Source organism: Burkholderiales bacterium, from assembly GCA_023511995.1.
Taxonomy (GTDB): Bacteria; Pseudomonadota; Gammaproteobacteria; order Burkholderiales; family Thiobacteraceae; genus Thiobacter.
Map to the genome: position 1 here is coordinate 1 of JAIMAL010000021.1, position 42888 is coordinate 42888.

Sequence of the window (42888 nt, forward strand, 5' to 3'; positions counted from 1 at the left end):
CTTCGAGTCGGTGCTCGCCGCCAACCCGAGGAGCGTGGACGCCATGCTGGGGCTTGCCGCCCTGGAGCAGGTCGCGCGCAACGAAAAAGGCGCCGTCGAGTGGCTGGAAAAAGCCGCCAAGGCGGATGCGAAGGCCATCGCCCCCCGCGCCCTGCTGGCCGATCATTATCTGGCGCGGCGGGAGCCGCAGCGAGCCCTCACTTTTGCCCGCGAGGCCCAGGCCGCCAATCCCGACAGCGCCCAGGCACTGGCGCTATTGGGCCGGGTGCAGCTCGCGGCGGGGGAGAAGGACAACGCCCTGACCACCTTCAGCCGGCTGGTGGAGCGGGAGCCCGACTCCGCCTCGGCGTTCTTCCAGCTTGCCAGCGCCCAGATGGCGGCGGACCGGCTGGGGGAGGCGCGCAAGTCCTTGGAGCGGGCCCTGACGCTGGACCCGAAATTCACCGACGCCCAGCTCGCCCTCATCGGCCTCGAGTGGCGCGGCGGCCGCCAGGAGGAGGCCCTGCGCCGCGCCCAGACCCTGCAGGCCCAGGCGCCCAAGGCCGCCGGGGGCTTCGTCATCGAGGGGGACATCCATCTCGCCCGCAATGACCCGGCGCGCGCCGCGGCCCTCTATCAGAAGGCCTTCGAGCGGGAGGCAAACCCCGTGATCGCCATGAAGCTGCACGGCAGTCTCCTTGCCGCCAACCGGCCGGCGGAGGCCCGGGCGGTGGCCGAGCGGTGGCTCAAGGCGCATCCGGACGATGTGGGCATGCGCCTCTACCTCGGGGAGAGCCACCTCAAGCGGGGTGAGGACAAAGAAGCCATCGCCCAGTATCGGGCCATCCTGGAAAAGGCCCCGGATCATCTCGTCGCCCTCAACAACCTCGCCTGGCTGCTCGGCAAGCAGGGGGATGCGGGGGCGCTGGCGATGGCCGAGCGGGCCCATCGGCTGCGACCGGAAGATCCCCGCATCCTCGACACCCTGGGCTGGATCCACCTCCAAGCGGGGCGGGCGCGGCAGGCCCGGGATTTCCTCGCCAAGGCGGTGGCCGCCGCTCCTGGCGAGCCCAGTGTGCGCTACCACTATGCGGTGGCCCTCTGGAAAAGCGGTGATTCCGGCGGGGCGCGGCAGGAACTGCAACGGGCCCTGGCGGTGGGGGTGCGCTTCCCCGAGGAAAAGGACGCCCAGGCCCTGCTTTCCCAACTGACCGCCCGCCCGTGACGAAAGGAGTTTCCATGCTTGCCGCCCGCCTTATGCGCCTGGTCGCCGTCGCTTTGCTTTTCGCCCTGTTTGCTGCGGGCTGTGAACGGCTTGCCAACTACACGGACCAGGAACACGTCAGCCGCGCCAAGACCTTCTTGAGGAAAAACGATCTGCGCGCGGCGGAGATCGAGCTCAAGAATGCGGTCGCGAAAAACCCCCGCAATGCGGAAGCCCGCTGGGAGCTTGGCCGGCTCTACCTCACCCAGCGTCGGGGCCAGGATGCGGAAAAGGAACTGCGCCAGGCGCAGGCGTTGGGGATGAACCCCGCCACCCTGAAGGTGCCCCTGGCGCGCGCCTATCTCCTGCAGGGGGATTTCGAAAGGCTGTTGCGGGAAATCGAACCGGCGGCGAGCGACTCTGCCACCAATACCGCTCGGCTTTTGGCCCTGCGGGGCGATGCGCTTGTCGGGGCGCGGCGTTTCCGTGATGGTTGCGCTGCTTACGGGGAAGGGGAGGCGGCTGACCCCGAGCACGCCGTGGAGGCGCGCTGGGGCCTGGCCCTGTGTGCCACCGCCCGCGGTGACCTGGAGGCGGCCCGGGGCTATCTCGAGAAAGCGCGGCAAATCGAGCCGGACAACGACGGCACCTGGGCGCGTCTGGGTGAGTTCGCCCAGATGCAGGGGAATGCCGAGGCGGCCCAGGCCGCCTTCGGCGAAGCCCTGAAACGCAACCCCTTGAACGCCGAAGCCCTCATCGGCCGCGCCGCCATCGCCATCGGTCGGGGTGACTTTGCTGGCGCGCGCAAGGACCTGGAAACGCTGCAGAACGCCGGCATCGAGCACCCGGGCCTTTTGCACGTGGGCGCCGCCCTGAAACAGGCGCGGGGCCAGCTGGATGGCGCGCTGGAACTCGCCCAGCGTCTGGAAAAGCGCTATCCCCGCTATTTTCCCGGCTGGCTCCTTGCCGCCCAGGTCCACTACGCCAAGGGCAACCTGGGGCTTGCCGAGCAGTATGTGAGCCGCTACCTCACCGTCCAGCCCGCCAACCGCAGTGCCGTCCTCCTCAAGGCGGACATCCTGGCCCGCAGCGGCCGCGCGGCGGAAATCCCTCCCCTCACCGAGCCCCTGCTTGGCCGCTATCCCGACGATGCGCGGCTTCTCGCCGCCACCGGCCAGGCCTATCTGCTCTTAGGCGATTACGCGCGCGCCCAGGGCTTTCTCGAGCGGGCGCTGGCGGTGGAGCCGGGGAATGCCGGCAGCCAGGTGGCGCTGGCGGTGGCCCACTTGGGGCGGGGCGAGCGGGAAAAGGGCCTTGCCCTGCTGGAGGAGGTGGCGGCGCGGGACCAGAAGGGGGTGACCGCCGATCTGCTGCTGGTGGCGGAGTACAACCGGGGGCGGGAATACGACCGGGCCCTGGCGAGCATCGACCGCATCGAGCGCAAGGAACCCCAAAGCGCCCTCCCCCATCGGCTGCGGGGTGGGGTGCTGCTCCTCAGAAACGACCGGGTGGGGGCGCGCAAGGCCCTGGAAGCGGGGCTTGCCAAAGACCCCGCGGACCTTTTGACGGCGGCGGCGCTCGCCGACCTGGATCTGGCGGAAGGCCGGCCCGAGGCGGCGCGGGAGCGTTTTGAGCGCATGCTGGCGCGCCATCCCGGCAACACCGACATCATGGTGGCCCTGGCCGGGCTTGCCGCCAGGGCGGGTGATGAGAAGGCCTTCGTCGACTGGCTAAGCCGCGCCGCCCGTCAGGATGCCAAGGCCCTGCGGCCGCGGCTCATGCTGGCGGAACACCACCTCAAGCGGGGACGGGCCGACCAGGCGCTGGCCCTGGCCACCGAGGCGGCGCGGGCCAACCCGGACGACCCCCAGGCCCTGGCCTTCCTTGGCCGTATGCAGATGGCGAGCGGGGCGCGCGAAAACGCCGTGGCCTCTTTCAGCCGCCTGGCGGGGCTGCTTGCCGACCCCACCCCGGCGCAGGTGGAACTCGCCCGCGCCCACATCTCCCTACGCCGTTACGGGGATGCCCGGAGTGCCATCGAGCAGGCGCTGGCGCGCTCGCCGGACTACCTGCCGGCGCTCCAGGTGGCGGGGGATCTGGAGCTCTTGGCCGGCAATCCCGCCAAGGCGCTGGGCATAGCCCAGCGGCTTTATGCCCTGGCCCCCCGCTTGCCGGCGGGCCTGGTGCTGCGGGGCGAGGCACAGATGCGGCAGGGGCGCTACGGGGCGGCGGTGGAATCCTTCGCCAAGGCGCTGGCTCTGGATCCCAACGCGGGCACCCAGGTGATCCGCCTGCACCAGGCCCTGCTTTTCGCCAACCGGGCGGCGGAGGCCGACGCGCGCCTGGCCGACTGGCTCGAGGCCCATCCCGACCAGGACGCCGTCCGCCTCTACGCCGCCGAGAATGCGGTCGTGCGCCGCCGCTGGCCGGCTGCCCGCGACGCCTATGAAGCCCTGCTCGCCCGGCATCCGGAGCAGGCCGCCCTCCTCAATAACCTCGCCCTGGTGTACCTGGAGCTTGCCGACCCCCGGGCGCTGGCCACCGCCGAGCGGGCGTTCAAAGCTGCGCCGGAGGATCCCCTGGTGATGGATACCCTGGGCTGGGTGCTCACCCGACGGGGGGAAGTGAAGCGGGCGCTGCCCCTGTTGCGCCAGGCGGTGGAAAAACGGCCGGAGCTTCCCAGCCTGCGCTACCACTATGGGGTGGCGTTGGGCCAAGCCGGCGACCGGCTGGGCGCGGCGCGGGAGCTGGATGCGGCGCTTGCCCGCCGGCAGCCCTTCCCGGAAGAGGCCGAGGCCCGCGCCCTGCGCAAATCCCTCTGAACCCCCGGGGTGGCTGAGCCCTGGCGGCCGGCCCATGGGCTCAAGGGAGCCTCGCCGCCCGCCGAGCGCCCCTTAAGGCGAGGGCGCGGTCGCCCGCGAGGGGCCGTGACCGGGAAGGGGAGAAACCCGGCAAAAGGCGGGCAAAAAAGAACCCCGCACAAGCGGGGTTCCGAGGGTGGATCGTGGGGCCAGGCCCCTGTTGTTTTTACCCTTTTCGCCGGCGGGCGAGCCAACCCATGCCCGCAAAACCCAGACCCAGGAGGGCGAGGCTGCCGGGCTCCGGCACCGCCAGCCGGAATTGACCGTTGTTGCCGACGAAGAAGTCCTTGGGCGGCGTGTTGGTGTAATTGGCCAGGGTGTTCCCGGCGAGCTGAATGGCAACTTCGTCCCTCATGGTCGTGGTCGGGTTGCTGTTGTAACTGGCATTCACGGTCGTGAAGCCGAACAGCAGAGGCCCATTGACAAGGTAGGTGGAAAGATCGGTCACGCCGTCTGGCGCGAAGGCATAGCCAGGCGCAAGAGACGTCACCTGGAAGATTGCGGTCAGGAACCCGTTGGGGATGCCCGAGGCGTTAACAAGCCCGCCCCCTCCCGGAACCTGGACGAGGGTGGCGAAGTTGGTCCCATTGTTTGCGCCGTAAATGCCTGTGGTGGACCCGTAATCGAACGACGTGTCGCTGTACAGGTTCAGGATCCCGCCGGCATTAAACGTGAAGCTCCCGCCAAAAGAACCGCTTCCCGTCCCACCGGCATACACTGCGGTGAGCTCGCGAGTGGGTGGCCCTGAGAACAGGGAGCTTCCTCCGTCGTGGCCGGAAAGGATGAACACCCCATCGTCTTTGAAGGTGAAGGAGGAACCCCCCGTCGGGGTGGTCTGGATATAGCTGAAACCGGTCAGATCGAGGTATTGGTTGATGAGGACCTTGCCCGCAGGACCCCCTCCATCGGGATCCAGGTACCAGTTGTTTAGGAAAGCCGCGGAGGCGCTGGCCGGCGCGAGCGCGGCGGCAACCGCCGCAGCGGCGAGCAGTTTGGTGAAGGGGGTTTTCATGATTCTCTCCTTACGCTGTTTCAGGTTGCTTGAGAGGCGGCGCCTCCGGGTTTTTACCACACCCGCCCTTAAGCAAGCGGCATGCCAGAAATTAAAATGATCCTGAAAACAACGGGATAGGGGATCGCCCCGGGTTTCGCTTGGGCGCGAGTGTAAAAAAATCCGACAAGCTCCCGGGCGGGGCCGGGGATTCCGGCAAGGGGCGCGAACTGGCCGCACGGCAGGGACTCATGCCGGATCCTTCCGGCCTGCTCTGCTCGTGAGCAGGGCGGGCAGGGGCAGGCGCAGGGAGCGCGCCCGAGGCGGCGGCGCGTTGCCGATGCGACCCAGGAAAACGGCGCGGGATGTCCCGCTTCCCAGGAGGGCCTCCAGGCGGGTGGCGATTTCCCGTGCGGCGGGCAGGGCGTGGGGGCTTTGGGAGAAGCTCCTGCCTTCGCGGGCGTAGCGGGCGAAGATCAAGGGAGTCATTTCCGGCTGCAGCCTAAGCCCAAGCTTTGTGGCCGTGAGCCAGAAACGTTGCACGGCGCGGCCTGCGGCGAGGTAGTCGTCGATGCCCGACGGGGGCCTGGGCAGGAGCAGGGCGAAATGGGCGGCACAGAAAAGCCCGGGAAGCAGGTCCAGCTCCAGCCGCGGCGGCAGCGTGCCCAAAAGGAACCGGTTGAAAAACTGCACCCGCTCCCAGCTCGCCATCACCCACTGGGTGAGCCTCAGAGTGAGGGGGTCGAGCCCCACTGCCTGATCCGGCACCTTGTCCACGCTGAAGCGGCTTTTCCACTCGATGACGGCGCGGTGCACCCGGTAGGCCTCGGGCAGGGTCAGGCGCAGCTTCGCGTTGTCGAAGAGGAGGCGGGCCACCCGGCCGCGCTTGCCCCAGCCTTCCAGCCAGACCACTTCGCACTCCGGCGCGGCGGCGTCAGTGAGCGCCCGCTTTTGTGCATCGGTGAGGGGTTTCGTCGAAAATGCCCGCCTGTGCACGCTGCGTTGGCGGATGAAGTCCGCCAGGGGGTGGGGGGCAGGCTGTGCCTCCGGTACGAGCTCGACGTCGAAGGTGGGCCGGGTCTCGGGGCTGTCGAGCCGCCGGCGCACCTCGGCGCGGAGGCCAAAGCGGCTGGCGGCAAGACTCAGGGTTTCCAGCAGCGCCCCGATGGCCAGTTGACTGGCGTGGCCGTCCAGGTCATAGACACAGTCCTCCCGCGTGTCGAAACCGTGGATGACGAGGTGCCGCTCGTCACGGATTTCGAAGCGCCACGGTTGGGTGTTGTCGCCGCTCGGGGCCCAACGGGCCAGCTCCAGGATTTTTTCCATCACCGTGGTGGGGGCGGGTTCCTCCGGCGGGCGGGCGGCGGCGTAGGCCGCGAGCCGGCGGCGGGTGAGGACAAGGAGCAGCCGCTGCAGCGGATTGCGCATGCCGCCGGGACGCCAGGTGCGGGTGAAGCGGTTGCGGTAGGCATCGAACTGCAAACCCCAGGGCGCCGCCCGCACCGGCCCGCGCCCCAGGAGAATCTTGAGGGCCTCGGTGGCCGCCACCCCGGCGCAGAGCTGACAGGCCATGACGGTGGAGGGCCCCCGCCGGGCGGCCAGGTCCACGGCCCCCGGTTCCACCAGGTAGCGCCGCTGCAAAGCGGCGGGCGCAAGCCCGATGAGGAAACGGAGGGCCTTCTCTTCCTCGGGCAGTCCCTTGAGCCGGAAATATTCCTCGAAGGTCATTTTTCCCGGCAGAAAATTCAACAGGGCGGTGCCCATCCCCAAGGGTGCGGCGGTGACGGCGGGCACCCCAAGGCGACCGCAGGCTTCGAACACCAGTTCCCGCGCGGCAAAGGCGAAAAAGTCCAAGCCATCCACGTAGAGATCCACGCCCGTCAGGAAGTCGGTGACGTTGTCCGCCGTGACCCCCTCGGGAAAAATGCGGAGGTTGAGTTCCGGGTTGATGTCGCGGGCCAGCGCGGCCATGACCTCCGCTTTGGGCCGCCCCAGACTGGAGAGGGTGGCACCGGCCTGCCGGTTGAAATTGACCAGGGAGAAGTGATCGAAATCCGCGATGTGGAAGGCCGCCACCCCCAGGCGAGCCAGGGTCAGGAGGTGAAATCCCCCCACGCCGCCCAGGCCGGCGATGGCCACCCGCTTGCCCCGCAGCCGCTGCTGTTCCTCTGCGGTAAGCCAGCCGATGTTGCGGGAGAAGGCCTGTTCGTAGTCGAAGTCGTCCACGCTCTTTTTCCGGATTAACGCCTTGCCCCATGACGTTGGGCATACCCGGTGAGCACCCGGGACAGGTCGCGACCCAGCAGGGGCAAGCGGATTCCCGCGCCTGCGAGCAATGGCCGGGGGTGGCTATCGGCGAATCCCTGCTCCTCCCCCAGGCTCCAGCGCCTTGCGGATGAACCCTTCGGCCTCCGCCCTGGACTGCGTGTCGTTGCTGGGGAAGGTGCGCGTTTCCGGGATCCAGCGTTCAGGCAGCACATCAGGCAGTTGTCGGGCCCCTGACCCCGCGCGGTGTGGAGGGCGGTCTCGAGGTCCGCGTCACCGGCGCGGGAGAGGGCCTCGTTGCGCGCCTTCGCCGCGGGCGTATAGGCGCGACAGAAGGCGCATACCCTCCGTTGGTCCAGGTCGGCGCCTGGCACCTTGGCGGGCATTAGGCAGCGGCGGCAGTGCTTCATCGCCCGCTCCTCCGCGCCGCCAGCCGGGGATGCCGCGCTTCCCACTGGCGGCGCAGTTTGTTCCGGTGGTGGCGATACCACAAAACGAGGAGTGCCGGCAGCAGCACCAGCTCGAAGAACTGCCCTGCGATGAGCCCGGTGGCGGACATGAGACCGAAGTCCACGGTGGGCTGGAACTGGGAGCCAGTGAACAGCAAAAACTGCGCGGTGAGCAGCACGAAGATGGCCAGCACCGCCCGCCCGGAGGCTTCGAAGCTGCGCGCCACGGCAAAGGTGTGGGGCAGCCCCTGGGCCAGGCGGGCCTGATAGCCATGATAGAGGTGGATGGTGTCGTCCACGGTGATGCCCAGCAATTCGCCGGCGATGAGCACGGTGGCCATGTCCAGGTGCATTCCGGTATAGCCCATCACGGCAAAAATGAAAAAGATGGGGGCGAGATTGGGGATGAGGCCCAGAAAGCCTCCCCGCCAGGAACGGAAGGCGAGGCTTAAGAGCAGAAAGATGCTGACGAAGGCGAACAGAAAGCTTTTGAGCTGACCGGAGAGCAAAAGGTCGTTCTGTTCGGCGAAAAGCCTGCCCCAGCCGGCCACATCCCAGGTGAGGCCGTCGAGGTCGCGCCCCGCAAGCTCGCTGCGGATGCGCTGGATCACCTCACCGATGGCCACTGCACCGTGCACCTTGAGGTTCATGACAATGCGGGTTTGCCGGTAGTCCCGATCCACCAGCTCCTGCAGGTCGCGGCCGTCGTAGATGAGGAGAAGCTGCGCCAGGGAACGGTCATCGCCGGGCAGGCGCCGGTAGGCGTCCTCCTCGCCGTGAAAGGCCCAGTTCATCTCCTCCACGAGGTCCATCATGGACAGGGTGCGACCCACCTCCGGCTGCTTGTCGAGCCAGTCCTGGAATGCCTTGAGGCGGGCGAGCACCGTGGTGCGCTTGAAGGTGTCCCGCTCCTTGCCCTCGAACACCACCTCCAGGCCGATGACGCCGGTGAGTTTGTCTTCGGTGAGGCGGGTGGAAACGGTCAGCGGATGGGAGTCGGGAAAAAACTTGAAGAGGTCCGATTCCGGCGTGACCTTGAGCACGAGGGGGAAGGCGGCGACCACCAGCAGCCCCATGCCCGCGGCCACCCAGCCGGCATGGCGCATGGAGAAGGTGGCGATCCTGAAGGCGATTTTGTCGGTGACCGAGAGAACCGTTTTGCCGCTGGGCCAGGGGCCGCGATCGAAGCGCACCAAAAGGGGCGGCACGAGATGGAAAACGACGATGTAAATCAGCACCACCCCCATGCCGCCGATCATGGCGTAATTCTGGATGGGGGGCACCGAGGTGAAATAGAGGCTCGAGATGCCGGCAAGGGTGGTAAGCACGTTGAACAGGGCCGCCAGATGGACCTCCTCGCGGGCCCACAACACCCGTCTGGGCCGGCGCATGCCCCTCTCCCGCGCCCGCGCCAGGGCGGCGTAGAAATGGATGAGGGCGGTGGTGCTGTAGGCGGCCAGCAGGGGCGGCACCATGGCGGTGACCAGGGTATAGGGCTTGCCCAGATAGGCGGAGGTGGCCACGGTCACGGTGATGGTCGTCACCATGGTCACGGCACCGATCACCACCGGCGCGAGACGGCCCACCACCCAATAGAGAAGCAGCAGGGAAAGACCCATGACGATGGGCAGAAGCGCCGTGGTGTCCACCAGCATGGAACGCAGCTCGGCGGCATCCAGGGGGATGGTGCCGGCCACTGCGGCAAGCTGTGGCCGGATTCCCGCGGCCTTCACCGCTTCATAGACGGCGCTTTCCAGTGCCTGACGCTGGCGGCTTTCGCTCAAGGGCCGCGGGCGTACGACGATGGCCAACGCCGAGCCGTCTTTCGCGACGAGAAAGCCCGGCGCGAAGCGGTCCGTGAGCACCCGGCGGGAGAGGTCGGCGGGACTCTGCCCATCAAGCCCTTCCGGGTCGATGAGGCGCTCCACAGTGAAGCCGTCCTCCGTGCCGGCGATGTGGTCCACGGTGGTGACGGCGAACACCCGGTCCACCAGGGGGTGACGCGCCAGTTGCCTGGCCACCTCATGCTGACGGCGGAGAAACTCGGGGGTGAACAGCCCCTCCCCCTGGAAGACGGCGACCACGGTCTCGTCTTCCGGGAATTGCTGGCGTAGGCGTTTTTCCAGCAGGGTCGCCGGTCCGTCCGGCGGGTAGTAGAGTTCCGGGGCGTTGTTGAATTCGAGGCGGGTGACGATGATGCCCACCGCCGCGAGGTTCAGGAGGGCAAGGATCAGCGCCGCCCCCCACCACGGCAGCAGGAACTGCCGCAGGCGCTCTAGTAGCGGACCTGCCACCCGATCACCACCAGGTCATGGTCGCGGTGGAAACCGCCGATTCCCCCTTCGTCCCCGCCGAAGAAATGCCCGGCAATGTAGAACTCGTGGGGCTCAAAGCCCCGGTAGGTGAGGCGGGGGCTCACGTAGTTATCCCGGTGGTTCAGGCCCACCAGGGCGCGCAGGTTCAAGCGCCAGCGATCCTGGGCGAAGGGATGTTCCACGTCCACGGTGGCGGCGTGGAAGGTCTTGCGCTCGAGGATCGGCTCCGGCGTTGAGAGGTGGTGGCTCGCAAGCTGGAAGGTGATGCGGGTATCCCGGTCGCCGGGGAAGAATTCCACACCGGCCACCACATCCGTGGCCGGCACCAGGCGGTAGTCGAAGGTGGTGGTGGTGACCGGCGCGTCGGAGGTGCGCGCCGCCTCCAGGCGAAAGGTGGCGCCCTTCCACTGGAATTCCCCTTCCAGCCCCGCCACCGTGGCCATGGGGTGCACGGCGGTGAAGGTGGGCAGGCCCGGCGCGAACCGGTTGAAGCGGTAATAAGGCGTGGACTGGCGTGCCCGCTGCAGCGACACGCCCCAGTCGAAACCGGCGCCGCTGCGGGTGAGACGCACGCCGCCGCCCCCGGCGCCGTGCTTGTCCTCGCCGAAGGTGGCATTCTGCACCAGGGCCGGCGGCAACAACGCCGGGTCCACGCCGAGGATGCGCCCGCGGCGGCGGTCCACCGGGTGCCACACATTTTCCCAACGGGGCAGTTCTGCCGGTTGGAACACCGGCACCCAGACCACGTCGAGCTTGTAGTCGTCGAGGGTCTTTTCCAGGCGCAGGGCGCCCACGGCCCGGCGGCGCTCGGCAAGGGGGTCGAGGTTCAGGCGGTTGGCATCCACCCGCGACAGACGGTCAATGGGTGGAATCTCATCGGTGCGGCCCCAGAGGATGTTCTGCGCCCCCAGGGTCACCCGCAGCCCCTCGCCGCGATAACGGACGAAGGTCTCCCCGGTGTCCGCGCGCAGCCGGTCGGCGCGGGGGTCGCTCTGGTCATAGCCATCGATGCGCGCCGAGGCCTGGAGCTCCCAGGCGCGCGTGGGCTGCCAGTTGACGCTGGCGGTGAGATGGCCGTAATGGCTGCCCGAAGGGGCGCCGGCGTCGAGGAAATCCCCCACCTCCACCTTCACCCGTTCCAGCTTGAGGCGGGGCCCGCTCTCCCGGGCCTTGCTGGGCCTGGTTTTCTTCGCCTTGGTGGGGGTCTCGGTGGGTTCGTCGTCCGCCGCGGTGGCGGGTAGCGCCAGCGCGGCAAGCAGCGCGGCAAGGAGAAGGGGAACGGGTTTCATGGGCTCCTCCACTTCAGGGACGGTAGTCTTCTTCCAGGCTTTCGTCTTCCAGCACTTCGACGGTGAACAGCCGCGCCGGCAGGCGCCGGTTATACTGGATTTTTTCCACGACCAGCCGGGTGGCGTTGCCATTGCTGAGATCGGTCATGGTGCTGTCGGTGACGGTCCAGTAACCCTGGATCCGGCGGAAGGCGTTGACGAGGAGGCGCTTGCTGGGCTCGCTTTCGTTCCTCTCGTAGAAATCCACCCGCATCACGAGCAGGGTGTCGGGATCGACGAAGCTCACCCGTTTGAGGTAGGCGGAATTGCCGGCCTCGGCGGGGATGCTTTCCAGCACCTCGCAGCGGATGCCGTTGACCGTCTCCCGGCCGATGATGCGGTGGCGGTCCTGGTGCACTTTACGCTCCCGCAGATCCTCGTAGTAGTACTCGGAGTTGACGAAGCGCCCGCCCTTGCGATTGGCGGCGATGCGCCGCACCCGCTCCATGGCGGGCAGATAGATCCACTGGTCGCTGTCACCGCTTTTGTGATCCAGGGTGAGCAGGCCTGTGCCGGCGATATCCTCCGGCTCGGTGAAGCGGATCAGGGAGGCCACCTCCCCCGGGCCCTTGTCAAGGCGATAGAGAATCATGCGCCGGTTGCGGGGCGGCCGCCCCGGCTGGGTGAGGGACATGGTGAGCACACTGACGGCATCGTTGCCGTTGGGCCGGTCATAGACCTTTTGCGCCAGCGCCTCGCCCGCCGCATCGGCGAAAACGGCGGCGGGGGCAAGCCCGGCGGCGAAAGCCAGAAGGAAGCCAAAGAGGCGGCGCATCCATGCATTATGCATGGCTTGCTCTTTGATGTCGATCAAAGACAAGGGGTTGGGTGGCAAAGCTCATGTTCCGCGTGAGGAAGTTCAGCGCCCGGCCAGAAGCCGGCGGGTGATGCCTTCTTCCTCTTCCGGACTGAAGAACCAGGGATAGAGGGAACGCTCGCCGTGGGCCTTTTCCCGCTGGCCGCCGAATTGGCGGATTTTCTCCGCCACGTAGTCCGCGGACAGGGAGAGCAGCACGGCGGGGGCCCGGGCGCGGGGACATATCCGTTCCGGGCCGATCTGGCGGAAACCGAGAATCTTTTCGTAGAAGCCCACGTGACGGGGATTGACCTCGATCACCGCATCCGTGTACTGGTGAATCTTGCGCCCGTAGATGTAGGCGAGGTGGAAGAGGGCGGCCAGCACCCGCATGGAGTGGATGTCGCGGTCGGCCGCCAGCTTGATGAATTCCCCCACCCGGCGACCCTCAGCGCGCAACCGGTCCACCTCCTCCTTGTACATCTGATCGGCAAGCAGCCCCGCGGGGGAATCGAAACCGATGGTGAGGGTGCCGATCACCCGCTCCTGGTAGGAGGCCACCAGGGTGATGCGGTTGGCCTCCTGCTGGCTGGCGACATCGTCCGTGGCATAGCCGCGCCAGGCATACATCTTTTTCACCAGCAGACTGGCCGATTCGCGGCGGTCCGGGGTGCTGGCGAAGCGGATTTTGAATTTTTCCTCGGCCAGGGAAATCTGCGATGTCCCCTCCCGCTCCGTCGGCTCGGCGGACATGGCGGCCAATCCCCGACGGGGCGCCGGAATGTCCACGATGGTGCGCGCCCAAAGGGCCTCCGCGGCGTCGGCAGCGCCTGGTGTAGGGTTCGCACGATGGCGGCGAAATCCAAACATGATGCCATTCTATAACGGCGGCATGGCGCCGGACTTGAGGGAAAAGGCGGGCTGGCAGGGCAGGCGCTTTTGCGCCAAAATGGCGTGCCTTTGCCATGCCGCAGCCGCCTGCTTCTCCGCCCGATGCCCCTCTCGACTGGACTGCCGATCAGTCGGAGTATGCGCGCTTTTTGCTGCGTTCGCCCCAGGAAATCGTCCAGGTGCTGCGCGGCGTGGCCAAGGGACGGGAGCTCGTCACCGTCTATTTCGACCACGGTCAGCGATTCTTCCTCTCCACGTTGCTCGCCGTGGAGCCCCGGGAGGATGCCCTCTTCCTCGACTGGGGGGTCGATGAGGAGCAAAACCGCCGGGCGCTCGCGGCCACCCATCTGGTGTGCATCACCAGCCACGAGCGGGTGAAGGTCCAGTTCGCCCTCGGGCCCCTGGAAAAGGCCGAGTGGCAGGGCCAGCCCGCCTTTCGCGCCCATCTGCCCAAGGCCGTGCTCAAACTGCAGCGGCGGGAGTATTACCGCCTGGTGGTGCCTTTGCGTTCCCCCATTTTCTGCCGCCTGCCCCTGGCGGGGGAAATCCTGGAGGCGCAGGTGGGAGACATCAGCATTGGCGGCCTGGGCCTCGTCAACGTCCCGCCGGCCGCCGCCCTCGAGGTGGGGGCGCGCTATCCCGGCGCCACCTTCAGCCTGCCCGGGGAGGGGGATTTCCTCGTCACCCTCGAGGTGCGCAGCGTGCAGGACCTGGCGTTGCGCCATGGCGGCTTGCTCAAGCGGGTGGGGTGCCGCTTCGTCGACCTACCCGCCACCGGCCAGGCGCGCATCCAGCGTTACATTATCCGCGTTGACCGGGAACGCCAGGCGCGGCTCAAGGGGAGCTGATTCACCCTTTGAGCCAGCGCGCGGCCGTAAGGGCGAAATAGGTGAGTATGCCGTCCGCCCCCGCCCGCTTGAAGGCGAGCAATGACTCCAGCACACAGGCTTTCTCGTCGAGCCAGCCCTGCGCCGCCGCGGCCTTGAGCATGGCGTATTCGCCGCTCACCTGGTAGGCGAAGGTGGGGGCGCCGAAGGTCTCCTTCACCCGGCGCACGATGTCAAGATAGGGCAGGCCGGGCTTGACCATGACCATGTCGGCGCCTTCCGCCAGGTCCAGCCCCACTTCCCACAGCGCCTCGTCGGAATTGGCGCAATCCATCTGGTAGGTGTATTTGTTTCCCGCCCCCAGATTCGCGGCAGAGCCCACCGCATCGCGGAAGGGCCCGTAAAAGCTGGAGGCATACTTGGCGGAATAGGCGAGGATGCGGGTGTGGATGAAGCCGTTTTCCTCCAGTGCGCCGCGGATGGCGCCGATGCGGCCATCCATCATGTCGGAGGGCGCCACCACGTCGGCACCGGCCTCGGCGTGGACGAGGGCCTGCTTCTGTAGCACCGCCACCGTTTCGTCATTGACCACGTAGCCGGTGGCATCCACGAGCCCATCCTGGCCGTGGCTGGTGTAGGGGTCGAGGGCCACGTCGGTGATGAGGCCCAGTTCCGGCAGCCGCGCCTTGAGGGCCCGCACCACGCGGGGGATGAGACCCTGCGGGTTGTAGGCCTCCCGCGCGTCCGCGGTTTTCAGGGCCGGGTCCACCACGGGGAAGAGGGCGAGAGCGGGAATCCCCAGGCGGAGACATTCCTCGGCCACGGGCAGCAGGGCATCGAGGCTCAAGCGTTCCACGCCGGGCATGGAGGCCACGGGCTCGCGCCGTCCTTCCCCATCGAGGACGAAGACGGGCAAGATGAGGTCATCGACGGTGAGACGGGCCTCCCGCATCAGCCGGCGGGAAAAGTCGTCCCGCCGCATGCGGCGCGGTCGCCGCTGGGGGAATCTTCCCAGGATGTGCATGGCATGACTCCAGTGTTGTCCATCAACGACGAGGGTCTCCCCCTCCCTTCACCGGGCCTTCGGCCCCCTCTAGTGGGGGGATCGCGTGGAGGGGGACGCCCATGGGAAGCGCCTGATCGTCCGCGTTTCCGGCAAAAGTTGCGGAACCATTTTTCTGCTCCCCGGTCTCAAGAGACGGATGGCAGCGATGCCGTCTCCCGCTTCTCCTCCCTGAGCGGGTGCCTTAATCCCATTAAGGCATTTTGCCCCCGGTTTTTGCTCCCCTTTGACCGGGGGTTTTTTATGCCCATCGGATTCATGCGGCCCGCCCCAGCCAGCGTGCAAGTACAGCTTCTGCTTCCACGAGGCCTTCCTTTTTGAGGCTGGAGAAAAGCTGCACCGTGGCAGCCGGCCAGATTTCGGCGAGCTCCCTTTGCACCAGGCGCAGGGTGCGCGCCGCCTCACTGCGGGAGAGCTTATCCGCCTTGGTGAGGAGGCAATGCAGGGGCCGTTGGGTGGGCGAAAACCAATGGATCATCTGCCGGTCCAGGGGGGTCAAGGGGTGGCGGGCATCCATGATCAGCACCAGCCCCACCAGGCTCTGCCGCCCCTCCAGGTACCGGGAGAGCACCTTCTGCCATTGCCGGCGCACCGCCTCCGGCACCCTGGCATAGCCATAGCCCGGCAGATCGACCAGATAGTCGCCGTCGGCGATGCGGAAAAAATTGATGAGCTGGGTGCGGCCGGGGGTCTTGCTGACGAAAGCAGCCCGGCGTCCGGCCAGGGCATTGATGGCGCTGGATTTGCCTGCGTTGGAGCGGCCGGCGAAGGCGATCTCCCGCCGCGTCACCGGCAGGTCGGCAAGCCCGTGCGCGGACTTCTCGAAGGCGAGGCGGGAAAAGAGGGACATGACGGCAGGCGGCTTGGGGGAGCGGGGTTTGTGATATAAAATCGGGTTTTGCCTCGTCTTCCCACTCCAAGAAAAGCTTGAAGGAGCGCTATCCATGAAATCCATCCTGGCCCTCGCCCTGGCTTCCGGTGCCTTGGCCTTTGGTGTCGCCCACGCCGAGTCCCAGGCGGCCAAGCCCAACCCCGCGAAGGCGGAACCCATCGTCAATCAGGTCTGTGCGGGCTGCCATGCAGCGGATGGCAACAGCCCAACGCCCGCCAACCCGAAGCTCGCGGGCCAGCATGCCGAGTATATCACCAAGCAGTTGCGCGACTTTAAGTCGGCACTGGCCGACCCCAACAAGGAAGGCGTGCGCAAAAGCGCGGTCATGGGCGCGATGGTGGCCACCCTGAGCGACGAGGACATGGTGAACCTGGGCGCCTATTTCGCGGAGAAGCCCATCAAGCCGGGTGCCGCCAAGCAGCCCTACACCAACGGAGAAAAACTCTGGCGGGGCGGCAACGCGGCAAGCGGTGTGCCGGCGTGTGCCGGCTGCCACGGGCCCACCGGCGCCGGCATCCCGGTGCAATATCCCCGCCTGGGGGGCCAGCATCCGGACTACATCGTGGCCCAGTTGAAGGCCTTCCGCAGCCGCGATCGGCAGAACGACCCGGCGAAGATGATGCGCATGATCGCCGACCGCATGACGGAGCAGGAAATCAAGGACGTGGCGAACTACATCGCCGGCCTCAAATAGACCGGCATCTCGCCCGCAAAAAAGGGAGGCCTCAACCTCCCTTTTTTATTGCGGGCACGGGCGGCTAGAAGCTGGCAAAGGCCCGCTCGGCTGCCTCCAGGGTGAAGGCAAGCTCCGCCTCGCCGTGGCTTGCGGAGACGAAGCCCGCCTCGAAGGCGGAGGGGGCGAGATAGACCCCGGCTTCCAGCATGGCGTGGAAGAAACGGTTGAAGGCTTCCCGGTCGCAGGCCATCACTTCCTGGTAAGTGGTGGGGGGCCGCGGGCTGAAGTAGAGGCCGAACATCCCCCCCACGGACTGGGCGCTGAAGGGCACGCCGTGCCGGTGGGCGGCCTCGGTGAGCCCCTGCATGAGCCGCGCCGTGGTGTCGGCCAGCCGCTCGTAGAAGCCTGGCGCCATCACCGCCTTCAGGGTGGCGAGCCCCGCCGCCACCGCCACCGGGTTCCCCGACAGCGTGCCGGCCTGATAGACGGGGCCGTTGGGGGCAAGCTGTTCCATGATTTCCCGCCGGCCGCCGAAGGCGCCCACGGGCAGGCCGCCGCCGATCACCTTGCCCAGGGTGGTGAGGTCGGGCGCAATGCCAAACAGGCCCTGGGCGCCTTTGAGCCCCACGCGGAAGCCGGTCATCACCTCATCGAAGATCAGTACGGTGCCGTGGGCGCTGCAGAGGCGGCGCAGGGTTTCCAGAAAACCCGGCGCAGGCAGCACCAGGTTCATGTTGCCGGCGATGGGCTCGACGATGACGCCGGCAATCTGCGGCCCCAGCTCGGCGAACACCGCTTCCACCGCCGCCGTGTCGTTGTAGGGGAGGGTGAGGGTGTGGGCGGCCACTTCCACGGGGACGCCCGCGGAGCTCGGCTGTCCGAAGGTGAGGGCGCCGGAGCCTGCCTTCACCAGCAGGCTGTCGGCGTGGCCGTGGTAGCAGCCCTCGAACTTGACGATCTTGCTGCGGCCGGTGAAGCCGCGGGCGAGCCGGATGGCGCTCATGGTGGCTTCCGTGCCGGATGAGACCAGACGCACCTCTTCCAGACCCGGCAGCAGCGTGGTGAGGCACTCCGCCATTTCCAGCTCGCGGGCGGTGGGGGCGCCAAAGGAGAGCCCAGCCTCCGCCGCTTCCTTCACCGCGGCCACCACCTCGGGATGGGCATGGCCCAGGATCATGGGCCCCCAGGAGCCCACGTAATCCACATAGCGCCGGTCGTCTTCGTCCCAGAGCCATGCGCCCTGGCCGCGCTTGAAAAACACCGGCGTGCCGCCCACGGCGCGAAAGGCGCGCACCGGGGAATTGACACCGCCCGGGATCAGGCGGCGGGAGCGTTCGAAAAGTTCTTCATTGCGGGAGCTCATCGAGTGGACTTCTCCTCATCGGAACGGGTTGCGAAGAGGCGGCTGAAGCGGGCGGCGGCATCCCGCACATCCGGCGCCTCGAAGAGGGCGGAGATGACCGCGACCGCATGGGCACCGGCGGCGATGACGGCAGGGGCATTCTCCGGCGTGATGCCGCCGATGGCCACGATGGGTACCGCAAGCTTCTGCCTTGCCTCGGTGATAAGCGTCAAGGGGCAAAGCGGGGCATGGGGCTTCGTCGGCGAGGGGAAACAACTGCCAAAGGCCACATAGTCGGCGCCTGCGGCGGTGAGGCGCTCCGCCCGGGCGAGGTCCTGGTAACAGGAAACACCGATGAGTTTGTCCGGGCCCAGATTGACCCGCGCTTCCAGTAGCGACGCATCCTCCGCACCCAGGTGCACGCCGTCAGCCTCGGTGAGGGCGGCAAGCCGCACATCGTCGTTGATGATGAGGGGCACCCCGTGGCGGTGGCAGAGGCGTTTGAGCTCCGTCGCCTGCTCGTGGCGCAGCGCCACATCGCCGGATTTGTTGCGGTACTGCACGAGGCGGGCCCCGCCCGCCAAAGCCTCGCCGACCAGGAACAGGAGGCGTTCCGTGTCGGCCATCTCCGGCGTGAGGGCATAAAGCCCTTCAACCTTCGCTTTCATCCTCCTCCCCGGGTTCCTCCCGCGCCCAGAACAGCCGGTCCGGCAGATGTTGGCCCATGCCGGGCCGGAAACCGTGTTTGAGGGTGTGCCAGGTGTATTCCTGGGCGGTGCGCACCGCGCTGACGATGTCCGCCCCCTGGGCGATGGCGGCAGCGATGGCCGAGGCGAGGGTGCAGCCGGAACCGTGGAAGCTGCCGGGCAGCCGCGGCCAGCGGTCGCGGCGGATCACTCCCGCTTCGCCAAAGAGCGTGTTCACGACTTCCGCCCCGGGCTCGTGGGTGCCGGTGATCAGGACATACTCACAGCCGGTGGAGATGAGGCGCGCAGCGCATTCCTCCAGGGTGAGCGTGTCCTCTTCCTCCCCCTCGCCCCCGGCAAGGCGCCGCGCTTCGAGGCTGTTGGGCGTGAGCAGCGTGGTTTGCGGGATGAGGAGTTCCAGGAGCGCGGAGACCATGTTGTCGGTGGCCAGCTCATCGCCCCGCCCGGAAGCGAGCACCGGATCGAGGATTAAGGGAACGTCAGGGTAGTCGGCCACCACTTCGGCGATGGCGGCGATGTTCTCCACACTGCCCACAAGCCCGATCTTGAAGGCCGCCACCGGCATGTCTTCCAGCACCGCCCGTGCCTGGTCCGCCACCCATTCCGCATCCAGGGGCAGGACGGCCTCCACCCCCACCGTGTCCTGGACGGTGATGGCGGTGATGGCACTCAAGGGGTGACAGCCCATGGCGGCCAGGGTCAAAACGTCGGCCTGGATGCCGGCGCCGCCCGAGGGGTCGGTTGCGGCAAAGCAGAGAACGATGGGCGGCGCATCAGGCATGGGCAGGGGCGAAGCGGTATCCCGCCCCGCCGATCACGGGTAAAATTGCATTTTAACCTGATTTTCCTCCCCATGAGCGACGACCGACCCTATCGCACTTTCATGTGTCTCATCTGCGGCTTCATCTACGACGAAGCCAAGGGCCGCCCGGAAGACGGCATCCCCCCCGGCACCCGCTGGGAAGACATCCCCCCCAACTGGACCTGCCCGGACTGCGGCGCGCGCAAGGAAGATTTCGAACTCCTCGAAATCTGACCGTGCCGGCGGGCCCCTCGCTCAAGGGGCGCATTTCATGCCTTGGGCATGGCGTCCCGGCCGCCTTGCCCACTTCCCCTCAAGGATTTTTTCCTGCGACCGTTATAGCCCTTAGCCGCCAGCTACCCTGGAGGCTGGTACGGAACTTGCTCGGCTTGCCGGGCGGGTTTTTTACAGGGGGTCGGGGCCGGAAAACTTCGGGTATTGCTTGAGAAAATCCCCTTGCAGGGCTTGATTTTCTTATACAATGCCGAGACCGGGCCCGGCTACGGACGACATAACGAGAGTGGGTTGGGGGTTGTGTGGCTGAGACAAACAAACTGGCTGGCGTCAAGGTGATGGTCATCGACGACAGCAATACCATCCGCCGCAGCGCGGAAATCTTTCTCGCCCAGGCGGGTTGCGAGGTCATCCTCGCCGAAGATGGTTTCGATGCCATGGCCAAGATCGCCGATCATCAACCGGATCTGATTTTCGTCGATATCATGATGCCGCGTCTGGACGGCTACCAGACGTGCATGCTCATCAAAAAAAACCAGCGCTTCCGCAACACACCGGTGATCATGCTGTCCAGCAAGGACGGCCTGTTCGACCGCGTGCGTGGACGCATGGTCGGTTCCGACGAATATCTGACCAAACCCTTCACCAAGGAAAGCCTGCTGCAGGCGGTGCGCAAGCACGTGCTGGCAAGCCCCGCGGCGGCGGCGTAAGTTTGGTTTCGAGCACGAAAGACAGAGGATAAGCAACATGCCCATCAGCAAAGTCCTGGTCGTTGACGACTCTCCCACGGAACGCCACTTCCTTTCCGAAATCCTGAGCAAGCAGGGCTATCAGGTGATCATGGCGGAAAGCGGCGAGGAGGCGATGGAAAAGGCGAAAAGCCAACGCCCCGACCTCATCCTCATGGATGTGGTGATGCCGGGGTTGAACGGCTTTCAGGCCACGCGCGCCCTCACCCGCGACGAGGAAACCAAGCACATCCCCGTCATCATGTGCACCTCGAAGGGCCAGGAGACGGACAAGGTTTGGGGCATGCGCCAGGGGGCGCGGGATTACCTGGTCAAACCCATCAATCCGGACGAGTTGCTGCGCAAGATCGCGGCCCTCGGTTGATTCTCCTCCATGGCAAGAAAAACCAGTCTCAGGGAGTTCCAGGAAAGCGTCGTTGCCCGCCTGCAAAATGCCACGGCGGCGGGCGCGACGGCGGTGGCCTCCAAAGTGGGGGTCCTGGTGGGCGAGACACGCTGGCTTGTTACTCTCTCCGACGTGGCGGAAGTCATCCCCTTGCCGTCGCTCGCCCCCGTCCCCCTGACCCGGCGCTGGTTCCAGGGGGTGGCCAATGTGCGCGGCGTGCTCTACGGTGTCGTGGATTTCGCCGATTATCTTTACGGCCAACCCACGCCCCCCGGCGTGGACAGTCGACTTTTGCTCATCCATCCCCGTTACGGTGTCAATGCCGGCCTCGTCGTGGCGAAGATGCTGGGGCTCAAACACCCCGACCAGCTCACGCCGGGTGAGGAAGAGGGGCTGCCGCCCTGGGTGAGTGCGGAATACGTGGACGGGGAGGGGGAAATCTGGAAGGAACTCAACATGCAGGGTCTGGTGACCCAGGCGGAATTTCTCAACGTCGGCATCTAGACCGGCGGGCACCCCGGGCGGGGTAAACGGACGGGATCAAGGAACGGAGACGGATCATGGCATTGTTCACAAGGAAAGCCGGCAACAAGAAAGGCGAAACCGCGCCCCTGCACACCACGCTGATCATGCAGGGGTTGCGCAAGCTGTCGGGCAAGGAGCCGACCCAGCTGCCCCTCATCGGCCACCTGCCTGCGGAAAAGCAGCAGCTCTATTCCGGTGTCGCCGCCCTGGTGTTCATCCTGCTTGCCCTGGGCACGCTGGGCCTCAACGCCTACTTGGTGGGCAACAAGGCCAAGTACGTGGGAACGGCAACGGAGATGCAGATGCTCTCCCAGCGGGTGGCCAAGGGCGCCCAGCAGGCGGTCCTGGGCAACCCCGAGGCGTTCAAACAACTGAAAGACGCCAGGAACCGTTTCGACCAGGATCTGAAGCGCCTCATGTATGGCGAGGGCACCCTGCCCGCCTCGCCCTCCTCCATCCAGCCCATCCTGAAGGAGCTGGACGCGGCCTGGAAACCCATGGCCCGCCAAACCGACCAGATTCTGCAGCAGGAAAAAAGCCTGGTGGAGCTCAACCGGGCGGTGGCGGCCATCAATGCCGCCAATGTGCAAATGCAGGAGCTGGCGGAACAGGTAGTTTCCCTCATGTCCCAGACCGGTGCCGCGGTGCGTGACGTGTCCATGGCCTCGCAGCAGGTCATGCTCACCCAGCGCATGGCCAAGAACGCCAACAACCTCCTGTCTTCCGACGTGATCGATCCGGAGGTCGCTTTCCTTTTGGGCAAGGATGCGAACACGTTCCGTGACGTGCTGCTGGCCCTCCTCAACGGCAGCGAGGATTTGCGCATCAACGCGGTGAAGGACCCGGATACCCGGGAAAAACTCAAAGAACTGAACGCGGTGTTCAACGACTTCTACGCCAACGTCAACAGCATCCTCAACAACATGCAGAACCTGGTGAACGCCAAGCAGGCGGGACGGGAGCTGTTCGTGGGTTCCGACAAACTGCTGCTGCTCACGCAGAAACTCACCCAGGCGTATGAAAACATCGGCCGCGTTGCCGGTCCTTGGCTTGCCGCCCTGTTTGGCCTCATCGGCATCTTCGCCGCCGTGCTCTTTGCCTGGTCGGTGGTGAACGAGGCGCGGCGCCGGGCGATCCAGAGCGAGGAGGAAAACAAGCGCAACCAGGAAGCGATTCTGCGCCTGCTCAATGAAATGGGCGATCTGGCGGAGGGCGACCTCACCGTGCGCGCTTCGGTGACCGAGGACATTACCGGCGCCATCGCCGACTCCATCAACTACACCATCGACGAGCTGCGGCTTTTGGTCTCCGAGATCAACAAGGCCACCGAGCAGGTGACCCAGGCTACCCAGCAGGCGCAGAGCATTTCCGCGCAGCTTCTCGAAGCGGCGCAGCGGCAGTCGAAGGAGATCGAGGAAACCTCCGCCTCCGTGCTGCAGATGACGGAATCCATCAACGAAGTGTCGGCCAGCGCCGCCGAGTCGGCGCGGGTGGCACAGCAATCCCTGGAGGCGGCGCAAAAGGGTCAGGAGGCGGTGTACAACCAGATCGCCGGTATGAACGAAATCCGCGAACAGATCCAGGAGACCGCCAAGCGCATCAAACGTCTGGGCGAATCCTCGCAGGAGATTTCGGAGATCGTGGAGCTCATCTCCGACATCACCGAGCAGACCAACATCCTCGCCCTCAATGCGGCCATCCAGGCGGCTTCCGCCGGCGAGGCCGGGCGGGGCTTCACCGTGGTGGCAGAGGAGGTGCAGCGGCTGGCGGAACGTTCCGGCGAGGCGACAAAACAGATCGGGGCCATCGTCAAGACCATTCAGACCGACACCCAGGACGCGGTGGCGGCCATGGAGAGAAGCACCCAGGGGGTGGTCGAAGGGGCCAAGCTTTCCGATGCCGCCGGCCAGGCGCTGGCGGAGATCGGTCGCGTGTCGCGGGAGCTCGCTGCCCTCATCGAGAACATTTCCCAGCGCACCCAGGCCCAGGCGGAAATGGCCAGGATCGTGGCGCGCAACATGCAGGACATCCAGGCCATCACCAACCAGACCACGGAAGGCACCAAGCAGACGGCGGTCTCCATCGGCCAGCTGGCGGCGCTGGCGGCCGATCTGAAGGGTTCCGTCGCGGGCTTCAAGCTGTCCTGAGCACGAGCGGGAGCAGGTCGTGACCACACCCTCGGATTTCGACATCGGTCCCCTCACCTGGGTCAAGGGCGAGATCGACGCCGCGCTGGCCAAGGCGCGGGAACAGCTCACCCTCTTTGCCGGCAACACCGCCGATGCGACACCGCTGAAATTCGCCCGCACCCATTTGCATCAGGTGACCGGTGCAGTGCAGATGGTGGGGCTCGACGGCCTCGGCCGCTTTGCCGAGGAGGTGGAGAATCTTCTCGCCGCCTTGGAGGCGCGCGAGGTGGAGGCGGACGGGGAGCGCCTCGATCGTGCCGATCAGGGACTCACCGCGATCGGCAAATATCTGGACGACCTGCTCGCCGGCGCGCCCGACGTGCCTTTGCGCCTGTTTCCCACCTACCGCCTGCTGCTCGAGGCGCGCGGGGTGGACAGGATCAGCGAGTCGGACCTCTTCTATCCCGACCTCAGCGTGCGGGCGCCCAAGGGCGCGAGGCCGTCGCCGGTTGACGAGGAGAGCTTCCCCCGCTTTGTGCGCAGCGAGCGGACGAAATACCAGAAGGGCCTGCTCAAGTGGCTGCGCAACCCGGAGGACAAGGAAGGCCTACGGGAGATGAAGGCGGCCCTCGAGGCCATCGAGGCCACCCAGACGCAACCGGCCAACCGCACCTTCTGGTGGAACGCAGTGGCCTATCTGGACGCCCTGCTCGAAGGGGGGCTTGAGCCCGCGTTCCCGCTGAAGTCCCTGTGCGCCCGCATCGATCAACAAATCCGGCGCCTTGCCGAGCGGTCCAGCAAGGTGGCGGAGCGGCTTTTGCGCGATGTGCTCTACCACGTGGCGCGGGCGAAGCCGGCCACGGAGCGGCTGGCGGCGGTGAAGGAGGCCTATGGGCTTGAGGCCTACCTCGCGCCCGCGCCTGTGGGCGGCAGCCCGGTCGATGAGGAAATGGAACGCCTGCGCCCGCTGCTGCGGGAGCTTGCCGAGCTCGTCGCCGCGGCCAAGGATGCCTGGCTCAAGTTCACCGCCGGCAATCCCGACGCCCTCAAAAACTTCCACGCCCAGGCCGTGCGCCTTGCCGAAAAGGGGCAAGGCCTCAACCACGCGGCGCTCACAGAGCTCCTCGAGGGCATCCGCAGTGGCGCCGATCGATTGCTTGCCGGCGGCGCCCGCAACGAAAGCGTGGACATGGAAATGGCCACTGCCCTGCTGCTGGCGGAAAACGCCGTCGAGAACTTCGCGCGGCTTTCCCCGGCCTTTGTCGGCCAGGCCCACGTCCAATGCCGGCGGCTTCAGGCGGCATTGGCCGGCGAGCCCCTGGAAGGCATCGAAATCGTGCCGCTGCTCGACGAAATGGCGCGCCGCGCCCAGGAGAAGCTGCTGCTCGCCCAGGTGGGGGCGGAGATCAAGACCAATCTGCGCCATGTGGAACAGGTGCTGGATGCCTTCTTCCGCGATCGCAGCAAGCGGGGCGACATTCCCGGGCTCACCCCTTACCTCAACCAGATCGCTGGGGCGCTGCGCATCCTCGAGCTGGAACGCGCCGCAGAACTCCTCAATGCCTGCCAGCGTCTCATCGACCGCTTCGCCGATCCCGCCTACGAGCCCACCCAGGAGGAACTGGAGCTTTTGGCGGAAGGGCTGTCCAGCCTCGGCTTCTACGTGGAGGCGGTGCAGCATGGGCGCAGTGACGCCTTCGAGATTCTGGCACCGGTCATCAAACGTTTCCCGGGCCTGAAGCGCCGCGAAGAGGAGAGGGAAGCGGAAGAGGAGACCGTGCTGCCACCCCTGGCCAGCGTGGAGGCGGGCCTGGAAGAGCAGAAGCGGCAGGCGGAGCGCCTCTATGCCGCGTGGAAGGCAGATCCTACCGACGCCAACCGGGAAGCGCTGCTCTCCCAGGTGGCGCTGCTCCAGCAGGATGCCGACCTCATGGACGACGCCGCCCTCAAGGAAAAGGCCACGCGGGTGCTCGATCTCCTCTCCGGTGGCAGTGCCGGCGAAGAACTGGATGCCGCCATGGCGGCCCTGGTGGCACCCAAGGTGGCCGCCGTCACCCCCTCCGCGGAAGCCGCGGCGCTGCTCACGGCGAGCGAGGAGGTCATCGACCGGGAGATGCTGGAAGTCTATCTGGAGGAGGCGCAGGAGGTGCTCGCCACCATCCGCAGCCAGCTCGCCCAGGTGCGTCTTACGCCGTCGGATCATGCCGCCCTCACCACCATCCGGCGGGGGTTCCACACCCTCAAGGGTTCCGGCCGCATGGTGGGGCTCACCGACCTCGGGGAGGTGGCATGGGGCATCGAGCAGACCATGAACAAGTGGCTGCAGGAGGAGCGGGATGCAACGCCTGCCCTCCTCGACATGCTCCAACATGCCCATGACGCCTTCGTCGGCTGGGTGGATACCTTGAACCGCGAAGGTCATGTCACCGTGGATGCTGCCGAGCTGCTCGCCAAGGCGGCGGCCCTGCGCGGTGAACCGCCGCCGCCTCCTGGCGGCGGGGCGCCGGTGCCCGAAACCCCGTCGGCGGCGGAGACTGGGGCCCAGCCGGCTGGCGCGGAGGCGGCTGCCCCAGAGCAGACTTCGGGGGCTTCGGTTGCCGCAGGGCCGGCGCAAAAGCCGCAAGTCGCCGAGGCCCGGGAGGTGCCGGCGGGGGAGGTGGCGGAGGCCGCGTCCGTTGCCGAAGGGCCTGCCATCGAGGCCATCATCGAAACGCTGCCCGCGTCCACCCCCAGCGAAATCGACATCGGCGGGCGCCCCATCTCGACCACCCTGTACGAGCTCTTTCTCGCCGAGGCAAAGCAGCACCTCGCAAGCCTGGAAAGCGGCCTTGTTGCCCTGCGGTCCGAGCCTGTCTTGCCCGTGCGCTACGAGTTCATGCGGGCGGCCCACACCCTGGGCGGGATTTCCAGCACGGTGGGCTTGGCTGCCCCGGCCGATCTCGCCTACGCCCTCGAACAGTATCTGGTGGACCTCATGGACCACCCGCGCCTGCTGCCGGCGGAGGAAGTGGAACTCCTCACCCGCACCATCGGGACGCTGAAAGAGATGGTGGAGGAAGTGGCGCAACGGCGCGCACCGAGCGCCGCCGAAGCCCTGGTGGAGGCCTTGGCGAGCCGACGGGCTGCGGCCGTCGCCGCGCGGGCCGAGGCGGAGGGCGAACCGACCGTGGTCGAGGAGCCGGCAGCGAAGGATGTCGAGGCGGAAGCTTCGGCCTTTGCCCCAGTGGAGACGCCCACTGCGGTGGAGGCGGAGGGGCCGGCGGATGCCGAGGTGGAAGCCTCGGGCTTGGTCGAGGCGGAAACGCCGCCCCCTGGGCAAGCGGAAGCGCCGGCTCCGGTGGAGACCGTGGCGGCTACTCGCGCGGGGTCGTCCGGGGAAGCTTTGCGAAAGCCCGAGGAAACTGCCAAAGCCCCTGAGCCGGTGGCCGCGCCCCCCGGGCTGCGGGATGACCTGGACGCGGACCTGTTGCCCATCTTCCTCGAAGAAGCCCAGGAGCTCATGCCCTTCATCGGCAACCAGTTGCGCGCCTGGCGGGGCGCGCCCGGCGACAAGGCCGCCCAGCAGGCGCTGCAGCGGGCCCTGCACACCTTGAAAGGTTCGGCCCGCATGGCGGGTGCCATGCGTCTGGGGGAGATGACCCATCAGATGGAGGCACGGGTCATCGCCGCCATGGAGGGGGGCGCGCCAGAGCCTGCCCTCTTCGACGAACTGGAAACCCATTTCGATCGCATCGGCGACCTCTACGAGGCGCTACTGCGGGGGGGAGCCCCGGCCGAGGAGACCAAACCGGCGCCCGCGCCGGGGCCTGTGCCGGTGGTGCTGGGTCTGCGCGCCCAGGCGACGGAATTGCGGCCGGCTGCGGTCGCCGACACCGACGCCGCGCGCGCCCTGCTGCGCGTGCGTGCCGATCTCGTGGACCGGCTGGTGAACGAGGCCGGCGAGGTGAGCATCGCCCGCTCCCGCATCGAAGGCGAGATGCGGGCCTTCAAGCAATCCCTCAAGGAACTCACCGACAACGTGATCCGCCTGCGGGCGCAATTGCGCGAAGTGGAAATCCAGGCGGAAACGCAGATGCAGTCCCGCCTCTCCATGGCGCAGGACGCGCATCAGGAATTCGATCCGCTGGAGTTCGACCGTTTCACCCGCCTGCAGGAACTCACGCGCATGATGGCGGAATCGGTTAACGACGTTTCCACCGTGCAGCAGGCGCTGCTCAAGAACATCGACGAGGTGGAGGCGGCGCTGCTCGCCCAGGCGCGCATGACCCGCGAGTTGCAGCAGCAGCTCATGAACATCCGCATGGTGCCGCTGTCCAGCATCACCGAAAGGCTGCACCGCATCGTCCGCCAGACGGCGAAGGAACTGGACAAGAAGGCGGCGCTCGCCGTCGAGGGCGAAAACGTCGAACTGGACCGCAGTGTCCTGGAAAAGATGACCGCGCCCCTGGAGCATCTCCTGCGCAACGCGGTGGCCCATGGCCTGGAGGGCGAAGCGGAGCGGGCGCGTGCGGGCAAGCCGGAAACGGGACAGATTCGCCTCACCGCCCGCCAGGAAGGCAACGAGGTGGTGCTGGTGGTGAGCGACGATGGCGCCGGCATCGATCTTGCGCGGGTGCGTGCCAAAGCGGTGGAGCGCGGCATGATCGCTGCCGATGAAGAGGTCTCTGCGGCGCGGCTTACGGAAATGATCTTCCAGCCGGGCTTCTCCACGGCGTCCGAAGTGACGCAGATCGCCGGCCGCGGCGTGGGCATGGACGTGGTGCGCAACGAGATCGCCGGTCTGGGCGGGCGCATCGAGGTGAGCTCGGAGCCGGGGCGGGGCACCACTTTCACCATCTATCTGCCGCTGACGCTGGCGGTAACCCAGGCGGTGCTGGTTGAGGCGGGGGGCCGGCTTTATGCCGTGCCGTCGAGCATGGTGGAGCAGGTGCAGGAGCTGCGGCCGGAACCTCTTGCCGAAGCCTATCGCAAGGGGCAGGTGGAATGGCTCAACAATGTCTATCCCCTGCACTATCTGCCGCGGCTTTTGGGCGATGAATCGACGCAGCCGGAGGCCAAACTCTACAGCTCCGTCATGCTCCTGCGCAGCGGCAGTCAGCGTTGCGCGCTGCATGTAGATGCGCTGGAGGGCAACCAGGAGATCGTCATCAAGAACATCGGCCCGCAGCTGGCGCGGGTGACGGGGATCTCCGGTGCCACCGTGCTGGGCAACGGCCAGATCGTCCTCATCATCAATCCCGTCCAGCTTGCCCACCGGGAAGCGCCCCACGTGGCGGCGCAGGTGGTCAAGCCCACCAAGGAGGTCGCGGCGGCGCCCGTCATCATGGTGGTGGACGATTCCCTCACGGTGCGCAAGATCACGGGCCGGCTGCTTGCCAAGGAAGGCTACCAGGTGCTCACCGCCAAGGATGGGGTGGATGCCCTGCAGCAGTTGCAGGAAACCCTGCCGGCGGTGATGTTGGTGGACATCGAGATGCCCCGCATGGATGGCTTCGAATTGACCAAGAACGTGCGCGGCGATCCCCGCACCCGCCACATCCCCATCATCATGGTCACCTCGCGCACGGCGGAAAAACACCGCAACTACGCCAGGGAGCTTGGGGTGAACGTCTATCTGGGCAAGCCCTACCAGGAGGAGGAGCTCCTCGCCCACATCGAGCGCTTCGTGCACGCGCGCGCCGCGGCCGCAGCCTGAGGGTCAGCCAAGGCGGCCCAGCCAGACGTCGCGATAATAGGCAAGCACGACAAGCCCCAGGCCGATGCGGTACCAGGCGAAGGGGATGAAGCTGTGGTGGGAGACGAAGCGTAACAGCGCCTTTACCGCCAGCATCGCGGCGACAAAGGAAGCGACGAACCCCACGGCAAACACGGGCAGATCGGGCGCCGACAGGAGTTGCCAGTTCTTGTACACGTCGTAGAAGGTCGCCGCAAACATCGTGGGGATGGCAAGGAAGAAGGAAAACTCCGTTGCCGCCCGCCGCGACAGACCGAACACGATCCCCCCCATGATGGTGGCTCCGGCGCGGGATACGCCGGGAAACATCGCCAGCGACTGGGCGAAGCCGATTTTCAGGGCCTGCTGCCAGCTCATGTCATCCACCGTTTCCACCCGCGGCGCATAGACCCGTTTCTCGATGTAGAGGATGGCCAGCCCACCCACGATGAGGGCGGCGGCCACCGTCACCGGGTTGAAGAGATAGGTCTTGATGGCGTGATGGAACATCACGCCCAAGGCGGCGGCGGGCAGAAAACCCACCAGCAGATGAAAGACGAGGCGGCTCTCCCGGGGATGGCGCAAGAAGCCTTGGGCAAGGCGCGCAAGCCGCGCCCGGTAATCCCAGCAGACGGCGAGGATGGCGGCAAGCTGAATGGCGATCTCGAAGACCTTGCCGCGCTCGTCGTTGAAATCGAGGATATCACCGACGAGGATCAGATGGCCGGTGGAGGAGACCGGCAGAAACTCGGTCAGCCCCTCGACAACACCGAGCAAAAGGGCTTTGAGGAGTAAAACGATGTCCAAGGCGGCTCCCGGAAAAGGGGCATTATACCGCCCGGTCCATCGCCGCCTGGGGCCTTACGCCTTGCGGTAGAGCTCGCCGCCGCTTTGCACGAACTCCCGGGCCTTTTCCTCCATGCCGCGGTGCAGCGCCTCTTCCTCACCGATGCCCTGTCGGGCGGCGTATTCGCGCACGTCCTGGGTGATGCGCATGGAGCAGAAATGGGGCCCGCACATGGAGCAGAAGTGGGCGAGCTTGGCGCCCGGCTGGGGCAGGGTTTCGTCGTGGAATTCCCGCGCCCGGTCAGGGTCTAGGCCGAGGTTGAACTGGTCCTCCCAGCGAAATTCGAAGCGCGCCTTCGACAGCGCATTGTCGCGGATCTGGGCGCCCGGATGGCCCTTGGCCAGATCCGCTGCATGCGCCGCCAGCTTGTAGGTGATGATGCCTTCCTTCACGTCCTGCTTGTTGGGCAACCCCAGATGTTCCTTGGGCGTGACGTAGCACAGCATGGCGGTGCCATACCAGGCGATCTGGGCGGCGCCGATGGCGCTGGTGATGTGGTCATAACCGGGGGCGATGTCGGTGGTGAGCGGTCCCAGGGTGTAGAAGGGGGCTTCGTGGCACCAGGCGAGCTCTTTGTCCATGTTTTCCCGGATGAGCTGCATGGGAACGTGGCCGGGGCCTTCAATCATCACCTGCACATCATGCTTCCAGGCAATCCGGGTGAGCTCGCCCAAAGTCTTCAGCTCGGCAAGCTGGGCCTCGTCGTTGGCGTCATGGATGGAGCCAGGCCGCAGGCCGTCACCGAGGGAGAAGGCCACGTCATAGGCCTTCATGATTTCGCAGATTTCCTCGAAATGGGTGTAGAGGAAGTTTTCCTGGTGGTGGGCAAGACACCACTTGGCCATGATGGAGCCGCCCCGGGAGACGATGCCGGTGAGACGGTTGGCGGTCAGCGGGATGTAACGCAACAGCACGCCGGCATGGATGGTGAAGTAATCCACGCCCTGCTCCGCCTGCTCGATGAGCGTGTCGCGGAAGATTTCCCAGGTGAGCTCCTCCGCCCGGCCGTCCACCTTTTCCAGGGCCTGGTAGATGGGCACGGTACCGATGGGCACCGGGCTGTTGCGGATGATCCACTCCCGGGTTTCATGAATGTGCTTGCCGGTGGACAGGTCCATCACCGTGTCCGCGCCCCAGCGGATGGCCCAGGTCATCTTCTCCACTTCCTCGCCGATGCCCGAGGAGACCGCGGAGTTGCCGATGTTGGCGTTCACCTTGACGAGGAAGTTGCGGCCGATGATCATCGGCTCGGATTCCGGATGATTGATGTTGGCGGGGATGATGGCGCGGCCGCGCGCCACTTCCTCGCGCACGAATTCGGGCGTGATGGTCTCCGGAATCGCAGCGCCGAAGGCCTCTCCCCGGTGTTGCCGCGTCAGCAGTTCCGCCATGCGCCGGCCGCCGGGCCCGGCGGCGCGCAGGGATTCCAGATATTCCTGTCGCCGCAGATTCTCGCGGATGGCGACGAATTCCATTTCCGGCGTGATGATGCCCCGCCGCGCATAGTGCATCTGGGTGACCGTCATGCCGGGCTTGGCGCGGCGGGGTTTGCGCGTGAGCTGAAAGCGCAGTTCGGCAAGGCGCGGGTCGTCAAGGCGCGCGCGCCCATAGGCGGAGCTGGGCGCTGCCAGCTCCTCGGTGTCGCCCCGCTCCTCGATCCATTTCTGGCGCAGGGGCGGCAGGCCCTTGCGGATGTCGATTTTCACCGCCGGGTCGGTGTAGGGGCCGGAGGTGTCATAGACGAAGATGGGCGGGTTCCTTTCCGCGCCGAAGGAGGCCGGCGTGTCCGACTGGCGGATCTCCCGCATGGGCACGCGGATGTCGGGACGCGAGCCTTCCACGTAGATTTTGCGGGAGTTGGGGAAAGGCTTGATGGCTGCTTCGTCCACCGTGGCGGTGGCGGCGAGGAATCGGGGATTGGCATTCATGGCGCGCTCCAGGTCGGGGTGGCAGCGGCGGAGGGGGACCGTCGCTTCCCTACGGCGGTATCAACCGCATCAGGTTCAAAGGGTATTTCTCACTCCCTTGCGGGAGACCCCCAGCGAGTCCGTCAAAGGTACGGCATTTGTGGAATAATCGCAAGGAAGCACAAGGAAAAAACCTGGAGGAATCCATGGACTTGGAAAAGGCCCGCTTCAACATGGTGGAAAGCCAGATTCGTCCCTGGGGCGTGCTGGATCAGACCGTGCTCGACCTTCTCTACCGGGTGAAGCGGGAGGAATATGTGCCCCCCGTCTTCCGCAGCCTTGCCTTTTCCGATCTGGAAATTCCCATCGGCCACGGCCAGACGATGCTCGCGCCCAAACTCGAGGCGCGCATGCTGCAGGAATTGCGTCTTTTGCCCACCGACAAGGTGCTGGAAGTGGGCACCGGCAGCGGCTATTTCACGGCGCTTCTGGCAAGCCTCGCCCGGCACGTAGTGAGTGTGGAAATCATCCCCGCCCTATCCGCGGAGGCGCAGCAGAAACTCGCCGCCCATGAATTCACCAACATCACCCTGGAAGTGGGGGATGCCGCGCGCGGCTGGGATAAACACGCTCCCTACGATGTCATCGTGCTCACCGGCGCCACACCGGTGCTGCCGGAACCCCTTTTGGTGAGCCTGCGTCCTGGTGGCCGGCTGCTGGCGGTGGTGGGTGAACCGCCCGTGATGGAGGCGCGCCGGGTGGTCATGGTGGAGCCGGGGGTGTTCGAGACCGAGGACCTTTTCGAAACCTGTATCGCGCCTCTGGTCAACGCCGTAAAGCCGGCGCGTTTCGTGTTTTGATGGAGCACATCACCCCCCGCGAACTGGCCGCCTGGCTTGCCGACCCGCTGCGGCCGCGGCCTTTCATTCTCGATGTGCGGGAGCCCTGGGAATACGACATCTGCCGCCTGCCCGCCGCGCGGCTTCTGCCCCTGCGGCATCTTTTGGAGGGCCTGGCGGAGCTTGATCCGGAACAGCCGACCGTGGTCGTCTGCCATCATGGCATTCGCAGCCGCCACGCGGCCCGTGTGCTTGAGCGGCAGGGATTTCGCGCCGTGTATAATCTCACCGGTGGTCTCGACGCCTGGGCGAGGGAAGTCGATCCCTGCCTGCCCACCTACTGAAATCCCCTTTCGCTGAAGACACCCCATGAAAAAACTCGCGGCGGCGTTTTTTGCCCTCGGACTCTTCACCCCCGCCCACGGCGCGGATCTGCTGACGCTCTATCGTCAGGCGCTCGCCCAGGATGCCACCTATCAGGCGGCGCGCGCCGCCCGCGACGCCGGGCGGGAGAAACTGCCCCAGGCGCGCGCGGGCCTTTTGCCTTCGGTGAATCTGCAGGCCAACACCACCTGGAACGACCAGGAAACCACCTACCGCAGCGGTCCGCTGCCTTCGGGAACGAGCCGCTTCAACAGCCACGGCTATGGCGTGAGCGTGGCCCAGCCCCTCTACCGCCGGCAGAATCTCGCCGCCGTGGAGCAGGCCAAGGCCGTGGTCGAAAGCATCGATGCCCAGTTTTCCCAGGCCGGGCAGGAGCTCGCGCTGCGGGTCGCCCAGGCCTATTTCGACGTGTTGCTGGCGCAGGACAACGTGGCGCTGGCCCGGGCGCAGAAAGAAGCGATCGCCGAACAGCTCGCCCAGGCCCGGCGGGCCTTCGAGGTGGGCACGGCCACCATCACCGACACCCACGAGGCGCAGGCCCGCTATGACCTCATCACGGCGCAGGAAATCGCCGCCACCAATGAACTGGAAATCAAACGCCGGGAGCTCGAGCGCCTGACCGGCACGCCGGTGGAAGCCGTCGATCCCCTGCGCGGCGAGCCTCCCCTTCTGTCGCCGGAAGGCGGCATGGAGACGTGGGTGGAGCGGGCGCTTGCCCACAATCCCAGCGTGGCGGCGGCGCGCGCTGCCCTGAAAGCGGCCAACCAGCAGGTGGAATTCGCCCGCGGTGGCCACCATCCCACCCTCGATCTCGTTGCCAGTTACACCGACAACCGCGTCGGCGGCGGCACCTTCGGCGCCTTCGACCAGACCAGCAAGAGCATTGGGCTACAGCTTGCCATTCCCCTCTACCAGGGGGGTGGCACCGATTCCCGCGTGCGGGAGGCGCTCGCCAACCAGGAGAAGGCCCGCCAGGAGCTGGAAGCGGCGGTGCGCGCCGTCACCCAACAGGTGCGCCAGGCGTACCTAGGGGTCACCAGCGGCATTGCCCAGGTCAAGGCCTTGAAGCAGGCGCTCGCCTCCAGTGAGCTTTCCCTCGAATCCACTCGCCTGGGCGTGGAAGTGGGCGTGCGCACCAGCGTGGACCTCCTCAACGCCCGCCAGCAGCTCTTCTCTGCCAAACGGGACCTCGCCCAGGCCACCTACGGCTACATCCTTTCCCGCCTGCGCCTGGAAGCGGCCGCCGGCGACCTCAACGAAGCCGACCTGGCGCAGACCAACACCTGGCTCGCGGTGCGGTAAGCCCGCCAGCGGTGCGCGCCGTCGCCTTCACAGCCCGAGGAGGGCCAGGGTGCGGGCGGTGGCGCCGCGGTGGGCTTGCGCGAAGCGTCTACCCGCCTCACCCATGGCCCGGCGTTGCTCCGGGTGGGTGAGGAGTTCCGCGGCGGTGGCGATCGCCTCCAAGGCGTTTTCCACCCGCAGCGCGGCGCCCGCAGCGAGGGCGTCCTCGGCGGCCTGGGCGAAGTTGTAGATGTGGGGTCCAAGGAGGATGGGCGTGCCCATGGCGCACGCCTCGATGAGGTTCTGGCCGCCGAAGGGAAGGAGGCTTCCACCCAGGATGGCCACGTCCGCCGCGCCGTAGTAGGCGAACATCTCCCCCATGCTGTCGCCCAACCAGACGCGGGTGTGGGGCGCGACCGCGGTGCCGTCGCTGCGACGTTGGAAGGGGATGCGGCGCTTTGCGAGCAGTTCGGCGACCGTGTCGAAACGCTGCGGGTGGCGGGGGACGATGACAAACAAAAGGTCGGGTACGCTGCAGGTGGCCAGTGCGTCGAGGAGGAGGGCTTCCTCACCGTCGCGGGTGCTGGCGGCCAGCAACACCGGCCGTCCCGGAAAGCGGGCCCGCAGCGCCGCGGCGCGCGCCGCCGCGTCCGGCGGCGGCGTGACATCGAATTTCAGATTGCCGGTCACGTGCACGTTGCGGGCACCCAGGGCCTGGAGGCGCGCCGCATCCGCTTCGGTCTGGGCAGCCACACCGGCAAGTCCTGCAAGCGTCTGTCGCACGAGGGGGCCGAGGCGCGCGTAGCGGCGCGCGGCGGGGGCGGAGAGTCTGGCGTTGACGAGCCACAAAGGCATGTTTTCCTCCCGGCAGCCGGTGATGAGATTCGGCCACAGCTCGGTTTCCATGAGGAGGCCGAGATGCGGCCGGAAATGGCGGAGGAAGCCGCGCACGGCGAAGGGATAATCATAAGGCAGCCAGCTTTGCAGCACGGTGTTGCCGAAAAGCGCGCGGCCGGTCTCGAGGCCAGTGGGCGTCATGTGGGTGAGGAGCACACACGCTTCCGGATGGCGCGTCCGGATGGCTTCGAGCAGGGGCTGGGCGGCGCGGGTTTCCCCCACGGAGACGGCGTGGATCCAGATCACGGGTTTGTCGGGCCGGGTGTCGTAGCGACCGAACCGCTCCCCCAGCCGGCGCAGGTAACCGGGCTGCCGCCGGGCGCGCCAGGCAAGGCGCAGCAATACCGCCGGCAGCAGCAGGAAGAGGAGGAAGGTGTAGAGCCTTCGCATCAGATGAATCCCCGCGCCGCCCAGTCCTCGACCAGGGCGAGCACTTCGGCCACCTCCGGAAAGCGGCCCATCGCGCCCAGATTGGCGTAAGGGGTGGGCGCAAGGACACCGTTTCGCGCGGGATCGGAGCCGCCATAGAGGCCGATGGTGGGGGTGCCCACCGCCGCCGCAAGATGCAGCAGTCCCGTATCCACCCCCACGGCGAGGCGCGCGTGGGCCGCCAGGGCCGCCGCTTCCCCAAGGCGCAGGCGGGGGGCGACCAGCGCCGCGGGGAGTGCCTCGGCGATGCGCCGCGCCCGTTCGTATTCCGCCCCACTTCCCCAGGGCAGCATGAGGCCGAAACCCTTTTGCGTGAGCGCCTGACCGAGGGCGATCCAGTGGGCCTCCGGCCAGAGCTTTTCCGCGCGGCTCGTGGCGGTGAGGAACACCGCATAGGGGCCCGGCGGGGCGAAAGCGGGTGCGGCAGCAGGCCGCGGCAGGCCGTAGTCCAAGGGCAGTTCCCTGGATAGCCCAAACTCCGCGGCGGCAAGCTGCCGGTAGCGCCGCACGGCATGCTCGCCGGGTTCCACCGAGTGGCAGCGGTCATAGAAGAGGGCGGCAAGACGCTCCCGGGCGCAGTCGCGGCAGTATCCCACGTGGGTGCCCCGTGCCAGGCGCGCCAGCACCGCACTCTTGATGAGGCCCTGGGTATCCAGGATGACGTCGTATTCCGCCTGCCCAAGGCGGGCAAGAAAGGCCCTGATCTCGCGCCAGGTGGAAGGGCGCCATGCCTGGCGTCGCCAGCGCCGCAGCGCCACGGGAATCACCGTCCCGATGGCGGGATTAAGCCGCGGAATGTCGGCGAAGGCCTCCTCCACCAGCCAGTGGAGGGTGGCCTCAGGGAAACGGCTGCGGATGTCCGCCACCACCGGGAGGTTGTGGATCACATCGCCCATGGAGGAGGTTTTGACGAGCAGCACCCGCATGGGGCCGACAGCGTACACGGAAACCGGCCTTTGCGCATAGAATGGCGGCTTCATGGCCCGCCTGCCCCTTTCCGTGACCATCATCGCCCGCGATGCCGCCCATGAAATCGGGCCCTGCCTCGATTCGGTGGCGTTCGCCGACGAAATCCTGGTGGTGGATTCGGGTAGCCGGGATGACACGGTGGGGCTGGCGCAGGCCAAGGGGGCACGGGTGATCCAGCAGGCGTGGCTGGGCTACGGCCGGCAGAAACAGTTCGCCGTCGAGGCGGCAGCCCATGACTGGGTGTTGTCGCTGGATGCCGACGAGCGGGTGAGTCCGGAACTGCGCCAGGCGATCGAGGCGGCGCTTGTCGCGCCTGCCGCGGCGGGCTTCGAGATGGCACGCAGAAACCGCTTCCTCGGCCGCTGGCTTGCCCACGGCGAGGGGTATCCGGACTGGTCCCTGCGGCTTTTCGACCGCCGCCGGGCCCGCTGGAGTGAGGACCCGGTGCACGAGAAAGTGATCTGCAGCGGGCCGGTGGAACGGCTGCACGGGGATCTTCTGCACGAATCCTGCGATACCCTGGAACGGTATCTCGCCAAGCAGAACCACTACACCAGCCTGCAGGCGGAGGCGCTCCACCGTCGGGGGGAACAGGCGGGGCTCTTGCGCCTGCTGTTGAGCCCCCTTTTCCGTTTCGTCAGGTTCTATTTCCTGCGCGGGGGCTTTCTCGACGGCCTGCCGGGGTTCATTCACATCGTGATCGGCTGCATGAACAGTTTTCTCAAATACGCGAAGCTTTTTGAGCGACAGGGAAAGGACAGGCATTGAGGATCCTCGTCACCGGCTGCGCCGGCTTCATCGGCATGCATACTGCCCAGCGCCTCATCGCCCGCGGCGACGAAGTGGTGGGGGTGGACAACCTGAACGACTATTACGATGTCAAGCTCAAGGTGGACCGCCTGCGCCAGCTCGAAGGCCGGCGGGGCTTCGCCTTCGCCGAGCTGGACCTCGCCGATCGCGCGGCCTGCCGGGAGCTCTTCAGCAAGGGGCGGTTCGAACGGGTGGTGCATCTGGCGGCCCAGCCCGGCGTGCGCTATTCCCTGAAAAACCCCCAGGCCTACATTGATGCCAACCTGGTCGCCTTTGCCAATGTGCTGGAGGGTTGCCGCCAGAACGGCATCACCCATCTCGTCTACGCCAGCAGTTCCTCGGTCTATGGGGCCAACCGCAAGATGCCCTTCTCCGAGCACGACAACGTGGACCATCCGCTGAGTCTCTACGCCGCCACGAAAAAGGCCAACGAGCTCATGGCCCACACCTACAGCCATCTCTTCGGCCTGCCCACCACGGGTCTGCGTTTCTTCACCGTCTACGGGCCCTGGGGCCGGCCGGACATGTCGCCCTCCCTCTTCGTCGGCGCCATTCTCCGCGGCGAGCCCATCCAGGTTTTCAACGAGGGCAGGATGCGGCGCGACTTCACCTATATCGACGATATCGTGGAGGGCGTGGTGCGCGTCCTCGACACGGTGCCGGCGTCCAATCCGGCTTTCGATCCCCAGCAGCCCGACCCGGCGCAAAGCCACGCCCCCTACCGCATCTACAACATCGGCAACCACGAACCGGTGGAACTCATGACCTTCATCGAGGCCATCGAGGCGGCCGTCGGCAGGAAGGCGCAGAAGATTTTCCTGCCCATGCAGCCGGGGGACGTGGAAGCCACCTATGCGGATACCACCCTGCTGCGGGAGGCGGTGGGCTTTGCCCCGGCCACCCCCTTGAGCGAGGGTATCCGCCGCTTCGTCGCCTGGTATCTGGACTATTACGGCAAGCGCTGAAGGAGACGACATGACCATCCTGGTCACAGGCGGTGCCGGCTTCATCGGTGCGAACTTCGTCCTCGACTGGTTCCAGCACCACGACGAGCCGGTGGTGAACCTGGACAAGCTCACCTATGCGGGCAATCTGCAGAACCTGGCGAGCCTCGAAGGCGATGCCCGCCACATTTTTGTCCGCGGCGACATCAACGACCGCTCCCTGGTGGAGCACCTCCTTTCTGCCCATGAGGTGCGCGCCATCGTCCATTTCGCCGCCGAGTCCCACGTGGACCGCTCCATCCACGGCCCGGAGGACTTCATCACCACTAACATCAATGGCACCTTTCACCTCCTGGAGGCGGCGCGCGCCTACTGGTCGGCCCTGCCGGAAAAGCGCCGCGCCGCCTTCCGCTTCCTCCACGTCTCCACGGACGAGGTGTACGGGTCGCTTGCGCCGGGAAAGCCGCCTTTTTCCGAAACCACCTGTTTTGCCCCCAACAGTCCCTATGCCGCGTCGAAGGCGGCCTCCGACCATCTGGTGCGCGCCTGGCACCACACCTATGGTCTGCCGGTGCTCATCACCCACTGCTCCAACAACTACGGCCCCTACCAGTTTCCGGAAAAACTCATCCCCCTCATGATCCTCAATGCCCGGGCCGGCAAGTCGCTGCCCATCTACGGCGACGGGCGCAACATCCGCGACTGGCTCTATGTCGCCGACCACTGCGCAGCGCTACGGCGGGTGCTGGAAGCCGGCCGGCCTGGGGAGACCTACAACATCGGCGGCCTGAACGAAAAAACCAATCTGGAGGTGGTGCAGGCGATCTGCGCCATCCTGGACCGTCTGGTACCCGAGGGCGCCCCCCATGCCCGCCTCATCACCTTCGTCGAGGACCGGCCCGGCCATGACCGCCGCTATGCCATCGACGCCACGCGGATTAAGCGGGAACTGGGCTGGGAGCCGCAGGAAAGCTTTGCCACGGGGCTGGAAAAGACCGTGCGCTGGTATCTCGCCCACGGCGACTGGGTGGACAGTGTGACCAGCGGCGCCTACCGCGACTGGATCGAGCGCCACTATGGCGCCTCCCTCCCCCCTCAGGGCGCGCCTCCCGGCGCTGCCTGAGCCCTGCGGGCGTTGACAAGGGCAGCCCGCCTCTCTAAAATCCACCGTCTTTTCAGCAGCCCGGAATATAAACCGCCCCGCCGGAAACCAAGCGGGGACGGCTCGGGTGAGGGATCAGAGCACGTTGGGACGGCGCAGGAAGGCGCGCCGTCCCTTCGTTTTTAGCCAAAGGAAGATGCCATGCCAACGATCAACCAGCTGGTGCGCAAGGGCCGCAAGGCACCCGTTTCCAAGAGCAAGGTGCCGGCCCTGCAGGGTTGTCCCCAGAAACGGGGGGTGTGCACGCGCGTGTACACGACGACGCCGAAGAAGCCCAACTCTGCGCTGCGAAAAGTGGCCAAGGTCCGTCTCACCAACGGCTTCGAGGTGATCAGCTACATCGGCGGCGAGGGTCATAACCTGCAGGAGCACTCGGTGGTGTTGATCCGCGGCGGCCGGGTGAAGGACCTGCCGGGTGTGCGCTACCACATCGTGCGCGGCAGCCTGGACACCGCCGGCGTGAAGGACCGCAAACAGGGTCGTTCCAAGTATGGCGCCAAGCGTCCGAAGGCGGCGTGACGCGCAGGCACAGAGAATCTGAAAGACCGAGGAAAGCATGCCACGTCGTAGAGAAGTCCCCAAACGCGAGATTCTTCCCGATCCGAAATTCGGCAACGCGGAAGTGTCCAAATTCATCAACGTGCTGATGATCGGCGGCAAGAAGTCGGTCGCCGAGCGCATCATGTACGGCGCGCTGGAGCAGATTGCCAAGAAGACCGGCAAGGATCCGTTGGAGGTGTTCTCCCAGGCGCTGGCCAATGCCCGTCCCCTGGTGGAGGTCAAGAGCCGGCGCGTCGGCGGGGCCAACTACCAGGTGCCGGTGGAAGTGCGGCCCTCCCGCCGGGTGGCGCTGGCCATGCGCTGGCTGCGGGATGCAGCGCGCAAGCGGGGTGAGAAATCCATGGGGCAGCGCCTGGCCAATGAGCTCATGGATGCGGCAGAGGGTCGTGGCGGCGCAGTGAAGAAGCGCGAGGAAGTGCACCGCATGGCGGAGGCCAACAAGGCGTTCTCCCATTTCCGCTTCTGACGGGGCGGTTTTACCCATCACGAAAGGCGCCGGCGCAAGCGGACGGTGCCTTAAGAAAGAATTTGAGGCTGATTCAAAGTGGCACGTAAAACACCCATCGAACGATACCGCAACATCGGTATCTCGGCGCACATCGACGCCGGCAAGACCACGACCACCGAGCGCATCCTCTTCTACACGGGGGTGTCGCACAAGATCGGGGAAGTGCACGATGGCGCCGCCATCATGGACTGGATGGAGCAGGAACGGGAGCGGGGGATCACCATCACCTCCGCCGCCACCACCTGCTTCTGGCGGGGCATGGACGGCAGCTTCCCCGAGCACCGCATCAACATCATCGACACCCCGGGGCACGTGGACTTCACCATCGAGGTGGAGCGTTCCATGCGCGTGCTGGATGGCGCCTGCATGGTGTATTGCGCCGTGGGCGGGGTGCAGCCCCAGTCGGAGACGGTCTGGCGTCAGGCCAACAAATACCGCGTGCCACGCCTCGCTTTCGTGAACAAGATGGACCGCACCGGCGCCAATTTCTTCCGCGTCGAGGAGCAGATGCGCTCGCGCCTGAAAGCCAACCCGGTGCCCATCCAGGTGCCCATCGGCGCCGAGGAAAACTTCAAGGGTGTGGTGGACCTCGTGCGCATGAAGGCCATCATCTGGGACGAGGCCACCCAGGGCACCCGCTTCGAGCTCGTGGACATCCCGGCCGATCTGCTGGATACCTGCAGGAAGTGGCGGGAGAAAATGGTCGAAGCTGCCGCCGAAGCCTCCGAGGAGCTGATGAACAAATACCTCGAGGAAGGTGATCTGTCCGAGGCGGAGATCAAGCACGGGCTGCGGCTGCGCACCATCTCGTGCGAGATCGTGCCCATGCTTTGCGGCTCGGCCTTCAAGAACAAGGGCGTGCAGGCCATGCTGGATGCGGTGATCGAATACCTGCCCTCCCCGGTGGACATTCCGCCGGTGAAAGGGGAAAGTGAGAACGGCGAGCCCGCGGAGCGCAAGGCCTCCGACGACGAACCCTTCTCGGCGCTGGCGTTCAAGATCATGAGTGATCCCTATGTGGGCCAGCTCACCTTCTTCCGCGTCTATTCCGGCGTGGTCACCTCCGGTGACACCATCTACAACCCGGTGAAGGGGCGCAAGGAGCGGATCGGTCGCCTGCTGCAGATGCACGCCAACCAGCGCGACGAGATCAAGGAAGTGCGTGCCGGCGACATCGCTGCCGCCGTGGGCCTGAAAGAGGCCAGCACCGGGGACACGCTGTGCGATCCGAATCACCCCATCATCCTCGAACGCATGGAATTTCCGGAGCCCGTGATCCATGTGGCGGTCGAGCCGAAGACCAAGGCGGATCAGGAAAAAATGGGTGTGGCCTTGAGCCGTCTGGCGCAGGAGGACCCCTCCTTCCGCGTGCGCACCGACGAGGAGTCCGGGCAAACCATCATCTCCGGCATGGGCGAGCTGCACCTGGAAATCATCGTCGACCGCATGAAGCGGGAATTCGGCGTGGAAGCCAACGTGGGTGCGCCGCAGGTGGCTTACCGGGAGACCATCCGCAAATCGGTGGAGGTCGAAGGCAAGTACATCAAGCAGTCCGGTGGCAAGGGCCAGTATGGTCACGTGGTGCTGGTGCTGGAGCCGCAGCCGGAGGGCGGTGGCTATGCCTTCGTTGACGAAATCAAGGGCGGGGTGGTTCCCCGCGAATTCATCCCCTCCGTGGACAAAGGCGTGCAGGAGGCGATGAAGGCGGGGGTGCTGGCTGGTTACCCGGTGGTGGACGTCAAGGTGCGCCTCGTCTTCGGTTCCTACCACGAGGTGGACTCCAGCCAGATTGCCTTCGAAATGGCGGCCTCCATGGCCTTCAAGGACGGCATGCGCAAGGCCAATCCGGTGCTCCTCGAGCCCATGATGGCGGTGGAGGTGGAAACGCCGGAAGAATACATGGGGGATGTGATGGGCGACCTCAACCGGCGCCGCGGCATCATCCAGGGGATGGAAGACATTCCCACCGGCAAGGTGATCAAAGCGGAAGTGCCCCTTGCGGAGATGTTTGGCTATTCGACGGACCTGCGCTCCATGACCCAGGGCCGTGCCACCTACTCCATGGAATTCAAGCACTATGCGGAAGCACCGAAGCACGTGGCTGACGCGGTGATCAACAAGAAATAGTCTCAACCTTATCGAGAGGATTGATCATGGCAAAGGAAAAATTCGAGCGTAAGAAGCCGCATGTGAACGTGGGGACGATTGGCCACGTGGACCATGGCAA

At 66.3% G+C, this 42888-nt stretch carries 34 protein-coding genes and 1 riboswitch; of the genes, 19 read left to right on the forward strand and 15 right to left on the reverse strand.

The genetic code is table 11. The features are described from left to right. The coding region (gene prsT / locus K6T56_10470) for a PEP-CTERM system TPR-repeat protein PrsT (protein MCL6556774.1) at positions 1-1204 on the forward strand (1204 nt) is incomplete at its 5' end. A gap of 14 nt (positions 1205-1218) precedes the next feature. Beyond that, on the forward strand, positions 1219-4005 hold the full coding sequence (gene prsT / locus K6T56_10475) for a PEP-CTERM system TPR-repeat protein PrsT (protein MCL6556775.1): 2787 nt from the start codon (positions 1219-1221) through the stop codon (positions 4003-4005). 205 nt (positions 4006-4210) lie between these two features. On the opposite strand, the gene pepA is transcribed toward prsT (K6T56_10475), so the two are convergent. From pepA to K6T56_10505, 6 genes are all read right to left on the reverse strand, one after another. After that, positions 4211-5056, reverse strand: a complete 846-nt coding sequence (gene pepA / locus K6T56_10480) for a flocculation-associated PEP-CTERM protein PepA (protein MCL6556776.1) — start codon at positions 5054-5056, stop codon at positions 4211-4213. Positions 5057-5284: 228 nt separating this feature from the next. Then, a complete protein-coding gene (locus K6T56_10485) occupies positions 5285-6463 on the reverse strand; it encodes a nitroreductase family protein (protein ID MCL6556777.1) in 1179 nt (392 codons plus the stop codon). A 1243-nt stretch (positions 6464-7706) separates the two neighbouring features. Then, on the reverse strand, positions 7707-10043 hold the full coding sequence (locus K6T56_10490) for an MMPL family transporter (protein MCL6556778.1): 2337 nt from the start codon (positions 10041-10043) through the stop codon (positions 7707-7709). Further along, complete coding sequence (locus K6T56_10495; protein MCL6556779.1) at positions 10025-11353, reverse strand: hypothetical protein; 1329 nt, start codon at positions 11351-11353, stop codon at positions 10025-10027. The genes K6T56_10490 and K6T56_10495 overlap by 19 nt, the downstream gene beginning before the upstream one ends. A 13-nt stretch (positions 11354-11366) precedes the next feature. Then, positions 11367-12182, reverse strand: a complete 816-nt coding sequence (locus K6T56_10500) for an outer membrane lipoprotein-sorting protein (GenBank protein ID MCL6556780.1) — start codon at positions 12180-12182, stop codon at positions 11367-11369. A gap of 69 nt (positions 12183-12251) precedes the next feature. Next, the gene (locus tag K6T56_10505) at positions 12252-12818 is read right to left on the reverse strand and encodes an N-acetyltransferase (protein MCL6556781.1); all 567 of its coding nucleotides are present in this window, start codon (positions 12816-12818) and stop codon (positions 12252-12254) included. A 335-nt stretch (positions 12819-13153) separates the two neighbouring features. Here K6T56_10505 and K6T56_10510 point away from each other — a divergent pair, with 335 nt between their 5' ends. Beyond that, the gene (locus tag K6T56_10510; protein ID MCL6556782.1) at positions 13154-13927 is read left to right on the forward strand and encodes a flagellar brake protein; all 774 of its coding nucleotides are present in this window, start codon (positions 13154-13156) and stop codon (positions 13925-13927) included. Position 13928: 1 nt separating this feature from the next. Here K6T56_10510 and hemB read toward each other — a convergent pair whose 3' ends face one another. Together hemB and yihA are read right to left on the reverse strand one after the other, a co-directional pair. Beyond that, a complete protein-coding gene (gene hemB, locus K6T56_10515; GenBank protein ID MCL6556783.1) occupies positions 13929-14930 on the reverse strand; it encodes a porphobilinogen synthase in 1002 nt (333 codons plus the stop codon). Between the two features lie 295 nt (positions 14931-15225). Then, positions 15226-15819, reverse strand: a complete 594-nt coding sequence (gene yihA / locus K6T56_10520; GenBank protein ID MCL6556784.1) for a ribosome biogenesis GTP-binding protein YihA/YsxC — start codon at positions 15817-15819, stop codon at positions 15226-15228. A gap of 94 nt (positions 15820-15913) precedes the next feature. Between yihA and K6T56_10525 the strand changes: the two genes are divergently transcribed. Further along, positions 15914-16555, forward strand: a complete 642-nt coding sequence (locus K6T56_10525) for a cytochrome c4 (protein ID MCL6556785.1) — start codon at positions 15914-15916, stop codon at positions 16553-16555. 64 nt (positions 16556-16619) lie between these two features. Here K6T56_10525 and hemL read toward each other — a convergent pair whose 3' ends face one another. The 3 genes from hemL to K6T56_10540 are packed head-to-tail and all read right to left on the reverse strand — an operon-like array spanning position 16620 to position 19367. Beyond that, the gene (gene hemL / locus K6T56_10530; protein ID MCL6556786.1) at positions 16620-17900 is read right to left on the reverse strand and encodes a glutamate-1-semialdehyde 2,1-aminomutase; all 1281 of its coding nucleotides are present in this window, start codon (positions 17898-17900) and stop codon (positions 16620-16622) included. Then, positions 17897-18547, reverse strand: coding sequence for a thiamine phosphate synthase (gene thiE / locus K6T56_10535; GenBank protein MCL6556787.1), 651 nt, complete (start codon positions 18545-18547; stop codon positions 17897-17899). The genes hemL and thiE overlap by 4 nt, the downstream gene beginning before the upstream one ends. After that, positions 18531-19367, reverse strand: coding sequence for a hydroxymethylpyrimidine/phosphomethylpyrimidine kinase (locus K6T56_10540; GenBank protein MCL6556788.1), 837 nt, complete (start codon positions 19365-19367; stop codon positions 18531-18533). Before K6T56_10540 ends, thiE begins: the two co-directional genes overlap by 17 nt. Before the next feature lie 72 nt (positions 19368-19439). Here K6T56_10540 and K6T56_10545 point away from each other — a divergent pair, with 72 nt between their 5' ends. From K6T56_10545 to K6T56_10570, 6 genes are all read left to right on the forward strand, one after another. After that, positions 19440-19622 (forward strand): rubredoxin, encoded by a 183-nt coding sequence (locus K6T56_10545; GenBank protein ID MCL6556789.1) that lies wholly within the window; start codon positions 19440-19442, stop codon positions 19620-19622. Between the two features lie 338 nt (positions 19623-19960). Continuing rightward, positions 19961-20332 carry a response regulator gene (locus K6T56_10550; GenBank protein ID MCL6556790.1) on the forward strand — a complete coding sequence of 124 codons (372 nt, stop codon included), beginning with the start codon at positions 19961-19963 and terminating at the stop codon, positions 20330-20332. Between the two features lie 43 nt (positions 20333-20375). Further along, positions 20376-20735: a response regulator gene (locus K6T56_10555; protein MCL6556791.1), complete on the forward strand. Its 360-nt coding sequence runs from the start codon at positions 20376-20378 to the stop codon at positions 20733-20735. 9 nt (positions 20736-20744) lie between these two features. Next, on the forward strand, positions 20745-21260 hold the full coding sequence (locus tag K6T56_10560) for a chemotaxis protein CheW (protein ID MCL6556792.1): 516 nt from the start codon (positions 20745-20747) through the stop codon (positions 21258-21260). Positions 21261-21316: 56 nt separating this feature from the next. Further along, positions 21317-23428 (forward strand): methyl-accepting chemotaxis protein, encoded by a 2112-nt coding sequence (locus K6T56_10565; GenBank protein ID MCL6556793.1) that lies wholly within the window; start codon positions 21317-21319, stop codon positions 23426-23428. Between the two features lie 19 nt (positions 23429-23447). Continuing rightward, positions 23448-29105, forward strand: a complete 5658-nt coding sequence (locus K6T56_10570) for an Hpt domain-containing protein (protein MCL6556794.1) — start codon at positions 23448-23450, stop codon at positions 29103-29105. A gap of 3 nt (positions 29106-29108) precedes the next feature. Here the strand turns inward: K6T56_10570 and K6T56_10575 are convergent, their stop codons facing one another. Together K6T56_10575 and thiC are read right to left on the reverse strand one after the other, a co-directional pair. Next, complete coding sequence (locus K6T56_10575) at positions 29109-29930, reverse strand: undecaprenyl-diphosphate phosphatase (GenBank protein ID MCL6556795.1); 822 nt, start codon at positions 29928-29930, stop codon at positions 29109-29111. Positions 29931-29984: 54 nt separating this feature from the next. Beyond that, on the reverse strand, positions 29985-31898 hold the full coding sequence (gene thiC, locus K6T56_10580; protein ID MCL6556796.1) for a phosphomethylpyrimidine synthase ThiC: 1914 nt from the start codon (positions 31896-31898) through the stop codon (positions 29985-29987). Positions 31899-31927: 29 nt separating this feature from the next. Continuing rightward, positions 31928-32020, reverse strand: a riboswitch (TPP riboswitch). 63 nt (positions 32021-32083) lie between these two features. Here thiC and K6T56_10585 point away from each other — a divergent pair. The 3 genes from K6T56_10585 to K6T56_10595 are packed head-to-tail and all read left to right on the forward strand — an operon-like array spanning position 32084 to position 34402. Further along, positions 32084-32737 carry a protein-L-isoaspartate O-methyltransferase gene (locus tag K6T56_10585; protein MCL6556797.1) on the forward strand — a complete coding sequence of 218 codons (654 nt, stop codon included), beginning with the start codon at positions 32084-32086 and terminating at the stop codon, positions 32735-32737. Next, complete coding sequence (locus K6T56_10590) at positions 32737-33060, forward strand: sulfurtransferase (GenBank protein MCL6556798.1); 324 nt, start codon at positions 32737-32739, stop codon at positions 33058-33060. Before K6T56_10585 ends, K6T56_10590 begins: the two co-directional genes overlap by 1 nt. A gap of 25 nt (positions 33061-33085) precedes the next feature. Continuing rightward, positions 33086-34402 (forward strand): TolC family outer membrane protein, encoded by a 1317-nt coding sequence (locus tag K6T56_10595; protein MCL6556799.1) that lies wholly within the window; start codon positions 33086-33088, stop codon positions 34400-34402. Positions 34403-34429: 27 nt separating this feature from the next. On the opposite strand, the gene waaA is transcribed toward K6T56_10595, so the two are convergent. Together waaA and waaC are read right to left on the reverse strand one after the other, a co-directional pair. After that, positions 34430-35668 carry a lipid IV(A) 3-deoxy-D-manno-octulosonic acid transferase gene (waaA, locus tag K6T56_10600; protein ID MCL6556800.1) on the reverse strand — a complete coding sequence of 413 codons (1239 nt, stop codon included), beginning with the start codon at positions 35666-35668 and terminating at the stop codon, positions 34430-34432. Further along, positions 35668-36687, reverse strand: a complete 1020-nt coding sequence (gene waaC / locus K6T56_10605; GenBank protein MCL6556801.1) for a lipopolysaccharide heptosyltransferase I — start codon at positions 36685-36687, stop codon at positions 35668-35670. Before waaC ends, waaA begins: the two co-directional genes overlap by 1 nt. Here waaC and K6T56_10610 point away from each other — a divergent pair. The 6 genes from K6T56_10610 to fusA all read left to right on the forward strand — a co-directional run bounded on the left by K6T56_10610 (position 36686) and on the right by fusA (position 42788). Next, positions 36686-37444 carry a glycosyltransferase family 2 protein gene (locus K6T56_10610; GenBank protein MCL6556802.1) on the forward strand — a complete coding sequence of 253 codons (759 nt, stop codon included), beginning with the start codon at positions 36686-36688 and terminating at the stop codon, positions 37442-37444. The two genes, waaC and K6T56_10610, sit on opposite strands and share 2 nt — an antisense overlap. Then, the gene (locus K6T56_10615) at positions 37441-38451 is read left to right on the forward strand and encodes an NAD-dependent epimerase (protein ID MCL6556803.1); all 1011 of its coding nucleotides are present in this window, start codon (positions 37441-37443) and stop codon (positions 38449-38451) included. Before K6T56_10610 ends, K6T56_10615 begins: the two co-directional genes overlap by 4 nt. A gap of 10 nt (positions 38452-38461) precedes the next feature. Next, entirely contained in the window at positions 38462-39553 is a 1092-nt protein-coding gene (rfbB, locus tag K6T56_10620) for a dTDP-glucose 4,6-dehydratase (GenBank protein MCL6556804.1), read from the forward strand. Positions 39554-39733: 180 nt separating this feature from the next. Beyond that, positions 39734-40111, forward strand: coding sequence for a 30S ribosomal protein S12 (gene rpsL, locus K6T56_10625; GenBank protein MCL6556805.1), 378 nt, complete (start codon positions 39734-39736; stop codon positions 40109-40111). Positions 40112-40148: 37 nt separating this feature from the next. Then, a complete protein-coding gene (gene rpsG, locus K6T56_10630) occupies positions 40149-40619 on the forward strand; it encodes a 30S ribosomal protein S7 (GenBank protein MCL6556806.1) in 471 nt (156 codons plus the stop codon). Between the two features lie 78 nt (positions 40620-40697). Further along, entirely contained in the window at positions 40698-42788 is a 2091-nt protein-coding gene (gene fusA / locus K6T56_10635; GenBank protein ID MCL6556807.1) for an elongation factor G, read from the forward strand. The last annotated feature ends 100 nt before the right edge of the window (positions 42789-42888 follow it).

Excerpts from the sequence above, each read along its gene's own strand:
- prsT (MCL6556775.1), top strand. The coding sequence starts at position 1,219 with ATGCTTGCCGCCCGCCTTATGCGCCTGGTCGCCGTCGCTTTGCTTTTC.
- pepA (MCL6556776.1), bottom strand. The coding sequence starts at position 5,056 with ATGAAAACCCCCTTCACCAAACTGCTCGCCGCTGCGGCGGTTGCCGCC.
- K6T56_10485 (MCL6556777.1), bottom strand. The coding sequence starts at position 6,463 with ATGCGCAATCCGCTGCAGCGGCTGCTCCTTGTCCTCACCCGCCGCCGG.
- K6T56_10495 (MCL6556779.1), bottom strand. The coding sequence starts at position 11,353 with ATGAAACCCGTTCCCCTTCTCCTTGCCGCGCTGCTTGCCGCGCTGGCG.
- K6T56_10500 (MCL6556780.1), bottom strand. The coding sequence starts at position 12,182 with ATGCATAATGCATGGATGCGCCGCCTCTTTGGCTTCCTTCTGGCTTTC.
- K6T56_10505 (MCL6556781.1), bottom strand. The coding sequence starts at position 12,818 with ATGTATGCCTGGCGCGGCTATGCCACGGACGATGTCGCCAGCCAGCAG.
- K6T56_10510 (MCL6556782.1), top strand. The coding sequence starts at position 13,154 with ATGCCGCAGCCGCCTGCTTCTCCGCCCGATGCCCCTCTCGACTGGACT.
- hemB (MCL6556783.1), bottom strand. The coding sequence starts at position 14,930 with ATGCACATCCTGGGAAGATTCCCCCAGCGGCGACCGCGCCGCATGCGG.
- yihA (MCL6556784.1), bottom strand. The coding sequence starts at position 15,819 with ATGTCCCTCTTTTCCCGCCTCGCCTTCGAGAAGTCCGCGCACGGGCTT.
- K6T56_10525 (MCL6556785.1), top strand. The coding sequence starts at position 15,914 with ATGAAATCCATCCTGGCCCTCGCCCTGGCTTCCGGTGCCTTGGCCTTT.
- hemL (MCL6556786.1), bottom strand. The coding sequence starts at position 17,900 with ATGAGCTCCCGCAATGAAGAACTTTTCGAACGCTCCCGCCGCCTGATC.
- thiE (MCL6556787.1), bottom strand. The coding sequence starts at position 18,547 with ATGAAAGCGAAGGTTGAAGGGCTTTATGCCCTCACGCCGGAGATGGCC.
- K6T56_10540 (MCL6556788.1), bottom strand. The coding sequence starts at position 19,367 with ATGCCTGATGCGCCGCCCATCGTTCTCTGCTTTGCCGCAACCGACCCC.
- K6T56_10545 (MCL6556789.1), top strand. The coding sequence starts at position 19,440 with ATGAGCGACGACCGACCCTATCGCACTTTCATGTGTCTCATCTGCGGC.
- K6T56_10550 (MCL6556790.1), top strand. The coding sequence starts at position 19,961 with ATGGTCATCGACGACAGCAATACCATCCGCCGCAGCGCGGAAATCTTT.
- K6T56_10560 (MCL6556792.1), top strand. The coding sequence starts at position 20,745 with ATGGCAAGAAAAACCAGTCTCAGGGAGTTCCAGGAAAGCGTCGTTGCC.
- K6T56_10565 (MCL6556793.1), top strand. The coding sequence starts at position 21,317 with ATGGCATTGTTCACAAGGAAAGCCGGCAACAAGAAAGGCGAAACCGCG.
- thiC (MCL6556796.1), bottom strand. The coding sequence starts at position 31,898 with ATGAATGCCAATCCCCGATTCCTCGCCGCCACCGCCACGGTGGACGAA.
- K6T56_10585 (MCL6556797.1), top strand. The coding sequence starts at position 32,084 with ATGGACTTGGAAAAGGCCCGCTTCAACATGGTGGAAAGCCAGATTCGT.
- K6T56_10590 (MCL6556798.1), top strand. The coding sequence starts at position 32,737 with ATGGAGCACATCACCCCCCGCGAACTGGCCGCCTGGCTTGCCGACCCG.
- K6T56_10595 (MCL6556799.1), top strand. The coding sequence starts at position 33,086 with ATGAAAAAACTCGCGGCGGCGTTTTTTGCCCTCGGACTCTTCACCCCC.
- waaA (MCL6556800.1), bottom strand. The coding sequence starts at position 35,668 with ATGCGAAGGCTCTACACCTTCCTCCTCTTCCTGCTGCTGCCGGCGGTA.
- K6T56_10610 (MCL6556802.1), top strand. The coding sequence starts at position 36,686 with ATGGCCCGCCTGCCCCTTTCCGTGACCATCATCGCCCGCGATGCCGCC.
- waaC (MCL6556801.1), bottom strand. The coding sequence starts at position 36,687 with ATGAAGCCGCCATTCTATGCGCAAAGGCCGGTTTCCGTGTACGCTGTC.
- rfbB (MCL6556804.1), top strand. The coding sequence starts at position 38,462 with ATGACCATCCTGGTCACAGGCGGTGCCGGCTTCATCGGTGCGAACTTC.
- rpsL (MCL6556805.1), top strand. The coding sequence starts at position 39,734 with ATGCCAACGATCAACCAGCTGGTGCGCAAGGGCCGCAAGGCACCCGTT.
- rpsG (MCL6556806.1), top strand. The coding sequence starts at position 40,149 with ATGCCACGTCGTAGAGAAGTCCCCAAACGCGAGATTCTTCCCGATCCG.